Origin of the sequence: Dellaglioa algida, from assembly GCF_030127605.1 — a bacterium.
In the GTDB taxonomy this organism is placed as follows: Bacteria; Bacillota; Bacilli; order Lactobacillales; family Lactobacillaceae; genus Dellaglioa; species Dellaglioa algida.
Map to the genome: position 1 here is coordinate 115344 of NZ_JANXLE010000001.1, position 57671 is coordinate 173014.

48 protein-coding genes (2 of these 48 cut by a window edge) are annotated in these 57671 nt (G+C 36.1%); 5 read left to right on the forward strand and 43 right to left on the reverse strand.

The features are described 5' to 3' along the window. From dhaK to glpK, 21 genes are all read right to left on the reverse strand, one after another. Positions 1–585 carry the 5' portion of a dihydroxyacetone kinase subunit DhaK gene (dhaK, locus tag N0K73_RS00520; RefSeq protein ID WP_112251019.1) on the reverse strand. It extends 411 nt beyond the left edge of the window, so only the first 585 of its 996 coding nucleotides appear in the window; the start codon lies at positions 583–585; the stop codon falls past the left edge of the window. Positions 586–763: 178 nt separating this feature from the next. Then, positions 764–1627, reverse strand: a complete 864-nt coding sequence (locus N0K73_RS00525) for a class II fructose-bisphosphate aldolase (protein WP_057974040.1) — start codon at positions 1625–1627, stop codon at positions 764–766. A gap of 162 nt (positions 1628–1789) precedes the next feature. Continuing rightward, on the reverse strand, positions 1790–3523 hold the full coding sequence (gene ade / locus N0K73_RS00530) for an adenine deaminase (RefSeq protein WP_284068590.1): 1734 nt from the start codon (positions 3521–3523) through the stop codon (positions 1790–1792). Positions 3524–3531: 8 nt separating this feature from the next. Continuing rightward, complete coding sequence (locus N0K73_RS00535) at positions 3532–5319, reverse strand: adenine deaminase C-terminal domain-containing protein (protein ID WP_112250846.1); 1788 nt, start codon at positions 5317–5319, stop codon at positions 3532–3534. 24 nt (positions 5320–5343) lie between these two features. Beyond that, positions 5344–6678: an NCS2 family permease gene (locus N0K73_RS00540; protein WP_112250848.1), complete on the reverse strand. Its 1335-nt coding sequence runs from the start codon at positions 6676–6678 to the stop codon at positions 5344–5346. 175 nt (positions 6679–6853) lie between these two features. Then, positions 6854–7453 carry a TMEM175 family protein gene (locus tag N0K73_RS00545; protein WP_057974044.1) on the reverse strand — a complete coding sequence of 200 codons (600 nt, stop codon included), beginning with the start codon at positions 7451–7453 and terminating at the stop codon, positions 6854–6856. Positions 7454–7514: 61 nt separating this feature from the next. Then, entirely contained in the window at positions 7515–8615 is a 1101-nt protein-coding gene (locus N0K73_RS00550; protein WP_112250850.1) for an alpha-hydroxy-acid oxidizing protein, read from the reverse strand. A 239-nt stretch (positions 8616–8854) separates the two neighbouring features. Further along, positions 8855–10360: a xylulokinase gene (xylB, locus tag N0K73_RS00555; protein ID WP_112250852.1), complete on the reverse strand. Its 1506-nt coding sequence runs from the start codon at positions 10358–10360 to the stop codon at positions 8855–8857. Between the two features lie 89 nt (positions 10361–10449). Further along, entirely contained in the window at positions 10450–11790 is a 1341-nt protein-coding gene (gene xylA / locus N0K73_RS00560) for a xylose isomerase (RefSeq protein WP_112250854.1), read from the reverse strand. Positions 11791–11948: 158 nt separating this feature from the next. Further along, positions 11949–13088 (reverse strand): ROK family transcriptional regulator, encoded by a 1140-nt coding sequence (locus tag N0K73_RS00565; RefSeq protein WP_181647407.1) that lies wholly within the window; start codon positions 13086–13088, stop codon positions 11949–11951. A 636-nt stretch (positions 13089–13724) separates the two neighbouring features. Beyond that, entirely contained in the window at positions 13725–14201 is a 477-nt protein-coding gene (locus tag N0K73_RS00570; protein WP_112250858.1) for a PTS sugar transporter subunit IIB, read from the reverse strand. Between the two features lie 12 nt (positions 14202–14213). Further along, entirely contained in the window at positions 14214–15026 is an 813-nt protein-coding gene (locus N0K73_RS00575; RefSeq protein WP_404825132.1) for a PTS system mannose/fructose/sorbose family transporter subunit IID, read from the reverse strand. Beyond that, complete coding sequence (locus N0K73_RS00580; RefSeq protein ID WP_112250860.1) at positions 15013–15786, reverse strand: PTS mannose/fructose/sorbose/N-acetylgalactosamine transporter subunit IIC; 774 nt, start codon at positions 15784–15786, stop codon at positions 15013–15015. Before N0K73_RS00580 ends, N0K73_RS00575 begins: the two co-directional genes overlap by 14 nt. Positions 15787–15807: 21 nt before the next feature. Continuing rightward, positions 15808–16221: a PTS sugar transporter subunit IIA gene (locus N0K73_RS00585; protein WP_112250862.1), complete on the reverse strand. Its 414-nt coding sequence runs from the start codon at positions 16219–16221 to the stop codon at positions 15808–15810. After that, on the reverse strand, positions 16214–18292 hold the full coding sequence (locus N0K73_RS00590; RefSeq protein WP_112250864.1) for a glycoside hydrolase family 31 protein: 2079 nt from the start codon (positions 18290–18292) through the stop codon (positions 16214–16216). Before N0K73_RS00590 ends, N0K73_RS00585 begins: the two co-directional genes overlap by 8 nt. Positions 18293–18794: 502 nt before the next feature. Beyond that, positions 18795–19733, reverse strand: a complete 939-nt coding sequence (locus N0K73_RS00595) for a dihydroorotate oxidase (protein WP_112250866.1) — start codon at positions 19731–19733, stop codon at positions 18795–18797. A 108-nt stretch (positions 19734–19841) separates the two neighbouring features. Continuing rightward, entirely contained in the window at positions 19842–20369 is a 528-nt protein-coding gene (locus N0K73_RS00600) for a GNAT family N-acetyltransferase (RefSeq protein ID WP_112250868.1), read from the reverse strand. Positions 20370–20510: 141 nt separating this feature from the next. Next, on the reverse strand, positions 20511–21038 hold the full coding sequence (locus N0K73_RS00605; RefSeq protein ID WP_057974048.1) for a GNAT family N-acetyltransferase: 528 nt from the start codon (positions 21036–21038) through the stop codon (positions 20511–20513). 222 nt (positions 21039–21260) lie between these two features. Further along, entirely contained in the window at positions 21261–21980 is a 720-nt protein-coding gene (locus N0K73_RS00610) for an MIP/aquaporin family protein (protein ID WP_057974049.1), read from the reverse strand. A 24-nt stretch (positions 21981–22004) separates the two neighbouring features. After that, complete coding sequence (glpO, locus tag N0K73_RS00615; RefSeq protein WP_057974050.1) at positions 22005–23825, reverse strand: type 1 glycerol-3-phosphate oxidase; 1821 nt, start codon at positions 23823–23825, stop codon at positions 22005–22007. A 13-nt stretch (positions 23826–23838) separates the two neighbouring features. After that, positions 23839–25356, reverse strand: a complete 1518-nt coding sequence (glpK, locus tag N0K73_RS00620) for a glycerol kinase GlpK (RefSeq protein ID WP_057974051.1) — start codon at positions 25354–25356, stop codon at positions 23839–23841. 208 nt (positions 25357–25564) lie between these two features. Here glpK and N0K73_RS00625 point away from each other — a divergent pair, with 208 nt between their 5' ends. Together N0K73_RS00625 and N0K73_RS00630 are read left to right on the forward strand one after the other, a co-directional pair. Further along, positions 25565–26518, forward strand: a complete 954-nt coding sequence (locus N0K73_RS00625) for an NADP-dependent oxidoreductase (RefSeq protein WP_112250870.1) — start codon at positions 25565–25567, stop codon at positions 26516–26518. Positions 26519–26537: 19 nt separating this feature from the next. Continuing rightward, positions 26538–27482: a Dyp-type peroxidase gene (locus N0K73_RS00630; RefSeq protein WP_112250872.1), complete on the forward strand. Its 945-nt coding sequence runs from the start codon at positions 26538–26540 to the stop codon at positions 27480–27482. Positions 27483–27892: 410 nt separating this feature from the next. Here the strand turns inward: N0K73_RS00630 and N0K73_RS00635 are convergent, their stop codons facing one another. The 3 genes from N0K73_RS00635 to N0K73_RS00645 are packed head-to-tail and all read right to left on the reverse strand — an operon-like array spanning position 27893 to position 32541. Continuing rightward, a complete protein-coding gene (locus N0K73_RS00635; RefSeq protein WP_057974054.1) occupies positions 27893–29191 on the reverse strand; it encodes a PTS sugar transporter subunit IIC in 1299 nt (432 codons plus the stop codon). After that, complete coding sequence (locus N0K73_RS00640; RefSeq protein ID WP_284068591.1) at positions 29188–31587, reverse strand: glycoside hydrolase family 9 protein; 2400 nt, start codon at positions 31585–31587, stop codon at positions 29188–29190. Before N0K73_RS00640 ends, N0K73_RS00635 begins: the two co-directional genes overlap by 4 nt. Before the next feature lie 6 nt (positions 31588–31593). After that, entirely contained in the window at positions 31594–32541 is a 948-nt protein-coding gene (locus tag N0K73_RS00645) for an ROK family protein (protein WP_112250876.1), read from the reverse strand. Positions 32542–32706: 165 nt separating this feature from the next. Here N0K73_RS00645 and N0K73_RS00650 point away from each other — a divergent pair, with 165 nt between their 5' ends. After that, positions 32707–33783 carry a LacI family DNA-binding transcriptional regulator gene (locus tag N0K73_RS00650; protein WP_057974057.1) on the forward strand — a complete coding sequence of 359 codons (1077 nt, stop codon included), beginning with the start codon at positions 32707–32709 and terminating at the stop codon, positions 33781–33783. Continuing rightward, complete coding sequence (locus tag N0K73_RS00655; RefSeq protein WP_112250878.1) at positions 33780–34589, forward strand: Cof-type HAD-IIB family hydrolase; 810 nt, start codon at positions 33780–33782, stop codon at positions 34587–34589. The genes N0K73_RS00650 and N0K73_RS00655 overlap by 4 nt, the downstream gene beginning before the upstream one ends. Positions 34590–34679: 90 nt before the next feature. Here N0K73_RS00655 and N0K73_RS00660 read toward each other — a convergent pair whose 3' ends face one another. Next, positions 34680–35711: a LacI family DNA-binding transcriptional regulator gene (locus tag N0K73_RS00660; RefSeq protein WP_057974059.1), complete on the reverse strand. Its 1032-nt coding sequence runs from the start codon at positions 35709–35711 to the stop codon at positions 34680–34682. A gap of 161 nt (positions 35712–35872) precedes the next feature. Between N0K73_RS00660 and N0K73_RS00665 the strand changes: the two genes are divergently transcribed. Beyond that, a complete protein-coding gene (locus N0K73_RS00665) occupies positions 35873–36952 on the forward strand; it encodes an SIS domain-containing protein (protein ID WP_057974060.1) in 1080 nt (359 codons plus the stop codon). Positions 36953–37058: 106 nt separating this feature from the next. Here the strand turns inward: N0K73_RS00665 and araA are convergent, their stop codons facing one another. The 18 genes from araA to N0K73_RS00755 form a co-directional block, all read right to left on the reverse strand. After that, positions 37059–38486: an L-arabinose isomerase gene (gene araA / locus N0K73_RS00670; protein ID WP_057974061.1), complete on the reverse strand. Its 1428-nt coding sequence runs from the start codon at positions 38484–38486 to the stop codon at positions 37059–37061. 44 nt (positions 38487–38530) lie between these two features. After that, on the reverse strand, positions 38531–39232 hold the full coding sequence (locus tag N0K73_RS00675) for an L-ribulose-5-phosphate 4-epimerase (RefSeq protein ID WP_112250882.1): 702 nt from the start codon (positions 39230–39232) through the stop codon (positions 38531–38533). A 1-nt stretch (position 39233) separates the two neighbouring features. Beyond that, positions 39234–40853, reverse strand: coding sequence for a xylulokinase (locus N0K73_RS00680; protein WP_112250884.1), 1620 nt, complete (start codon positions 40851–40853; stop codon positions 39234–39236). Positions 40854–40874: 21 nt separating this feature from the next. After that, on the reverse strand, positions 40875–42251 hold the full coding sequence (locus N0K73_RS00685; protein WP_112250886.1) for a sugar porter family MFS transporter: 1377 nt from the start codon (positions 42249–42251) through the stop codon (positions 40875–40877). Positions 42252–42450: 199 nt separating this feature from the next. Continuing rightward, positions 42451–43539 carry a GntR family transcriptional regulator gene (locus N0K73_RS00690; protein WP_112250888.1) on the reverse strand — a complete coding sequence of 363 codons (1089 nt, stop codon included), beginning with the start codon at positions 43537–43539 and terminating at the stop codon, positions 42451–42453. Positions 43540–43747: 208 nt separating this feature from the next. Then, positions 43748–44668: an aldo/keto reductase gene (locus N0K73_RS00695; protein WP_112250890.1), complete on the reverse strand. Its 921-nt coding sequence runs from the start codon at positions 44666–44668 to the stop codon at positions 43748–43750. A gap of 165 nt (positions 44669–44833) precedes the next feature. Further along, entirely contained in the window at positions 44834–46249 is a 1416-nt protein-coding gene (locus tag N0K73_RS00700; protein WP_112250898.1) for an MDR family MFS transporter, read from the reverse strand. Between the two features lie 187 nt (positions 46250–46436). Further along, the gene (locus N0K73_RS00705; protein ID WP_112250900.1) at positions 46437–47072 is read right to left on the reverse strand and encodes a TetR/AcrR family transcriptional regulator; all 636 of its coding nucleotides are present in this window, start codon (positions 47070–47072) and stop codon (positions 46437–46439) included. A 114-nt stretch (positions 47073–47186) separates the two neighbouring features. After that, on the reverse strand, positions 47187–48425 hold the full coding sequence (gene codA, locus N0K73_RS00710) for a cytosine deaminase (RefSeq protein ID WP_112250902.1): 1239 nt from the start codon (positions 48423–48425) through the stop codon (positions 47187–47189). A 134-nt stretch (positions 48426–48559) separates the two neighbouring features. Continuing rightward, a complete protein-coding gene (locus tag N0K73_RS00715; RefSeq protein ID WP_169787607.1) occupies positions 48560–48706 on the reverse strand; it encodes a hypothetical protein in 147 nt (48 codons plus the stop codon). A 164-nt stretch (positions 48707–48870) separates the two neighbouring features. Then, positions 48871–49779 carry a phosphogluconate dehydrogenase (NAD(+)-dependent, decarboxylating) gene (gene gnd, locus N0K73_RS00720; protein WP_112250904.1) on the reverse strand — a complete coding sequence of 303 codons (909 nt, stop codon included), beginning with the start codon at positions 49777–49779 and terminating at the stop codon, positions 48871–48873. A 77-nt stretch (positions 49780–49856) separates the two neighbouring features. Continuing rightward, on the reverse strand, positions 49857–51065 hold the full coding sequence (locus tag N0K73_RS00725) for a PTS sugar transporter subunit IIC (RefSeq protein ID WP_284064356.1): 1209 nt from the start codon (positions 51063–51065) through the stop codon (positions 49857–49859). A 77-nt stretch (positions 51066–51142) separates the two neighbouring features. After that, entirely contained in the window at positions 51143–52138 is a 996-nt protein-coding gene (locus N0K73_RS00730) for a D-2-hydroxyacid dehydrogenase (protein ID WP_112250908.1), read from the reverse strand. 407 nt (positions 52139–52545) lie between these two features. After that, a complete protein-coding gene (locus N0K73_RS00735; RefSeq protein ID WP_225416499.1) occupies positions 52546–53778 on the reverse strand; it encodes a NosD domain-containing protein in 1233 nt (410 codons plus the stop codon). 122 nt (positions 53779–53900) lie between these two features. Beyond that, on the reverse strand, positions 53901–54773 hold the full coding sequence (scrK, locus tag N0K73_RS00740; RefSeq protein ID WP_112250910.1) for a fructokinase ScrK: 873 nt from the start codon (positions 54771–54773) through the stop codon (positions 53901–53903). After that, complete coding sequence (locus N0K73_RS00745; RefSeq protein WP_181647409.1) at positions 54773–56185, reverse strand: glycoside hydrolase family 32 protein; 1413 nt, start codon at positions 56183–56185, stop codon at positions 54773–54775. The genes scrK and N0K73_RS00745 overlap by 1 nt, the downstream gene beginning before the upstream one ends. A 66-nt stretch (positions 56186–56251) precedes the next feature. After that, positions 56252–57232, reverse strand: coding sequence for a LacI family DNA-binding transcriptional regulator (locus N0K73_RS00750; protein ID WP_112250912.1), 981 nt, complete (start codon positions 57230–57232; stop codon positions 56252–56254). Positions 57233–57340: 108 nt separating this feature from the next. Beyond that, on the reverse strand, positions 57341–57671 hold the end of the coding sequence (locus N0K73_RS00755; RefSeq protein ID WP_112250917.1) for an MFS transporter. Its footprint extends 1034 nt past the window's final position; 331 of the gene's 1365 nt are visible here — the last part of the coding sequence; its start codon lies beyond the right edge, outside the window; it ends in the stop codon at positions 57341–57343.

The following is a 57671-nucleotide window of genomic DNA, read 5'->3' on the forward strand; positions in this document are numbered from 1 at the left end:
ACCACTTAACGCAACTGCAATTGTCTTAATATTTGGCATTACTTTTTGAGCAAGCGCATCGATTTCTGCTAATGTTGCACCTTGATCTGCTGCGGCACCAACTATTTTATGCATAAAAATCGTTCCCGCAACACCACGTTTACCTTGCGTATATAGACTGTCTTCCACTGCAATATCATCGTCAACAACAACCATCTTCACTTCAATATCGTCGATTTCAGCTAATTCCTTAGCCATATCAAAGTTCATAATATCTCCAGAATAGTTTTTCACAACACAAAAGACACCTTTTCCATGATTAGCTGCTTTGATTGCTTCATAAATCTGATCCGGCGTAGGCGAAGTAAATACCTGTCCGGCAACGGCACCTGACAACATACCGGGACCAACAAAACCAGCATGAGCAGGTTCATGTCCACTTCCGCCACCACTAATTATCCCCACTTTATCAACCATAGAAGCTTCATTACTTCTAACCATTGCTTCCGTGCCCTCAATTTTTTGTAAATATTGTGGATAGGCTCTAACCAGTCCGCTGACCATTTCGTTTACAACGTTTTTAGGATCGTTAATTATTTTTTTCATAATATCCCTTTCTTTACCCGTATTATGTACCCCTTCATTATATTGCAAACGGTTACAAACAGCCACTTAAATCGTCTTTTTATTTATCTCTTACTAACCGATATTCAATTTTGCACAAAAAAAGAGCTCTCAAAATCAAAATGATTTTGAAAACTCTTTTTTAGCAGAACTAAATAAATTATTTAGCTGCTTCTGTACCGAACCATTCAATACGATCTTCAACAAGTTCAGTAATTGCTTTTGTACCTGGTGCGAATAATTTACGAGGGTCAAAACCTTTACCTTCTTGGTCTTTTCCTTCTTCAATATATTTGCGAGTTGCAGCAGCAAATACTAATTGACATTCAGTGTTAACGTTAACTTTTGAGATACCCATTTTAACAGCTTTTTGGATTTGGTCTTTAGGAATACCTGAACCACCATGTAATACAAGTGGTGTTTTGATTACAGCAGCTAATTCTGATAAACGGTCAAGGTTCAAACCAGTCCAGTTAGCTGGGTATTGGCCATGAATGTTACCAATTCCACAAGCCAAGTAATCAATACCAGTAGCAGCAAGTGTTTTAGCTTCTTCAACATCAGCTAATTCACCAGCTCCGACGATACCATCTTCTTCTCCACCAATTGAACCAACTTCGGCTTCAACTGAGATACCTTTAGCATGAGCTAAAGCAACGATTTCTTTTGTTTTTTCTAAGTTTTCTGCAAATGGTAAGTCATGGCCATCAAACATAACTGAGTTGTATCCAACTTCGATACATTCTTTAGCTGCTTCATAGTTACCATGATCTAAATGCATAACAACGGGAACAGTAATACCCATTGATTTAACAGTATCTTGAACAAGGTGTAAACATAATTCGTATCCACCCATATATTTTGCAGCACCCATTGAAGTTTGGATTAAAACAGGAACACCTTTTTCTTGGGCAGCAGCAAGAATACCGCGAGTCCATTCCAAGTTGTTTGTGTTAAAAGCACCAATAGCATAACTACCAGCACGTGCAGCGTCTAACATACTTTTACCATTTACTAATGACATTTAAAGTCCTCCTAGATAAATTACAATACATTTGTATTGCATTTTTTAATACAGATATAGTTTAGCACATTTAATCATCAGATAAAACTTTCATTTTTTAAATAAAAATAATTAATACTTATTTTTGACCGGATATGAACGTTTATGACTGATTTAACAGTCTTATACACTCACGTCTTCAAATTCAAATCGACTGACATTAACTAATCCCATATCAGTAATTTTAAGTTCCGGAATTACGGCCAATGACATAAAGCTTAAAGTCATTACGGGATCAACATTATGATTAATTCCCAGTTCTTTATAGGCTACTTCATTGAATTTTTCAAGTTGTGCCGTTACCCATTCTCCGGATTGATCACTCATTAGCCCGCCAATTGGTAACGGAATTGACATTAAGACCTGATTATTTTTCGTTAAGACCATCCCACCTTGAATATCTTTTAATGCAGTAACAGCTAAAGCCATATCTTGATCGTTAGTTCCAGCCGTAATTAAATTATGTGAATCATGTGCAATCGAAATTGCGATTGCGCCTTCTTTGATTCCATAATCTTTCAGCACACCAGTAAAAACATTCCCGGTTTCATGGTGACGTTCAATTACCGAAATCTTGGCAACGGGAATGCTTGAATCGTAAACAAAGTTACCCGCGGCATCACGATTAACATCGATTTCTCTATCTAATGTTATTGCTTCATTAGGAATAACTTCAATTGCATGTACTCGATTGCTTGTTAATGGTAGAACTAATTTATCTTGGCTGAAATTAGCTAAATGGACTGATGACTGAACACTGTCGATAGGGTAACTTTTGGTTTCCAATAAATAAGAGCCCGCTTCGGCAACTTTTTCACCAGCAATGTAGACGCTCGAAACTGTCATCTCAGTTAAATCACTAATAATAGCTAAATCGGCCCTAAGTCCGGGTGCAACTGCACCTCTGTCTTTAAGTTCACAGCACTCCGCCGTATTAAGGGTTGCCATTTGGATTGCAACCAATGGATCTACGCCTTCTTCAACACAAATCTTCAGACTATTATCCAGATGACCTTTTTCAATAATTGTCTTCGCCTGAACATCATCCCCACACAAAACCGTTCTTCTAGAATTATTAGGCGTTACACCTTTTAATAAGGTTCTTAAATTATGCGTCACTGAACCTTCACGTAAAAATACATACATCCCTCGGCTTAAACGATCTTGCAATTCTTCAAGTGTTGAACATTCATGGTCATTTTGAATGCCCGCAGCAATATATGCATTTAAATCTTTTCCATAAACTTGTGGGCTGTGACCATCAATGCGTTTATTTAAATTTGTAGCAACGAGTAATTTATCGAGAATGTCACTTTCCGTATTGATTACTCCAGGAAAGTCCATAAATTCAGCTAATCCTTTTGTTTCCCCACTTGTCAGCGGCTCAATCATATCTCCGGCCGAGATAACGGCTCCAGAATTTTCCATTTTTGTTGCCGGAACGCATGAAGGCAACATATATTGAATGTCTAACGCGGTTTCTTTAGCTGCATTAATCATATAATCTAATCCCGTTAATCCAGCAACATTAACAATTTCATGTGGATCCGCCATTACCGTCGTTGTCCCGTGAGGCGTCATCAATCGCCCAAACTCTTCAGGAGAAACATAAGCCGATTCCACATGAATATGTGGATCAATAAATCCTGGAGAAATAAATTGTCCATGAATATCAACAACCGTTTTACCATTGTAGTGGCCACCAATACCCGCAATAACGCCATCAACAATGGCTACATCTCCGTCCATTAAACGCGCGTTATAAACATCAATAATCTTACCATTCGTTAGGACTAAATCAGCAGGAAGTCTTCCTGCAGCGACATCAATTAACTTCTTTAGGCGTTCCTTTTTCATCGTATCTCCTATCCTTTAAGAGGCATAATCTGAATAATTGGGTCAACAATTTTCAGTGCAACACAATCTACCATTCCTAAATCAGTAATGGCTAAATCCGGAATAGCCGTAATTGGTAAAAAGGACATATAAAACATTGGGTCGGGTAATTCACTACCCATTAAATCAGTTCCTTTTCTTAAAGCAATTTCACCCGCTTCAATTTCTCTTGGTGACAAGTCACTCATAATCCCGCCAACTGGTAAAGCCAAAAATGAAATGACTTCGCCATCAATCACGACAATTTGTCCGCCGCCCGCTTCAATTAACTTGTTCGTAGCAATTGACATATCATTCGCGCTTACACCCATGACAACAATATTATTATCGTCAGGCGCAGAAGACGACGCCATCGCACCTTTTTTAAGTCCCCATCCAGATGTGAATCCGAGTGATTGATTACCATTTTTACCAAATCGCTCTAACACGGAAACTAAGGCGACATCTTTTTCCGGACTAGGTTGTACAACGCCATCATTGATAATCAAATCCACATCTTTTCTTTTTCGAACGAAAGCTCCCTGACTATTAATCGTTTGAACAGTCGCCATTCCTGCCTTTTCAGTCACCTTATACTCAAAATCATTCGCAGATGTAAGTTCATGCTTTAACTTCCCTTTGAATAAGTCACTTCTAACTGGCGCAACTAGTGGTTTCAATATTTCTTTATTCTCAGCAACAACCTGACCGCGACTAATTACTAATTCAACATTAAATGAACCAGGCTGATCAACAATTAATATATCGGCTAATCGTCCCGGTGATACAGAACCCACTTGATCATCAATTCGATAAGCCTCAGCGCTATTGATTGTTGCCATTTGAATCGCTGTAATTGGTTCAACGCCAGCTTGAATCGCTAATTTAACAAGATTATCGAGATGACCTTTTTCCAATATATCAGTTGCTGTCACGTCATCTGTACAAAAACTAACGTGACGTGCTATTGCTGGATTAACCTCAGTAACGGCGCGAATATTTTCTGCCAAGAAATGTGTTACGGATGACTCCCTGATTAAAACATTCATCCCATTTCTAGCTTTTTCAACAAGTTCTTCATGTCCATAACTCTCGTGATCCAATCGAATACCGCTCGCCAGATATTCATTCAATTTAACGCCGGTTGCCATTGGTGCACAACCGAAGATTGGTAAGTGATTATTTTGCGCGTGAACCAAAGTTTTCAATGTATCCTCATCTTGTGTTTCAATTGCTTCTCTGACCGTTTCCCAAACACCGTAGCACTCTGTCCATTTTTGAATCGTTTCTTGAACATCCGCATCGATGTTGAAAGCAATTGTTGATTGTGGAATCGTATATGGTGTTTTATAAGGTGCACCCCAAAATAGATTAAGCGGCAAACCTTCTATTTCTTTGAATACTTCTTGCACACCTTCCAGTCCGGCGACCGCGACCGTTTCATCTAGTCCAGAAACCAAACTAGTCGTTCCAAATGGCACAACCGCATTAGCAAAACTAGTCATGCTCATTTTGCTACACTCAACGTGAATATGCCCATCAATTAATCCCGGCGTTATATACTTTCCAGTTGCATCTATGTGCTTTGTTTTATCACCGATATAAGCTTCAACATTTCCAACAGCAACAATTTTTTCTTTATAAATGGCAATATCTGCCTGATAGAACTCGGTTGTCATAACATTAACTAACGTTCCATTTTCAATGACTAAATCTGCTGAAATCTTTGCGGCTCCGGCTTTTATATAATCCTTTAATTGTGCTAACGTTTGTGTCATTTAGTTTTCCACCTATCATTTTTATTATTGAAGAATATTTAAGACATAAAGCAAGAATAAGAAAACAAAAAGTAGTACATACATTACCGGCCCAACTTCTTTTCTACGACCCGCTGCAATCATTGTGACAGGATATAAGATGAACCCAAAAGCAATACCGTACGAAATATTATAAGTTAAAGGCATTCCCACAACCATTAAGAATGCTGGTACAGCTACTTCAAAACGACTCCAATCGATTCCTTTTAATGATTGTGCCATTAAGATACCCACGACAATTAAAACGGGCGCTGTAACTTGTGAGGTCACAACCGTTAAAAGGGGTGAGAAGAATAAGCTCAGTACGAACATTGCACCAACAACTAATGACGTCAATCCAGTTCGCCCACCAACGGCAATTCCGGCAGACGATTCAACATAAGCAGCAGTTGGTGTGGTTCCTAAAACAGATCCGGCCATCATTGAGGCTGAATCCGCCAATAAAGCCTGACCAACTCTTGGCATCTTATTGTCTTTCATAAATCCGGCTTGAGTTGCCAATCCAATTAACGTTCCCGCTGTATCAAAAAAGGCAACCATTAAGAAAATTAGAACAACTGACCAAAGTTGAAGTGAATCTATTTTATGTAAATTTTCAACTCCCACCCCAAATGTTGGTGCCATACTTGGAACAGAAGATACAATCTGTGTTGGTAATTTAATGAGGCCCATAACAAGACCTAGAGCAGTCGTCGCAATCATTCCAATGAAAATTGAACCGGGAACTTTTTTTGCCATCAAAACAACAATCACAACAAGTCCGAAAACAGTTAACCAAGTTGTTGGGACAGTCAATGAACCAATTGCAACTAAGGTTGATTTGTCTCCAACGATCAATCCACCTTCTTGCAATCCAACAAAGGCGATGAATAAGCCAATACCTGCGGCCATCGCTAATTTCAAGTCATGTGGGATTGCGTCTATCACAATTTCACGAATTTTAAACAGGGTAATAACCATAAAAATAATTGATGAAATCACAACACCAGCCATCGCCGTTTGCCATGGGATACCCATTCCAATAACAACTGAATAAGTAAAGAACGCGTTATCACCCAAACCGGGCGCAATTGCGATTGGGTAATTTGCTAAAAACGCCATCAAGAAACAACCAAATGCGGCGGATATCGCTGTTGCCGTAAAGACTGCCCCTTTATCCATACCAGCCGCTCCCAATACCTGCGGATTTACAAATAAAATATAGGCCATTGATACAAATGTTGTTAATCCAGCCATCGATTCACGCTTAACGGTTGACCCTAATTCATTAATATGAAAAAATCGTTCAAAAAATCCTATCTTTTTCTCTGCGTCATCCATGCGATATAATCTCCCCGTTTTTCTTTTTTGTATTATACGCATTATATTACGCGATTTAAATTAAAAATCAATAGTAAAGGCGCACTTTTTTTATATTAACAAAATAATTGTTCGTGTTTTAATAATTTACGTAAAATAAAAACTGCTAAAAGGTCTTAACAACCCATTAACAGTTCTATTTTTCATTAAAAACTTTGTCGCCATCTTTTCTTGTATTAATAGCCATGACACTTAACATAATTAGTTGTGCAATCATCGCCGTAGGAGGGAAGTAGTAAATACTTACAAGTACGAACCCAATCAATACTGGATAATACCAACTAGTCAAAATAACATAAGTAATCATACGATCAATTTTGTGGCTAACTTCTGGATGTTTCTCTTCATTAACAGCTTTTATTTCGCGTGCCAATAAAATCCAGGTAAAGCTCCAAAAACAACATACCGCAAAGTAAGCATATTCCGGTACTTTATCAAACATAAATCGTCCGGTCCAAGCTGTTGAAACAGGTATGAAAGACATTGAGAAAATCCAAAAATTATTCAACCAATAGATTTTTTTTGTTACACGTTTTGTTAAACTGAACATAAAATGATGACTAAACCAACCAACTCCCATGAACAAAAAACTAGTCGCATATGAGAAAAAATATGGAATAATTTTAATTAGTTCACTTAATTTAGGGGTTTCAGGCACGGCAAACTCCAGTACCATAATCGTCAATAAAATAGCAATTACAGCATCCGTAAACGCCTCAATTCTCGCTTTATTCAAAATACTATCCTCAATTCATTTTTACGTTTTCTAAAAAATAACTTTATCAATTTACAATATATTAGTTTCCGTAAGGATTATCAACTAATTTGGTCCGTTTAATTTCATCAATATTATGCGTCCCCGTTAATTGCATCGTTAATTCTAATTCATGTTGGAAATAATTAAAGACATTTTGAACACCTTGATGTCCACCAAGTGCTAATCCGTAAACAACTGGACGACCAATTGCAACCAAGTCTGCACCACTTGCTAAAGCCTTATAAACATGAGTCCCACGTCGAACACCACTATCAAAAACTACTGGGACACGTTTATTAACAGTCTCCGCAACACCCTGTAGTGCATCAAAAGCAGCAATTCCACCATCAATTTGACGACCACCATGGTTTGATACCCAAATACCACCGGCACCAGAATTAATTGCAACGCTTGCATCCTCACCATCTTGAACACCTTTAACAAAGACAGGTAATCCTGAATATTCTGCTAAGAATTCAATATCTTTTGGACTTAGACGTTGTTTCGCTGATTTATAAACGGCATCCATTGTTTGACCAACACCACTTTGGTAGGCCTGAACAATTGGCATTCCTAATGGGAAAGTAAACCCATTACGTTTATCCGTTTCACGGTTACCACCAACAGTTGCATCGGCAGTTAAAACAATTGCTTTTACACCATTAGCCTTTGCTTCATCCATGATATTACGGTTAATACCGTCATCTTTACTCATATAGAATTGGAACCATTGTGGTTGTCCATTTGCTTGATCCGACATTTCTTTGAATGATTTTGTCGCAAATGAACTTGCTGTATAAATTGACCCATAATCTGAGACACCTTTTGCGCTGTCAATTTCGCCTTTAACATGAGCTAGTCCATGAGCAGCAACTGGTGCCATAATGATAGGCGATGTGATTTCATCCCCAAAAATACTTGTTTTTGTATCCGGGTTATCGATTTCTTGTAACACCCGTGGTTTAATTAATTTATGATTAAATGATCTAATATTTTCTTCTAAGGTATATAAATCTCCAGCCCCGCTAGAAATATAACCAAATCCACCCTTTGGGATAACCTTTTCCGCATCTGTTTCCAAATCAAAAGTATTAATAATTGTGATATCTTTTTCTAAATCACTTGCAATGTATTCTGCCATATTAACCGCCCCTTTATATTGTACCCGATTTAACGCACCTAAAGCATAGCATTGTATCTAGCTTCTAGCAAGCGTTTACAATCATAAATATGGATATTTATGAAGAACATGTTTTTGCGGCAGTAATCCATTTCACGAGTGGTTATTTGAACCCAAATAATGATTGATTTTGTGCCGTTAACTTATAAAAATAAGACAATTTACTGATTAATCAGTCGATTGTCTTATCTTATTTAAATTTAACTCTCATTACGTCTATAATTCATTAACCCGTGACTAATTTCAGCCGTTTGTTGGTAAACCTTTGTATAAAGTTGATATAATTTTTGATATTTTTTAACATTTTCAGGATTAGGTAAGTATTCTTTACCATAACTCACGAATTCTTTAGCCGTATCCTGTAGGCTGTCAAACCACCCGGCACCTGTTGCGGCAATCATTGCGGCGCCCATACCTGGCCCTTGCTCGTTAACCAATGAAACCACTTTTTTATTAAAAATATCCGCCTGAATCTGTAGCCATACGGGACTTTTAGCCCCACCACCAATTGAAACAACGGTATCAAAATCATTTCCCTGTGCATTAAAAATTGTCATAATATCTTCAAACGAGAAAACAATACCTTCCAAAACGGCTCTCGTAAAATCATTTTTTGTATGAGTTCCATCAATTCCGATGAAACTTCCACGAATATCACTATCTGGATGCGGTGTTCGTTCCCCAACGATATAAGGCGTAAATAACAATCCATTAGCCCCAACCGTCGATTTATCTGCATCTGAAACAAACGTTGAAAAGTCTGCGTCTTCGGCAAAGGTTTTCTTGAACCAAGATAGACTATATCCGGCCGCTAATGTCACGCCCATTGTGTAATATTTATTTGGGATGGCATGATTGAAAAAGTGCAATTTACCATTATAATTCACATCGGCCGAATCTTCATATTTCAACACAACTCCCGAGGTCCCAATTGATGACATAACCATGTTAGGGTATAAAATTCCTGCGCCAATTGCGCCAGCCGCATTATCCGCTGCGCCACCAAAAACTTTAGTATCAGTGGTCAATCCTGAAAATGCCGAATAAGAATCACTAATATTACCTGCTAGTTCAATTGATTCAATTAAGTCGGGGAAAATAGACAATGGCAGATCAAATTTTTCAGCAACCTCCTTACTCCAAGTTTTATTGGCTTCATCTAACATGACCGTACCCGCCGCATCTGAATACTCCATTGCCAAATTACCAGTCATCCGATAACGCAGGTAATCCTTTGGTAACAGGAATGTCTTTACTTTTGCATAAATTTTAGGTTCATTTTCTTTAACCCACAATAGTTTAGGCAATGTGAATCCTTCTAATGGAACATTCCGAGTAATATCAATAAATTCTTGTCCCATCACATCAAGAATTTCCTTACGTTGCGCAGTTGTTCGCGTATCGTTCCATAGAATTGCGGGACGCAGAACTTGATTATTTTCGTCCAATAAGACAAGTCCATGCATTTGACCGGAGTAACTAATCCCTTCGATATCTTCGGGTTTAATGTGATCATTTAAAATCAAACGCGCAATTGCGACCGTAGTTGCTGTAACCCAATCTTCAGGATTTTGTTCACTATATCCCGGTTTAAGCCGTGATAAAGGATAATCGTATCCTTCCTGGGCAATAATCGTTCCTTTTCGGTCCACAACTGATACTTTAACGGCACTCGTCCCTAAATCAACTCCTAATACAACTCCCATTTCATTCGCTTCTTTCTAAATTTTATTTTAGCCATTTTAGAAAATAAAAGAGCATCGGAATTCACTCCACTGCTCTTTTATCTTTTTCGCTATTTACCTAAAACTGAATAAATGTAATTATTTAATGTTGATTTTAATTGTTCCAAATGACCTGATTTTGTTGAAGCAATAAGTTCTGCTTGTGGTTTATCAATAATATAATCTTCAAATTCTTTGAAACTTACTTTTCCTGCTTCAAAATCTGCACCAATTCCTGATTTAAATGAACTGTAGCGATCATCTAAAACTTTATCGAATACACGATCTTCAATTAATTTAGTAGCAACCCGTAAACCGGCAGCATAAGTATCCATACCAACCATGTGTGATAAGAATAAATCTTGCATTTCAAATGATTGACGACGAGGTTTAGCATCAAAGTTCAATCCACCTGTTGGTAACCCACCATTTTTCAACATTTCATACATCACTAATGTTGCTTCGTAAATATCATTTGGAAATTCATCAATATCCCAACCAACTAATTTATCACCCATGTTAGCATCTAATGAACCTAATAAGTTAGCATCGCGAGCAACGCGAACTTCATGTTCGTAAGTGTGACCGGCTAAGTAAGCATGGTTTCCTTCAAGGTTAAGTTTGAAGTCATTTTCTAAACCGTATGTTTTTAAGAACGCGATAGTTGTTGCAGCGTCAGTATCATATTGATGTGTCGATGGTTCCATTGGTTTAGGTTCAAGCAAGAATTGTCCGGTATAACCAATTTCATTTGCGTAGTCCTTAGCTAATCTAAAGAATTTAGCAATATGATCTTGTTCCAATTTCATATCAGTATTCAATAATGAGTCATAACCTTCACGGCCACCCCAGAATACATACGATTGAGAATTAACACGTTTAGCAATTTCCAATGAATGTTTAATTTGTGCTGCCGAGTAAGCAAAAATATCAGCAAATGGTGCAGTTGCGCCACCAGCAACAAAACGTGAATTTGTAAAAAGACTTGATGTATTCCATAGAACTTTTTTTCCAGTCTCTTCCATTTTTTCAACGATATGGTCAATTACTTTATCAAGGTTAGCGTTTGTTTCACGTAACGTGTCCCCTTCTGGCGCTAAATCACGATCATGGAATGCGAAGTATTCAACACCCATTTTATCAAGAAATTCGAACAAATAATCGACTTTAGCGATAGCTTGTTTCATTGGGTCTTCAATTGTATCCCAAGGACGTTGAGCAGTACCATCTCCAAATGGATCAGTTAGTCGTTGGTCCATTGTATGCCAGAAAGCCACTGAGAATTTTAGCCATTCGCTCATTTTTTTACCATTAACGATTTCGTCAGCATTATAGTAATGAAATCCATTACCTGCCTGTAAGTCTTTCGTATTTCCAACGTAAGTTAATTTTTCTTGTTCGAATAATGACATAATATATTCCCCTTTTTAGTTAGTTAGTTTTGTTTACAAACTTATTATAATACGCGTCCATTTATTTAGCAAGCGCTTTCTTGATAACTTCTATTTTTCTCGTCAAAAAAAGGTAGGTGCCCTATTGGCCCTGCCTTTTTAAAATTATCGTAATTCAATTAAAACTTAATTTTTATTTTCCCCATATCTAGCACTCGGTGTGTAATAGCAGACATGGCTCCAAGTAACGTTGATAACTCAACATTACTTGATAATTTGACTATTACTTTTTTGCTTGAAACTACTTTTAATTCAGCATTAATTTGATCAATAATTATCGGTATCTTTTCAATTAATGGTGAATTCAAATAAATAATCTCCGGATTAAATTCAACATTAACGTTGTGTACGACCTCTGTTATTAAATGCACAAAATAATCAATTTCCTTTTTCACAACGACGTTATTTTGGTAATACAATTTCTGTACGTCATCCAATTCAATTTCTTTTTTCAACCTAATTTTCAGCTTATTGATAATTGCATCTTGCGAGCACACATCTTCAATCCGATATGTACTTCCCGCTATTTCATTTTCAGAATGTATTAACATTCTTCCGATTTCTCCCGCCTCACCACTCCACCCTCGGTAAAGCTCATTATCAATAATTAATCCCGCACCGATTCCTTTATGAATACTGATTGTAATTAAATTACTGATCACCTTATCACCAAAATCACGTTCAAAAATGGCCGCTAAATTGGCTTCGTTTTCTATACTAATCGGAACGTCTACTATTTTTTTAAGTTCTTCAATGACTGACATACCCTGCAAATCTAAAAATGGTAAATAAGTAATTTCATAATTATTATCGACAACCCCATGAACTGATATTCCAATACCCAAAAGTCCATGTAACGTTTCTTTCTTATCAGAAAAATTAATTTTTTCATTAATAATACTTAAAACATTCGTGAAATCGTTAACCTTTAATTGATAACGATTATAAGAAATCATTTTTCCATTAAAATGATTTAACATGACATCCAAATAATCGTAACCCATATCAAGCGCAATCGTGTATCCATAATCCTGATTTATATTTAACATTATTGGTTTCCGGCCACCTATTTTAGTACTGTCACCTTCGCCATGTTTCTTAACGAGTTGTTGTTCTTCCAATTCATTAAAAATACTTGATACTGTTGCCTTATTTAAATTCAAGTTTTTTGATATTTGCGCCCTAGAAATATTTTCATTATTAAAAATTTGCTGTAAAACTAATTTTGAATTATCCCCTCGCAATGTCACTTTTTCCACTTTAATTACTTCCTCACGTATTATTAATATCCTGAACAATCATATTTATCTCACTAGTATAGTGATGACTCAAAAACATATCAATGTTTACTCATAACAAATTCCGCAACTAATATTTACATAAGATACAAATATAATCTAATTTATCTTAAAAAGAATACCGCTTTTGGTAATACTACCTTAACACAACGTCAATGTAATTCACCAGCTCAAGACAATGCATATTAAATAACTACTCTCATTCATGGAAGATATCTGACCCTAAAGTAATTCTCTCCCTTAATAATTGAGAGAAAATTATTTATTCACTTATTAAAGTCTTTACAAAGTACTTTTAGCTATGTTTAAGCCATCTTAACGCATTACCATAAATTAATACAAAATTTTTTCATTTTAAATTAAAATGAAAAATATAATAATAACCGGAATCAATCCACACTAGTTTGAGTATTGAATATCTAAGACATCTTGGTTTTAGTCTCCCGTAAACGCGAGTAACGTATATCAAAAGGGTATTGTCACTTTATGACAATACCCTTTTGATATACGTTCAGAAATACTATTTAAGACAACACCGATGTATGAACAACCACATTAATTTTAAAAACTACACTATCAGCGTACGTATTTTTAAATTTATAAATAATCTTTCAACAATATCTTTGAGTCATCAGGTGTCATAATAGCCGTCACTTCAATTTTCCTATTGATTAGTTCTATTAGCGCTTCTTCTTCTTCCGGCGTCACACTAATACTTGGACGAATAACTCTCGTATTATCTTTAGCAGACATATTACCTACGTTAATTGCCCCAATATCCATTCCTCTATTGGAAAGTTCTAATAAATCTAACGGAGATTTTACAATAATCAGGACACTTTGTCCTTTGTATTTTCCACTTTGTATATTTTTAAATGCAGTATCTTTCGAAATTAAAGACGTACTGACATTTGAAGGAGCAGCCATTCTTAGTACCGATTTTTGTATATCATTTTTTGATACCTCATCGTTAATTACCATAATTCTTGAGACGCCTAATTTATTTGTCCACATCGTTGCAACTTGACCATGAATTAATCGATCATCTATTCGGATATGTTTAATACCTTCCATTCCAATAACCTCCTATTTTAAAATATTCAAAACATATAAAACAATTGACAATACCATCACGATAAGAATCAAGGTAACCGGTTTAACATTTTTTTTCAAGGCAAAATATACACCAAATACTACGGCCGCCGGAATCAACCCCGGCATAATTTGATTAAGTACTTCTTGTCCGGTCATCGAGAAATTACCCTGTTTAAATTTAAACGCGACATTTGCTTTAACCACCGAAGGAATTAAAGCCCCTATTACGGTTAATCCTAAAATTGCGGTACTTTCCGTTAAGGTTTTTAAACTTTTATCTAAATTTTCTATTAATTTTGTCCCGGATACGTAACCAGATTTAAATAATGGAAAACTTAATAATTTCACTCCTATACTTACTGCAATCCAGAGAAAAACTCCAACTGGACTTCCATCAATGGCCATATTTGCGGCAATTGCTCCAAATATAGTCCATGGAATTACTACAAATAAACTATCACCCACGCCGGCCGCTGGCCCCATCAATCCAGTTTTAATAGAAGCAATTGCCTCATTAGCTTCCGCGCCCTGTCTCTTTTCCTCCATAGCCACGTTTACCCCCAATATATAAGGCGCAATCCATGGATTTGTATTGAAGAATTGTAAATGGTTTTTTACAGACGCCTTCAATGCCTCGGGATTATCTTTATAAACAACCTTTAAAAATGGAAGCATAGCATAACAATATGCTAAAGCCTGCATTTTTTCATAATTCGATGAGACACTGTTAGTAAATATCCATCTCCATAAAACGCTATATCTAATTTTTTTACTTACGACTTTATCATTTTTACTCATCTTCATCCATACCTCCCTCTACTTGGTTCGAAACCGTTTTAGATCCATTTTTAAAGTTAATTAGAGCAACTGCGGCACCTAATAATGCCACGCCAAGTAATGGAATCTTAAGGTATGATACCAATACGAATCCAACTATTAGATAACTTATATATTCTTTTGCTGGTAGGTAACGTAATAACAAACCAATACCGACGGCCGGAAGTAACCCCCCCGCAACCGTTAGTCCTCCTGTAAGCCATTCAGGAGTATATGCTAATATTGCATTAACCAACTTAGGCCCAAATACAACTGCCAATAAGACTGGAATACCTGTTGTAGCCACCGTTAAAACAACACCAATCATTTGCATTGAAGAAATTTTCCTGTAATCACCATTTTCGGCCGATTTTTCGGCTCTATGCACTAAATAAATACCTGCCGCTTGTCTGAGAACATCAAATTGAACCATTAATAATGCAACCGGAATTCCAATCGTAATTCCCAAACTTGCAGCCTGTCCAGTTGTAATTGTAATAAATGTTGCAACGATACTTGCAGTCTGATAATCCGGAATAGATGCCCCTCCAAAATTACTTATCCCAAGGGACATCAATTGTAAAGTCCCTCCGATGAATAAACCAGTAGTCATGTCCCCCATTATCAATCCTACCACCAACCCCGCCGTAACCGGTTGATAAGTACTAAACATAGTACTATTTTTTTCATAATTTATAAAAAATCCATATAGAATTACTAATACCATTTGCCAAATTTGTACTTCCATTATTTTTCCCCCTTTTTATCATTACTCATCATCATCATTTACTTCATTAGTTAATTTTTCAGTTAATAAAATTGCTTTATTTGCCTGTTTTATCAACGGAATAATTTCCGAAATGGTCATTTGGTTCCTTTGCAACATTGCCTCCATTAAAGCCGGTAAATTAACGCCTGCTACAATTTCTTTATCACCTTTAAAACTATTAATTTTTTTTGATAATACATTGAATGGCGTGCCATAGAATAAATCCGTAAAAACTAAAACGTTATCATTTTTGATTTTTTCGATCAATATATCTATTCTTTTTTCAAAGATATTAATTCCTTTATTATCAAGTTCTACGGTATAAACGCCACTAATTTCAGGCGAAAATAATTTTAATGTTTCAAAAAAAGCTTCTGCCAGGGTACCGTGGCTTACTATAACAATTTTATACATTTCCTTCCTCCCTGAATATATTAATTAAATTATTTTGATAATCTTTATTTTTATTGTGCTTAACAAATACGGGTATTTCATCCAAGTCTGCAGAAACGTTATAACTTTTTCCGCCATTGTACGTTTCACCGTTTAATGTGCTAATCCATTGACTACCTTCAGGAAGATACACTAATCGCTCTCTTTGTTCATACTCCATTATTGGAGCCACTAATAAGTCATCTCCAAACATATATGTGTTATCTACATCCCACGAAAGACTATCCTTATAAAAGTCATAAAATAAAGGTTTCATCAGTGGTGTCCCTTTTTCATGCGCTTGTTTCATCAAATTACTAATATATAATTTTAATTTTTCTCGAATGAAAACATATTTCATAAATATTTTTTCATTTTCTTGTCCGTACGACCAAATTTCATTTGGTCCGCCACTAACCATTTTACCCCCGCCATCAACTCCTAATGCCTTAGTATGTGGCTGTCTATCTCCGTGCATTCTTAAAATGGGAGAAAATGTTGCGTATTGGAACCATCTAACCATTAATTCTCTAAATTCTGTGTCATTAGGGTTACCACCATGGAATCCCCCTATATCAGTTGTCCACCATGGAATCCCTGCAATCCCCATATTTAATCCCGTATTTACTTGGTTTCTAAATGCCTCAAAACTGGAATCGATATCACCAGACCACACTAACGCTCCGTATTTTTGTGCTCCCGCCCAAGCGCCCCTGACTAAACTTACTACAGACCCTTGTCCTTCCGCCTCTAATCCATCGTATACCATTTTTAAGTACCCAACCGGATACAAATTTCCTATTTGCAAATTGGTTCCCTTTTTATAACGATAATTATCAAAATCGTAAACTGCATAGCCTGGTTCCGCAACATCTATCCAAAAATTTTTAATACCATAATCAACATAATTATTTTTAATTAAACCCCATACATATTTTTGTGCTTCTTCATTTGTCGCATCCATAAAAATGGTATTTCCTTGAGTTTGCATTGTGGTTCTAACCCCACGATTAACCTTTACCAGATAACCTTTTTCCAAATACTCCTGGTATCTCTCTGTCTCAGTTGATACAGTTGGCCATATTGAAACATTTAGTTCAATACCCATTTTTTTTAGTTCATCGACCATCGCTTTTGGATCAGGCCAATATCGATCATCGAATTTATATTCACCTTGCTCTGGCCAATGAAAATAATCAACCGCTATGGATGATAGTTGAATGCCCCTACTATCATATTCTCTGGCAACACCCATCAATTCGTCTTGCGTTTGATATCTTAGTTTACTTTGCCACAAACCCAATAAGTTATCTGGCATTGTGGGAACCTTTCCCGTGACATTGGCGTAGCTCTCCTCAATTTGGGCCGGCGTTCCCCCGGCTGTAATCCAATAATCTAAGTGCGTAGTGGATTGCAAATACCATTCTGTAATATTTTTAGCAAACGAAACTTTACCAATACCCGGATTATTCCAAAGAAATCCATATCCTAAACTCGAGATGTAAAATGGAACACTCAATTGAGAATTCCGATGTGCTAATTCAAGTACAGTATTTTTTAAATTTAAAAAATCGTGTTGATATTGTCCCATACCAAATATTTTTTCATTTGGATTGGAAACAAATCTCGTTGTTAAAGAATAATCGCCCCCAATTTGTGATACAAACTCCCTTGACTTTAATTTAAGCGTCGAATTAAATGCTTTCATTACTTCGAAATTAGCATCTTCACTTCCAGTATCATGCTTAACCGCTCTTTGTCGTATATATTCTTCGAGAAGTATTTTACCTTCTTGATTTTTAAAAATAATTTTGTTTCTGTTATTAACGTAAGCTGATATGTTTCCATTCTTAATTTCCGCCCCGTCTTCACGAATATTAATGACCACAAAAGAAGATAAATCTTTTATGTCTTCCGTGAGCGCCCCCTCTTCATCAGGATATTCACCTTCAGGAGAAGATAATATCCTCAAACTATTTTCACCCCAGGGTACAATCCAAACAGTTTCTTCATCGTACCGCCTTACAAGTTTACCTTTCTCTTCAAAAAACATACCTGCACTCCTTTCTTAATCAAATTAATGTCATTTCAAGATGTAAATTAATCTTTTAATTCACATCACATATTCAAACTTTTGTACTGGTACTAAATCCTCCTAATTTGTTACCATTTAAAAAAACTCTGCCAGTTAGTTAATTTATCAAACTAACCATTACCCTATTATATATTCGGTATCTTTTTTTGTCAACGCTTTCATTTTAATTTTTACCGAATGTCGATTTGCCTCATTCGCTCTCTTATTTAATTACACTAATCAGACTGTATTTATAAATTAATTAACCCTTTTTTTCTAGCATAATCACAATTAAATATTTTTTATCATCGGTCCGCTAAAATATATCTCATAATATACGTTAATTCACTCTCAAAATTTCATTGAGTTAAAAAAAGACATGCAAAATTTAGATTTCTGATCTAATTTCTACATACCTTTTAATTGCTAACCTTCTTGATTCGACTATTACAGACTAGTTATGATGTAGTCTAAATCGTATTTACAAATAATTTAATTTTCCTCTAAAATCCTCAATACTAGTGTAACCTTTTTCTGCCATAATTGCTTCAAGCTCAGCAGTCAGTCGTTCAAAAATAACTGGGCCCTCAACCATTAAGGCTGTACCAACTTGAACCATGCTTGCGCCACAAAGAATGTGTTCAAAGATATCTTTACCAGTTTGAATACCACCAGTTCCGATAATTTGAATATCTTTATTTAACCGTTGATAGAACGCATGCACATTAGCTAAAGCCGTTGGTTTCACATATTCACCACCAATGCCACCGAAACCTTGTTTAGGCTTGATAACGACTGTTTCTGTATCATCATTAATATACAATCCATTACCAATACTGTTGATACTATTCACATATGATAAGGGATACTTATTTAAAATTTCTGCCATTTGATCAAAATGAATAATGTCAAAATATGGCGGTAACTTAACACCCAGTGGTTTATGATAAGCGTCAAAAACCGCTTTTAAAATAGCGTCAACCGTTTCAAAATCGTATCCGGTTTGTGGTTTCCCCGGAACATTAGGACAAGATAAATTTAATTCAACAACCCCTGCGAAATCTGAATCAGTTACTTTTTGAAGTAACTCGAGATCTTCTGCCAGATTAAACCCCGTAATTGATAAAAAGTACGTTTTACCAGGATGGTTTATCTGATCTTGAGAGACAAAATCTAAATAATAATCAACGCCATTATTTGGTAAACCCATCGAGTTAATGCTACCAAACTCAGTCTCAAAATAACGAGGTTCTGGATTACCCTTGCGTGGTTGAAGCGTGCCACTCTTTGTTACAAAAGTTGCTGCCTTAGAATTTTCGACGGCAAGTAATTCATCACTATCCATACAATAAACACCCGATGCGTTCATCATACAATTGTCAAAATTAGAACCTGCTAAAGTCGTTGCTGTTGAAATCAAAAAATCCCTCCTTCATATTGATTGGTCTTAGTATACCCTATCAAAATTAAATTTGTCGATTTTTTTGCAAAGAAAAAGACGACAAATTTATTTATCGTCTTGAACACCTTATTTTAAAATAATTTGATAAACATGTCGTTCTGCTTCATCACTATCTGGGGTCCGAATAATTCCTTTATACTCGAAACCATTCGTTTCAATAATATGTTGCATCCCTCTATTTTCTGAATTTGTATCAACTCGAATATCCTTATAACCTGATAATCTAGCGGTTGTTAAGAGACAAGAAATCGTCTTTGTTGCTAAATTTTGGCCTCTAAATTTTGTAGGAATAGCAACACGATGAATAGTAGCATAATGTGCTTCAGTGCCATTAACCCACTCACCATCTTCAATATGAAGATACATGGGCTCAATACCCGGACAAAGTGCAGCAGTTCCTGCAATTTTGTCTCCGACCATTAAAATATACGTCAATTCATCTTTAACATCTTGTTCTAATTGTTTAGCTTCTGGGTAGGAACCTTGCCATTGATTAATTTTTTGTTCTTTAAGATACGCCTTTGCTTCTTCAATAATTCTTGTAATCTCTGATAAATCTTCTGGCATTGCCAGCCTTAAATAAGATGCGGTCACTGTTACACTCCCTTTTTTAGATATTGGTTGAAACAAGATTGTTGATTATTGTAGCGCACAATTTTTCAAGATACAACTAAATTTTAATTAAAATAAAAACAGTACTGGAATTTCTTCCAATACTGTTAGATTTAAAATATCTTATTTTAAAATAATTTGGTAAGCATATCGTTCTGAGTTGTCGCCATCTTCCATGTGAATGATACCTTTATAATCAAAACCATTTGACGTGATAACGTGTTGCATCCCTTTATTCTCAGGATGCGTATCCACACGGACATCTTTGTATCCTAATGATCTAGCAATTGTTAAAAGACCAGAAATCATTTTTTCTGATAAACGTTGTCCTCTAAATTTTGAAGATACAGCAACACGATGAATGGCCGAGTAACGAGCTTCTGGGCCATTAATCCATTCTCCGCCTTCAATATGAAGATACATAGGATCGATTCCCAACCAAAGTGCAGCAGTTCCTGCAATTTCATCGCCAACCATTAAAACATATGTTAATTCATCTTTAATATCTTGTTCCAAATGGTTCGCCGCCGGGTAGGCACCTTGCCATTGGTCAATCCCTTGTTCCTTAAGGTAAGCCTTTGCTTCCTCAATAATTCCTGTAATTGCTGGTAAGTCTTCTGGCGTTGCCAGTCTTAAGTAAGATACAGTCACTGTTACACATCCTTTATTATGCTTAATCTATTCGTATATTTACGATTGAAAAATTATTATAACGCATAATTTATCAATATTCAATCGGTTTTCAGTTTATTTTTAAAAGGAAAATAGCCTTCTCTTCTCAACAAAAAAATACCTTTTAAAAGTTTGTCAAAATCTCAACTTTTAAAAGGTATTAATTATTTAAATTAAATCAGTAATAAGTGCTTAATTAATCTATGCCACAGCCATGAATAACCATGCAGCTACCATTGCACCGGCAAATGGTCCAACGATTGGTACCCAACTATAAGCCCAATCAGATCCACCTTTATTCGCAATTGGTAAAATAGCATGTGCAATACGCGGGCCTAAATCACGAGCCGGATTAATTGCGTATCCTGTTGATCCTCCAAGTGAAAGACCAATACCAACAATTAAGATACCGACAACAACTGGTGTTAAACCATCCGTGAAGTTGCCCTTTGTAAATGCTAATAAACTGTAAACTAAGACGAATGTCCCAATTAATTCACTAATAAAGTTATTGAAATAACTTCTAATTGCTGGACCCGTTGAAAATGATCCAAGAATTGCAGCGGAATCTTGTGTTTCTTTCCAATGTGGCATGTATTGAACCCACACAAGAAAGGCACCGACAATACCGCCGGCAACTTGTGCAACCATATAAGGTAACACAGAAGCCCAAGCAATTTTACCAACCATTGCCATTGCCAAAGTCACAGCTGGATTCAAATGTCCTGGCCCCATGAAGGCCGTCGCATAAACACCTAAGGTTACGGCAATACCCCAACCTAATGTAATGGCAATCCAACCGGCACCTTCAGCTTTTGACTTACGTAACGAAACGCCAGCAACAACCCCATTACCTAGTAACACTAAAATCATTGTGCCTAAAAACTCACCCAAAAGTTGCGTTGTAAGATCTGTTGTCATCATACTCACCCCTACCTTAAATGATTATTTTAAGTAACTCATGTCTGATTCTGCAATTGTTGCGTCTAAATCTGCAGATTGTTTTGCTTTTTCTTCTTTAGTCCAGCTATAGAAGCTTGCCATTTCGTTAATTACGCCAACTTTAACAGCATCTAATGTATCACGATGGAAAAGAATGTGGTTCGTACGACGCATCAAGTAATCAGTTGGTGTTAGCGTCATTTCTTCTTCCATTGAGTAATGAAGACTTGCCATTTCACCTAAAGATAATCCTTCTGATGCTTTAACATGTGACATTTGGCTGAATACGCGAGCTGCATTTGATCCGAATAAATTAGCAAACAATGTTGCTTCTTCTTCAGTTAAACCGTTATCCATTCCTTGTTTTGCAAAGAAACTAATCGTTGCTTCAACGTTGTTAGGATCAATATCCCCACCTGAAACAGGTAAGTTCTTTGAATCAATTGGATTGAATTCTTGGCTATAGTTATCTTTCAATAACTTCGTAATTGTGGCCATTGCACCAGCAGCCATCTTACGGTAATCCGTAATTTTACCACCAGCTAATGTTAATAAACCATCTTTTGAAACAGTTAATGAACTTCCACGAGAAACTTGTGAAGCACTAACTTTATCTTCAGAAAGTGTACTTTCCAAATCATTCAAGATATCTTCAACATCAGTTTTAGTGACTTCTTCTTTTTCGTAGCGTTTGATAACATCAATAACGTCGTTGAAACTCTTTTCACTAATTTTACCTGAGTTTCCACCATTATAATCTGAGCTTCCGTTTGATGAAATTAATGGACGTAATCCAGCCCAACTCGATTCGATATCGCTAATTTTAACGTTAGCACTTGGGTAGCGTTCGTTAATAATATCAAGTAAGTAATCAGCATCTTCTTGTTCTACGCGAGGATGTTCAAAATCACCATGGAAATCAGTATCTGTTGTTCCAAAGTATGTTTTATCTTCTCTTGGCACAACGAAGATCATACGACCATCTTGTTTACCAGAATCAAAATACGTTGGTTGTGGTACGTTCAATTTTTTAGAATCAACAACTAAATGAACCCCTTTTGTAGGACGCATTTGTGGGACAAAGTCTTCATCTGTATCCATCTTACGGATAAAGTCAGACCATGGACCTGTTGTATTGATAACATATTTAGCATGAATATCAAATTCTTCGTTAGTCAATAAATCTAATACGTGAACACCGGTAATTTTACCGTTCTCATGTAATAAATCTAAAGCTTTAATACGACTAACCATCAATCCGCCATCTTCATGTGCTTTTTTGATGTTTTCAATAACTAAACGTGAGTCATTGTTTTTAAAATCAAGGTAGACACCACCACCCATTAATTTATCTGATTTCAATTGAGGTTCGCGTTGTAAAACTTCTGCTTTAGAAATCGTGTAGTTAACCCATTGAGGATCAACAACGCCTGCTAATTGATCATATAAATTCATGGCAACTTTAACTGAGAACATATCAAAAGTTGCACCAGGTTCATCGTAGATAGGTAACAACATTGATTGTGGACGTGGAATATGTGGTGCGATATGTTGAACAACTGCACGTTCTTGAACAGTATCTGCAACAACTCCAACATCAAATGTCTTCAAATAACGAATACCACCATGAACTAATTTTGTTGATCGAGATGATGTTCCTTCAGCAAAATCTTGCATTTCGATTAATCCGTTTTTCAATCCCATTGCGCTTGCTTGAATCGCAACTCCGGCACCAGTGATACCACCACCAATTGTTAATAAATCTAATTCTTCATTCTTTAATCGTTCAATATCTTGTTTTCTTGACGTTGCTGAAAATGACATAGTCGTATCCCCCTTATTTATTGTTTTTCTTCATTGGTTTGTGTTTGAAAACTCTTGTTGCTTCAACCGCTTGTTGCCAACCAGCATATAAATCTTCGCTTTCTTCTTTTGGCATCGTTGGTTTAAAGACGTCACCTTCAGTATACTCAGCTTTGAGTTCATCTAGATCTTTCCAATAACCAACAGCTAGTCCAGCTAAAAATGCTGCACCCAAAGCAGTTGTTTCAAGATCATGTGCACGTTCAATTGGTGTATTAATAATATCCGCTTGGAAATTCATCAGATAATCATTTTTAGCCGCGCCACCATCAACCTTTAACAACGGAATTTTAATTCCTGTATCTAATTCCATTGTTCTCACAACATCCCTAGTTTGGTAAGCTAATGATTGCAACGTTGCTTTAATGAAATCTTCACGCGTTGTTCCACGAGTAATCCCAAAGACAGAACCTCGTGCATCGGGATCCCAATAAGGTGCCCCTAATCCAGTAAATGCCGGAACAACGTAAACTTCATTATCATTCGTTGAGTCCTTAGCTGCCTGTTCTGTATCCGGCGCATGTTCCACCAAACGCATCCCATCTCTTAACCATTGAATTGCTGATCCAGCAACGAAGATACTTCCTTCTAAGGCGTAATAGACTTTGCCATTAATCCCATAACCGATTGTTGTCAATAAGTTATTCTTAGATAATTTTGGTTCTGTTCCCGTATTCATGACGATAAATGAACCCGTTCCATAGGTGTTTTTAACCATTCCTGGTTCAAAAGCCATTTGACCAAACAATGCGGCTTGTTGATCGCCCGCCATTCCTGAAATAGGGACTTCACTACCATAAAAATGATAATCTTTTGTATGTCCGTAAACTTCAGAATTTGATTTAACTTCTGGCAACATAATTGCCGGAATATTCATAATTTTTAAGATTTCTTCATCCCATTTTAAATCATGAATGTTAAATAACATTGTACGACTAGCATTAGAATAATCAGTTACATGTGTTTCATCCCCTGATAACTTCCAAGTTAACCATGTATCGATAGTCCCAAAAAGTAACTCACCCTTTTCGGCTCTTTCTTGAGCGCCGTCAACGTGATCCAAAATCCAACGAATCTTAGTTGCTGAGAAATATGCATCGATTAACAATCCTGTCTTTTCGTGAATTAAATCGCCGTAACCCTCTTGCTTTAATTGTTCTGCAATATCTGCCGTTTGTCGTGATTGCCAAACGATTGCGTTATAAATGGGTAATCCCGTTTTTTTATCCCAAATAACCGTTGTTTCACGTTGGTTTGTAATCCCAACCCCTGCTATTTGTTTAGGTTTAATCCCGGAATCAATAAATGTATTTGCGATTGTAGATAAGACTGCATTCCATATCTCGTTCGCGTTATGTTCAACCCAACCAGGTTGAGGAAAATATTGTGGAAATTCGCGCTGCGCATCTGATACTTTTTGACCTTTATGATCAAATATAATGGCTCTGGTACTAGTGGTTCCTTCGTCGATAGCTAAAATATATTTTTCCAAATAACTCACTTTCTTTCTTTTGATTATTTTTTGGAAACGCTAACATTTATCAATATGGATATTCTACATCCTAAGCGTCGCCTTGTCAAATAGATTGTGCAAAATATATTTAATTATTATTTTGGCGCTTTTTGTAAGCCTTTTATTTCTAATTATGGTACATTATAGCTAGTAACAGCATTATTTAATTTAAAGGGGGCTTACACTTATGAAAGCATTTGGTTTTAACCAATATGGTGACGCAAACGTGTTTGAAGAATTACAAATCGAACCGGTAGCGGAACTTAAATCAAAACAAGTTAGGGTTTCAATTGAAGCCATTGGGATCAACCCGTTTGAAGCAATTCTACGTGCTGGTTACATGAAAGATTCTATGCCTCTACCGTTTCCAATTGTGCCCGGTGGCGATGTAACTGGGATTATTACTGAGATTGGTGATAAAGTGGACAATTTTAGTGTTGGGGATGCCGTTGTCGTGCACAAAGGTTTTGGGGGATATGCGGAAGAACTTATCGCATTTACGTCTCACATTGCTATCCGACCTGACAACATTACGCTCGCTGAGGCTGCTGGTTTACCAACGCCTGGTATTGCTGCGTATAATATTTTAACGTTCTTTGCAAAAGCAAGAGCCGGCGAAACGATTTTTATCGAGGGTGCATCTGGAAGTGTCGGTATGGTTTTAGTTCAACTTGCTAAGCTAATGGAACTAACGGTTCTTGCTAGCGGTTCGAGTGCTAACGAAGACTACGTCCGTCAATTAGGGGCCGACCAGTATAGCGCTTACGATAAAGAAAATCCTGGCGAAACATTTAAAGACATGGCCGATATCGTTGTTGATGCAACACTCGGTGGCCGTGCTAGCGAAGTTGGCGTTAAAGCCTTAAAACCAAACGGCCGAATGGTTTCGCTCATTAACGTTCCAACTGAAGATATGCAAAAAGAAAAACCTCTTGCAGATTACTACCAAGTTGAGAGTGTTAAAGAACTAAAAGATAATGATGCATTAAAATTCTTAACAGATTTAATGATGCAAGATGAATTAGAAATTAAAATTGCCAAGAAGTACAAATTTACTTTAACTGATATTATTGAATCTCATAAACAATTAGATTTACCTCGTACCGCTGGTAAGATGGTTGTTATCGTTAAAGAAAATTAATTTATAGGAGGCATGACTTATGACAGTCACTGAAAAATTAACACAGGATGTATATAAAGATGTAGGCGAAAACGTCAATTTTACAATTTTAAACTTAAATCACAAGGATCAAAAAGCTGAATTAGCAGCCGTTCAAGAATTAGCTGACCGAATTCCAGCAATCATTCGTAGTATGAACGTTCGTTATCCAAAAGCCGCTTTAAAGGTCGCTTTCGGGTTTGGTTCAGACGCTTGGGATTATCTTTTCCCAGATGCCATCAAACCTATGGAACTCATCCGCTTTAAAGAAATTGTGGGTCCAAAATATACAGCAATTTCAACACCAGGTGATTTATTCTTCCACGTTCGGGCTGGCGAAAGTGCAGTTGTCTACGAAGTTATGGCTCAATTTATGCTTTTCATTAAAGACGCTACAACCGTCGAAGACGAAACACATGGCTTCCGTTACTTCGAAGGTCGCGCCGTCATTGGTTTCATCGATGGAACTGAAAATCCAGACGTAAATGAAGCGCTAGATTACGCTGTAATTGGCGATGAAGATCCTGAATTTACAAACGGTTCTTATGCCTTTGCTCAAAAATATCGCCATGATATGACTGCTTGGAATGCCTTAAAAACGGAAGACCAAGAAAAAGCAATTGGCCGTAAGAAAGATTCTGATTTGGAACTAGCTGATGAAGAGAAGTTACCAAATTCTCATAACGTTGCATCACAAGATATGAAGGACGGCATCGAACATAAAATTGTCCGCATGAATGTACCTTTCTCAGAACCCGGTAAAGACATTACAGGAACATACTTCATTGGCTACGCACGTCATTTTGCGGTAACCAACAGAATGTTAATTAATATGTTCGAAAGTAAAAGTGACCGTTTGTTAGATTTCAGTACAGCTGAAACAGGGAATTTATTTTTCATCCCTTCAACAACGACACTTGAAAGTATTGTTGATAACGCCTTATAAAATAAACTAAAAATCCCGTAACTACTCAATTACAAGTGTAGTTACGGGATTTTATTTATGTTGATTATTTCTTAAAATAAATTTATCAACTCATTTTTTAATACTTAATTCAAAAATCCATCTCCCCGTTGAACGGCTTACGATGAGAGTTGATTTACCATTGCGACATGTTTAAAGATGACCAATATAATGATAACTGCTCCAAAATGCGCATCACTAGACCAATAATATTAACAGCGACAATATTATTACCTAAAACTAGTCTTTCAATTCCTTCGATTCAGATGCGTCTTCACGTTCTCCCAGAGTTATTATCACCTTTGAATGACTTTGTTTGCCAACCATCTTAGCTGCTCTACCGTGTTAACTAAAAAAGATGTTACCAAATGGCAACATCTTTCAAAAATTTACTACATTTTATTTTCTTCACTTGCGGCACGATTTGAAGCGAGTACAAATGGTAAATAGATTACAACACCAACTGCAATAATAACAACTTGCATCAGCGGCGCTCTCCAGTCTCCAGCTGTTGCTAGGTAGCCCGATAAAATAGGGGGGGTCACCCATGGAATTAAGATATAAGTCGGTGAGACTAACTCTAACGCAGTTGCCGTATAGGCAATAACCGTACCTACCATTGGCGTAATTACAAATGGGATTGCATAAATTGGATTAAAAACGATTGGTAGTCCGAACATTAACGGCTCACTAATATTAAATAATGTTGGTAGTCCACCAATGCTGGCAATTAAGCGTTCATCTTTTCTTCTTGATCCTATAAACAATGCAATAATTAAACAAATCATTGTTCCACCACCACCCATGTAAATATAGGCATCTAAGAACGGTTGCGTAACAATATTAGGTGCAACATGCCCTGCATTAACCGCATCAATATTTTGTTGTAACGATGTTAATAAAATAGGGCCTGAAATAGCTCCAAAAACATATGCGCCATGAATACCAAACACAAAAACTAACGTTGATAAAAAGACGTAGAAAAGAATACCTGGTAACGTTTGAAAACCACCAACAAGAGGAGCTTGTAGAACTCTGACAACAACTTCAGGAACTGTTAACCCCGTCATATGGCGTAAAATAACTTCAAAAGATGCAAAAATAGAAATAACTAAAAATGATGGAACTAAACTATTAAATGATTTTGCAATTGCCGGTGGAACTGTATCCGGCATTTTTATTTTAATTTTGTCAATATTACTTAACGTGACCAGTAATTTTGTTCCGACAAGTGCAGCAATAATTCCAAGTAACATTGCTGAGGCACTTGTATATGTTTGTGTCAAAACGGCTGTTGTAGTTACTGTTTTACCCGATGTTGTTAAAACGCTAACTGCATTTGGAACAACAGTAATGTAACAAGCAACCGCAACAATACTCTCAAGTGCACCGTCAGCACCTAGTGATTTAGCTAAACGGTAACCAATTAAAAAGGTTACAAGTAGCCCTAAAATGCCTAATGTTCCATTATAGGCCTGTGTCCCAATTTCAAACATCAATTCATGTCCCGGAATATTACGTAAAAGTCCTGTCTCTGGCTGTAAAAATACATTGTTAACTAACAAGAAAAAAGCTGCAACAATCGTAATTGGAATTGTACTGGCAAATGCGTCACGAATGGCACCAATATATCTATTCATTGCTAACTTATTTGCAAATGTAGTTAATTTTTCTACAAATTTATCTTTCATTTACTTGCCCTCTTTTCGGTTTTTAAAAGATCTGATAATAGTCCCATCCATTTACCGGCATTTCCAACCCAAACCTCTTTATACGTTGCATTGTTAAATTGTGGCCAGTAAGGTTCATCTTCATTCCCAAATGTTTGCATTCCGACAGGCATTTCACCAACCATTTCACCGGATGATACCGTATATTGTTGTGCAAAATTATGTCCTTCCCCATAGACCATCGATTGATTAAAGGGATTTTTACCTACCATCCATTGCAATTGTCCAGCCGCCATATCAGTTAAACCCTGGTCTTGCAGTAAATTACCTAAAATTGCAGATGCTCGTCCAGCAGATAAAATAATGGCATTATTTCCGCGAAATGAAAACCATACCGGAAAACGTTTAATATATAAATTCTGTCCAATTTTAACGGCATTCTTTAACTGAATTTGATACTCTTCCTTAGCGGACTCCCCAACCAATAAGTGTTGACGATTAAAACTTTCCTGATCTTGATATTCTTCCATTTGATATACACCACTTGGAAACATATCGTAAGGTTGTGTAAATTCTTTCAAATATTTATAGTATGAACCAAGTAAAACCGCACTTTTTTTCCAATCATCAACTAATTTACTTTTTGATTGAGAAATTATAATTCCTTCTAATGCCATAGCGTACATACTTTCACGAGATTGATGATTAAAATGTTGGAAAATTTTCTTACCTGCATCCCTATAGAACATTCCTTGTAACTTTTTACCGTCAAAAAGATCTATTCCAACGACTTCTTGACAATCCAACATGACATCCATGAAACGCGTTGCTTCATCAGCATATTTTTTTATCTTAGTTCTTTGATATAACATTGAACTTGCCCATGAAATTGTTGCTGCAAATAGACTATTAGACATATTGTAAGTGTGTTCCCAAAAAACTGGTTCATGTACGTAGGGACTAATTTCAAATTTTGTTTGTGCAAACTCATAATCTTCTTGAGCGACATCTGTTATTTTTTCGATTAATGAATGTTGATCAGGCAACAAATTACCAATTTTTGCAAGAATACCAGCCAGTAAAAAATTATCGTACGCGTGATTTCCAATACGTGCTTGTGCATCATCCATGTTTCCAACATGGTTATCTGTCCAACGTGTAATTCCCGCACTGGTGACGTGAAATCCATTTGCTAATCGTGTTTTTAAAATAAAATCAATTCCCCACTCGCCTTCTTCCAGTAAACGTCGGCTCAACATTGGGTCAGATTCACGATACTGTTCAGACATTTCAATAATATTTAGGGTCAGCTCTGCCGATTGAATGAGCTGTTGTGACAAATCTCCTGCATCATGCCAGCCACCATTGAACGTTATTGTTTCATTCTCAAATGTTGCGACTACATCCTCATGACATGTGCCATGAATACCTGAAACAGGACATCCGCACCGTTCACAATAAATAAAATTCAATGACCTCCAAATAGAGTCACCATAAAGTTTATCAAAGGCCATAATTGTAAATGGATCTGTTTTCAATCCCGCCGTTTCTAAAACGAATAATCCCTCATTCGTAAAATCAGTAAAATCAAAAATACGATAATTTCCAACGATTTCCTTTTTTAAAATAGATTTCCCATCATAAACGACTTTCCCAGTCGTAACATCAATAAGCTGAAAGTCAGCGTACTGATCTTTGGGTGACCATAAAATAGACTTTTTTTCCGACGTAGTTTGATAGCCAATATGTGAATATATTAATTCGTTAGATGACGCTTTCCAACCTTTTGCATGACTAATTAAATTGTTTTTTTGTAATTTAATATTTCTAATTTGATAAGACAGTTTGCCAGGTAAATTCATATACGACCCATTTGCACCACTCGCTATAGCCATACTCATGATGGCTTCTCGAGGTAAATTACTTAAATCAAGAACATATGTATGCCAATCTTCACCCTTTAAATTAATCACGTGATACCCTTCACGATCATAAATATCAGGAATTTTAATAGTTCCATCATTTACAAAAGATACTGTAACATTAGGATTAATCATATTTTTACATGATGCCAAAATTTCAAATGAAATTTGATTATATTCAGACCAATCTGAACGATTAAATTCAGTTATTATCTTTGCTTCACCAAAATTAACGTAATCTCCATCTTTTGGCGCACCTTTCGCCCACGAATCATATCGACTATCAGCAATAAATCCAGCAGTCGATGTATCCTTAATTAACGCACCACGTCCTTCATGTTTCCATAATACAGAATGGTTTTGATCAAAAATAATCTTTTCAATTCCTACATTGCTTTTTTTTAACTCTAATGTTTCATATGATTGTTCATCATGAACTGGTAATGGTTGATGTAATATGTTACTGTTCAATATTTCTTTTGATAATAAAGTCATTTCAATCTACTCCTTCACATTTTTAAAACCTAGCATTGCACTACCTTTTAGTGCAATTGTACTTGAATCCAGATTAGTCACGTGCACGCCTTTTTTTACAAAACGCATTGTCTTTTTATCCAATAGAGGTTCTAGTCTTTCTAACATCCAACCACTACTCATAACACCACCACCTAAAATAATAGCTTCTGGATCAGACACACGAACCATATTCATAATTAATGTAGCTAATCCTTTTAAGGATTGGTTAATTACCTTTTTGGAAAGTTCATCTTGCTTTTCATACCCGTCCATTAATTCTCTTGCACCAACCCGCTGACCTTCTACAAATAAGATAATTGTATCTGGAAATTCATCTTTAAATCGAACCGCTTGATTATGCATCCCAAGCCCTGAAGAGATAGGCTCCACACACCCTTTCCGACCACAAATACACTTCCAATTGCTATTCATATCTACAACCATGTGCCCAATTTCCCCTGAATCAAAGTGATTACCAACCATGACTTTCCCTTTATCAACAATACGTCCTGCAATACCCGTTCCAATATTCATGTAAACAAACGATTTGGTATCGGTACCAAATCCGAGTAACAATTCTGCTAATGTAGCACAATATACATCATTAGCTATAAAAACTGGAATTTCTGTAAATTCAGAAAATTCTCGTCTTACATTAATTTCATCAGCAAGTTCTGGATGAATTTCATACCAAATTCCTTTTTCAGTATCCATCCTTCCAACCATACCGATACCAATACCGATAATATTTCCTTTTCTTACCGCAGTTTTTAAATATATTTGTACTGCCTTTTTAATAGCATTTATTGCCACCCTCTGAGATGTTACATCTGATGATGCTTTAACTTGTGAAAGTATTTCACCAGATTGCGTTACTTCACCAATTAATAATTTAGTTCCTCCTAAATCTACTGCTAATATTGTATCAATCATTATCAACACTCCATTCTTAAATTTCCTCTATGCCAATTATTTAACACTATTATGAAAACGTTGTCAATACTTTTATTAAACGTTTGGTATCGATACCAATTTTATTGCTTTTTTTATTATTATTGTTTACACTATGATTATAAAAGATTACGAGAGGATTATTTCATGACTCATAAAAATTTAACCATCAAAGAAATTGCTCAACGAAGCGGTGTTTCTATATCAACTGTTTCTCGCGTTTTAAATAATAGTCCTTCCGTATCTAACGAAAAACGTGAAAAAATTCAAGCCGTTATTCACGAAAATGATTATCAGCCTAGTATGGTTGCACGGAGCATGGTCTCTAAAAGAACCCATACCTTAGCTATTATTGCTCCAGATATTAATAATCCTTACTTTACAGATTTAATTTCTGAAATTGAGTTAATTGCTAATCAATCAAATTATTCGATTTTACTGTTCAATACAATGTCTGCTGGCAATCGTAAAGTGGAAACCAAAGATTCAATTGAAATAAGTGTTTTTAAATCCATCTTAGAGAAACAAGTTGATGGTATATTTATTTTAGGTGGTGATATTGATAAAGAAGATCTTTCCGAAAGTTATTTAACCGCATTAAACCATTTAAATTCTATTATTCCAGTCGTTGTTATTGGCCAATACCAAAATGGCGTAAATTGTCATTTTATAGACAGAAATCTAAAATATGGCGTTACCTTAATAACTCAGCATTTATTATCTTTAGGTTATCGAGATATCGGTTTTATTGGTGGCGAACCTAAGATTAAGATCACCACAGAGCGAGTTAAGGCTTTCAAAGAGATCCTCTCTTTATATTCGTCTGTCAATGAAGAAACAATTATTTTAAATGACTACTATGCAAAGGATGGTTACCAAGCAATTAAACTTTTAATTGAAAAAAATATTTTACCTAAAGCTCTAGTGGCAATGAATGACCAAGTTGCCTTAGGTGCGTTCCGTGCTCTAAATGATTACCACTTATCTTGTCCTGAAGATATCGCTATTGTCAGCTGCGATGCATTCCCAGATGCGGATTTCCAGACACCACGTATCACTAATGTTAACCAACACAATCACGATTTAGCTCAAGTTGCTTTAACAACTTTATTATTTTATTTAGATACTACAGAGATACTTCCTGAAAACATGTCTCAGCACTTACCGGAACTAGTTATCCGCGAATCATGCGGTTCTAAAAATATTGGAGGATTAAAATTATGAATCAACATCTTATATTTATGGATATTGATGGCACACTCGTTAACAACGATTATGTTGTGTCACAAAAAACAATTGAAACAATCAAAAAATATCAAAAAGAGGGCCACATTTTCTATATTTCAACTGGTAGAATGCTGGTTTCAGCAAGACAAGTCGCAAAATCAATTAGTCCAGAAACACTCGAAGTTGCATCTAATGGTAGTATCTTTGAAATAGGAGATACTATCCATACTGCTTCTCTGTCTACTAATGCATTAACTGAAATTTATCACCAAAGTATTGATAAGAAAGCTCCCGTTTTCTTTTTTACTTCAAAGGATGTCTTTTATACATTGACATTGCCCTCATATTTCAACAATAATGATCAGCAACGTTTAGCCGTACAAGATAAAACTCAACATATTCAAATTAAGAACCTTGATGATTTATTAACCCATCAAGGTCAAATTATAAATGCAATTTTAATTATGGATGAAAACCCTAAGATTCTTAAAAGTATTAAAACTGAACTTGAAGCATCTCAAGATATTTCTCTCTCCTCTTCCAGTTCTAATAATATTGAAATTACTGCTAAAAACGTTAATAAAGCATACGCTATTCACCATTTAAAAAATTTTTATCATATTCCAACAGACCAAATTATTAGTTTTGGAGATGGCCAAAATGATATTGAAATGTTCCAACATTCAGGTGTTAGCGTGGCCATGAAAAATGCTTCTGATGAAGTTAAAAAATATGCAGATTATGTAACTGAATCAAATATCAATGATGGAATTGCCGTCTTCCTTAATAAATATTTTAAATAACGACTCTTATTGATTAAAAAAAACTTCATTTCAAATGAGTAATCCAATATTATTTGGTCTACTCTTCGAAATGAAGTTTTTTATTTTGTGCTATAAAGATTCACCTAATATTAATTTTGGGGTAACATTGTGTACCATATCATTTTTTGAATCAGATTGATTTAAAAGATTCATCAACACAGAAGTCGTATTCTTAGAGAGCTGTTCAATATTGTGATCAACCGAAGTTATTCGTGGCGTATTATATTCGTTATCTGTGAAGTATTCACAACTAGCTACCCCTTTTCTCGCATCAGTTCCCAACATATCTAAAATCCCTCTGAGCACCCCCTGAGCAACTTGGTCATTAATAGCAAGAACTGCATCAAAATCGATACTATTATCTACTAAATATGACACACCTTCGTACCCATTTTTTGCATAAAAATTATTATTAAGTACAACATTTTTATCGGATGTCACTTTAACAAATGTATTTACTCTGTCTTTTGTAATCCAATCTGTTTTTGTACCACCAATAAAAACAATTTTTTTGTAATTTTCTTTAACAAGATGCTTGGTTATCAGATTAGTCGAAATAGTTTGATCTCTTTGAATAAAAATTACATTTTTAAGCATGTCCATTTTTTTTCGTCCGACTACTACTACAGGTGTTCTTTCGGCAACCGATTTTAACGTATCCAAATAATCTTCATTAACTTCTAATTTATCTATTAAACCACCTAGGATTAGAACCGCATCATAGTTATTTTTTTGAATTTGATTAAAAATATCAATTTCTATTTTTAATGCTTTTTTTGAATCTTTTTTATTTGCACTCTGTGTATCAAATAACGATAACGTATACCCATGTTCTAAAAATTGTTGTTCTAAAAAAGCAATAAATTGATTAAAATAAGGATTTGTAATATCTGAGACCACAACAGCAATCATATTTGTTTTTTTTGAAATCATACCACGAGCTAACATACTTGGAGTATAGTTCATTTCTTTAATTACAGCTTTGATTCTCTCCCTTGTAGAATTTGCCACATTGGGATCATTATTTAAAACTCTAGAAACGGTACTTATGGATGTTGCCGCATATTTCGCTATATCTTTAATAGTTATATTTTTAGTCATCTTTATCACCAATATTCCTTTAATTATAGAACCATTATCTGGTAATTAAAAAAGTAAGTCAACTTAATTTAAACAACGCATATAAAACGCTTGCAAAAAAGTGAACACTATTATATTATGGTTTATGGGAACGTTACCATAAACAGAAAGGTGAATCTAATATGACTGAAAATAATTTAACGATGATGACTTATATTAACGAAGAACAACCTATTTTAAGTAGTATCCTACGTGATTACCATATAAATACGAAACCTATCAAAGGTAAAGAATGGTTGATATTAGCAACGGGTTCAAGTCTTAACGCCGCTTACAGCGCAAAATACTATATTGAAAGTATTTGTGACGTCTATATTTCCATTGAGGAACCTTTTAAATTTGAGTATTATGAAAAATTACGCCCCACTATTGATGTTGTAATTGGTGTTTCTCAAAGTGGTGAAAGCACTTCTACAATAGAAGCACTTAAACATATCAGAATTAACGACAACACTGTTCATTTGATGGCATTAACAAATAATATAAATAGTGAAATTACAGAAGTAGTTGATGAAGTTATTGATCTTCAAAGTGGTGAAGAAAAAATTGGATACGTTACTAAAGGTTTTTCTGTTACTATTTTAAGATTAATGTTATTAGGTCTTAAAACAGCTGCAGTAACAAATACAATATCTGTTGAAAAAGAAAATAAAGAATTATTGGAATTTTCAAATGCAATTGATAAAATCAGTGATATTATCAACAAAACGGAGATATTCTTTAATGCATGGAAGTCTGAACTTATAAAAGCCAGTCGTTATACGGCTTTATGTTGTGGATCAGCAATAGGTACAGCACTTGAAATGCAAACAAAATTTTCCGAAACAGTCCGCGTCCCTAGTCAAGGAATGGATATTGAAGTATTCATGCATGGTCCCTATTTTGAAATAAACAAGAACCATCAGTTATTTTATATTGAAACAAATTCACCTGTTAATGATCGACTACTAAGATTGAAAGAGTATGAAAAAAATTATGTTGAAAACTACTTTACAATTACTTTAAACAAGTCAACTAATAATAGAACAATTGGCCTAGATTTAAGCGTCGATGAATTTAAAGCACCATTATTTACAATTATTCCTTTTCAAATTTTGGCACATCATATCGCAGAAGAATTAGGAAATAATTTACCAAAAAGAATTTTTACAGATTTCGGTATTGCAATGCAAAGTAAAACAAAACCAGGGTCTTATATTTAAGCATAACAGGATATCACTACAAATTTATAAAGTATAACGAAAGAAACCATCCCTGAAGGATGGTTTCTTTCGTTATACTTTATAATGATTTTTTTACTAACATTAATTATTTCTTAATTTCAACATACTCAACATCAAACATTTTAGCAAGATCAACAACTTGTTGTTCCTTAACATTCATTGAAATAACAGTATGATGACCACCACCATTTTCAATCCATGAGTGGATACCTTCATGGAAACCGGGTTCTGGAACCCATAATTGACGAGCTACTGGTAAGTGAGGTGCCTCAACTTCTGGTTTTGACCCATCAACTGAATTGATGAGTAATTTATATTCAGTACCAAAATCAGACATTGAAATAACAACACCATGACCATCTGAACCATCAAAAATTAAACGAGCTGGGTCTTCACGGTCACCAATTCCTAATGGATGTACTTCCACACGAGGTTTTGTTGAAGCCAATGTAGGATCAACTTCAAGCATATGTGAACCAAGGATTTCTTCATGGCCTGCACGTAAATCATATGTGTAATCTTCCATGAATCCCGTTAATTTATTGTGTGCCATAATTTTGATTAAGCGATCAATTGCGGCAGTCTTCCAGTCACCTTCACCAGCAAATCCATAACCTTCGGCGTTCAAGCGTTGAACGGCCATCCCTGGTAATTGTTTCATGCCCCAAAGATCTTCGAAGTTAGATGTGAATGCCGTGTATCCGCCACGTTCCATAAATTTGCGTAAAGCAATTTCAATTCTAATCTGTTCTTTAACATGATCTTCAAAGAATGCAGGATCATTATCACCAACGACCATATCGTACATGCCTTCACATTCTTTGTAGGTTGCGTTAATTTCAGCATCCGTTACTTCTTTCATTTCAGCAACTAAATCACCAATACCAAAGTAATCAACGGTCCAGCCAAATTTGATTTGTGCTTCAACTTTATCACCGTCTGTAACGGCAACATTACGCATATTATCGCCAAAACGAGCAACTTTAATGTTGAAACTTTCGCCGTAAGCTACGGCAACATCCATCCAGTCAGCAATTTGTGATTGAACTTTTTCATCTTTCCAGTAACCAACAACAATTTTATTGTGTTTTTGAAGACGTGCATTAATGAAGCCATATTCACGATCCCCATGGGCACTTTGGTTAGTATTCATGTAATCCATATCAATTGTTGACCAAGGAATATTTTCACCAAATTGTGTTGCTAAATGCAATAATGGTTTTTGTAATAATTTTGTTCCGCGAATCCAGTTTTTAGCGGGAGAGAATGTATGCATCCAAGTAATCACACCCGCAACTTTATCTTCAAAGTTTGCTTCTTTCATAATTTGAGTAATGACTTCAGCAGTTGTTGCGACTTCTTTAAAAATAATTTTGTATGGAAGTGAACCACTGGCATTTAAATTCTCAATGATTTTTTCTGCATCGCTCTTAACAACGTCTAAAACGTCTTGACCGTATAAACCTTGACTACCAACAACGAACCAAAATTCTTTTTCACTAACTTTTAACATAATATAATTCCTCCTAATAGTTTCTTATTTTTTAAAATCGTATACTAATGTTTAATTTGACCATAATAAGCATTTTTACCATGTTTTCTTAAAAAGTGTTTATCCAATAAATATTGTGGCATATCAATTGCGTGCGGATTTAATTGCAATGAATGATAAGTCATTTTTGCAACCTCTTCTAAAACAACCGCATTGTGCACAGCATCCGAAGCCGATGTTCCCCACGTAAATGGGCCATGATCATTAACTAGCACAGCTGGAATTTGATCTGGATCGAGGTTTCGTTTTTTAAACGTCTCAACGATTACATCACCTGTTTGTTTTTCGTACTCTGTCACAACTTCGGCTTCATTCATGATACGACTTGCTGGAACTGAGCCATAAAATGTATCTGCGTGCGTTGTCCCGGCGGCCGGGATATCTAACCCTGCTTGTGCAAATGAAACGGCCCAAGGTGAATGCGTATGAACAACCCCTTTAATATTAGGGAAGTTGTTATATAGAATCCGATGCGTTTCCGTATCACTCGAAGGATTCATATCACCTTCAATTTTTTTACCTTGTAAATCAACGACGACCATATCTGAAGGTTTTAGGTCATCGTAATCAACACCAGATGGTTTGATGACAAACAACCCTTTTTCACGGTCAATTCCACTCACGTTACCCCAGGTAAAGGTAATTAAGTTGTACTTAGGTAACAGCATGTTAGCGTCGTACACTTCTTGTTTAAGCTTTTCTAACATATTACTCGTTCCTCTTTTCTTCCTTAATTGTTTTTATGGCTTCTGACTCAACAGGTAAGCCAGCTTCATACCTAGATATAAATTTATTGTAACCTTCAACCCCTTCAGGTTCGGGACTTAATGTCATGCTTTCTGGATCTACAAAGACCTCGTGATCCAAGAAATCTTCTAAACTTTGACCATTGTTATTTCTCTTAGCGAAAATAGCTAAGACTGCCATTCCCCAAGGTCCACCCTCACCAGCCGTGCTCATGACAGTAATTGGAATATTCAGCGTATTAGCTAATACTTGCTGTCCAACAACGGCTGTTTTTAAAATACCACCTTGAGCGATCATAACGTTAGTTTGGATATGTTCTTCCTGACTTAAAATATCCATTCCAATTTTAAGAGGCGCAAATGCCGCATATAATTGTGTTTGAATGAAGTTAGGTAACGTAAAATTACTATTAGATGTTCGAACAAATAATGGACGTCCTTCCGACATATGCGTAATATTTTCACCAGATAGGTAACTATAATTAATCAAACCACCAGCATCTGCATCCGCATGAGTTGATTCTAAGAACAAACGTTCATACAACTGATCCGGTGTTAATTGAACGCCTAATTTTGCCGCAAACTCGCCGAAAATAGATACCCATGCATTAATATCTGAAGAGCTATTATTAACATGAACCATCGCAACCGGTGCACCACTTGGTGTTGTCACGATATCGATATCTTTATAAACTTTTTTCATTGGAGCATCAAGAACAGTCATTGAGAAAGCTGACGTTCCAACCGAGATGTTACCTGTTCTCTTACGGACACTATTTGTCCCAACCATCCCTGTACCAGCATCCCCTTCAGGAGGCGCCATCAAACTACCGCCTTCTAGTTTGCCACTGGCATCAAGTAACTTAGCCCCTTCATCCGTTAAAGAACCCGCATTTTCGCCAGCTCTTAAAACGGTTGGTAAAATATCTTTAACATTCCAGTCGTATTCAGCAACTTTTTTAATGTCACTAAATTTATCTAATAAATCAGCGGAGTAAGTACCCGTTTTTTCATCAATTGGGAAGATACCAGAAGCATCCCCGATTCCAATAACTTTTTTACCGGATAATTTATAATGAACGTAACTGGCCAGGGTTTCTAAATGAGCAATATCGTTAACATGCGTTTCATCATTTAAAACAGCCTGATAAAGATGGGCAATACTCCAACGTTGTGGGATATTGAAGTTCAATAATTCCGTTAATTCGTCAGCTGATTGTTCCGTATTATTATTTCGCCATGTTCTAAAAGGTACCAATAAGTCATCTTTTTCTGAAAAGACGAGGTAACCGTGCATCATAGCACTGACACCAATCGAATCAATTTTCGTTAAAGGTTCATGGTATTTACTTTGAACATTTGCGGCCATTTGTCTATAACTTGTTTGGATTCCAAGCCAAACTTGTTCAAGCGAGTAGGTCCAAAGACCATCTTCCAGTTGGTTTTCCCAATTAAAACTTCCTGTCGCTATTGTTTTAAAGTCATCTGTCACCAGCACGGCTTTAATCCGCGTTGATCCTAATTCGATTCCCAATGAAACTTGACCATTTTTTACTGCTTGAGATGTTTTTACTAAATCCATATTAATCGTCCTCCTAGCTTGTTAGTTACTTGTTTTTTTTGTTCCTTCTTCTTCAATTTCTTCCAATGAACGACCACGTGTTTCTGGAACAAAGAAACGAATGAATAGGACACCCAATAAACAGATAACTCCGAAGATTGCGAACACGGCATCTTGTGGCATCGAGGCCGTCATGATAGGGAACAATAGTCCTACCAAGAATGAACCAATCCAGTTAGCCGAAGACGCAATTCCTGAAGCGCTTCCACGAACGGCTAATGGAAATAATTCACCAACCAATACCCATGTAAGTGGTGCCCATGTGAATGAGTAGAATGCAACGTAGATACATAAGAAGACAACAATCATCATAGGACTTGTATTTGGTACTACCATATTAATAATCGTTGGTAGGATAAATGATAATCCCATGACCAACCCACCAAGAATTAAAAGAGTACGGCGTTTAAATTTATCTGCAATAACTAAGAACAAGAGTGATCCCAAAACAAGGATAATTCCTTGTATGATTGGCCACATTAATGCTGAACTTGCCGCATTACCCGTTGCCTTTTCAACAATTAATGGGATATAGTAGAAAATTGCGTTAGCACCTTGGAATTGTTGGAATGCCGCAACACCGACACCGGCCATAACTAGGTAACGATATTTTCCTGTGAACAATTGAACCATTGACGTTTTTTCAATATGGCTCTCTTCGCCGGCAGTTGTCTGAATATCTGCTAATTCTTGTTCAACTTCATTTTCTGGGCGAATCCAAGTTAATACTTGGCGTGCCTCATCAACTTTATTTATTTTAACCAAGAAACGAGGTGATTCTGGTAAACGTGAAACTCCCATATATAAGACAACCGCTGGAACTGCTGCCAGTCCGAGCATAACGCGCCATGCCCATGCTTCAGGTAAATCTTTTAATAGGAAATCCATAATATATGAAAGCAACATTCCTGAAACAATCATTGTTTGATTAATCCCCGAAAGTCGTCCCCGTAATCTAGCAGGAGACATTTCTGACATGTAAGCTGGTACCAATGCTGATGAAGCACCAACTGCTAGTCCTAAGAAAATGCGGACAATTATTAAATACATCTGTCCGTTATTAGGTGAGAATGATGCAAGCAATGACCCAATAACGAATACAACGGCTGACATCAGAATCATTTTTCGTCGGCCTAACTTATCTGACAGTTTTCCTGCTAGCGCACCACCAAAAATGGCACCAAACATAACTCCTGAAGTGATCCACCCAACAGTACCAGCACTATTTTGAAGTGCCCAATCTTTTTGTAAGAAAGGTAATGCTCCTGTCATAACCCCGATATCGTATCCGAACAAAATTCCACCAAATGATCCAAAAAAGTAAATAAACTTACTAGATATTTTCTTTTCTTTTTGCATATGCCGCCTCCAAATTTTATTGTCTTCCAGTTATTACCCGAAAAATTGCTTTGAACCAAGCACCTTTAAAAGCGCTTCCATTTTTATAACAAGGTCATCTTCTCACATTCATACGAATAAATCAACATGTTTTTTATTTATTCGTATGAATTTTTAGAAATAAAAAAATAAGTTGCCTAAATGCTAGACAACTTATTAACTATTTATTCCGGTTTTTAACGCTTTCTCGGCTAACTAATTTAGCCTCATATACAACTGATTCAATCTTTGTATTCTTACCTCTTATCATCTCTAACAACATTTTAGCAGCTTTACGTCCCATCTTTTCTTTAGGGTGCCTAATTGTCGTTAACTTTGGTGACATATATTTTGATAACTGATAATCATCAAAACCAACAATAGAAACGTCTTCTGGAATCTCCATATCCATTGATTTTACGATATCCATTAATTTAATGGCTAATTGGTCATTGTAGCAAACAATTGCAGTCGGTCTGTCAGAACGGTGTAATATTTTTTCAATTTTTTGATAAATATTTTGCAAGGGATCCGTTGACCGATACATCAATATTTCACTTTGATATGAACTATTAGCATGTTCCATATACGCCTGAACAAAACCGTTCATTCGTAGTAACCCTTGTTTATCATCCACCTTAAAAACGCCTAATATTTTTTCATGTCCGTTTTTAATTAAATGCTCCGTTTCTAACTCACTGCCATTGAAGTCATTTAACTCCAAGTATGGAATGTCAATATCTTCATAATGCGCGTTAATGAAGAGCGTTGGTATTTTAAGTTCTAATATTTTTTCATATAAATCTTTATTTTTGTTAACCAGTGCGCTCTGCGTTGGCTCAATAATCAATCCAGATAAGTCCATCTCCAACATCTTTAAAAGACTGGTTCTTTCCCTGTCTGGAGTATCCAGAGTATTACTTAAAATAATAGTATACCCTTCTTCCGAGATAACCCGGTCAATCCCCGTGATGATGTTTGGGAAAATATAGTCAGCAATGTGCGTTGTAACAACGCCAATCATTTTATTATTATTTTGCGTTATTTTTTTACCAGTATGCCAGTCATTAACAAAGATACCGCCACCTTGGATACGATAGACATAACCCGCGCTTTCTAAATCGCCAATCGCCCTTCTAATTGTATAACGACTTACCGAATACGCGACCATTAGTTCAGATTCCGTCATTAACTTATCATTAATATCAAATTCACCCGCTATAATTTTATCTTTAATTTCACGATAAACATGTTCGTACTTATTCTCCATATTTTCCACCACCCATTTACCATTATCTTACCATATCAAGCAGCTCACAAAAGTAATTTTGTTTTTAGTACCTCCAATCATTTAAATAAATAATTGCTCTTGTATTCATCCGTACAAATTATTTATTATAATATAAATATTGCAAAAAATAGAGTTCACATCCAACTTAGATGCGAACTCTACTTTTTTAATTTATCATAAACTATTTTTATGGTAACTTATTACCCGCTGCACGATAAATTTCGTACCATTCTTGATGCGTTAATTCTATTTCAGTAGCATCTGTGATTTCGGTAATACGTTTTGGATTCATTGTCCCCGCGATTACTTGCATTTTTGCAGGGTGACGTAAAATGAATGCAGTCGCAATACCCGTGTTTGTTGAATTCTTTTCTCTAGCTAAGCGATTTAACACTTCATTCAATTCAGCAAACTTAGGGTTATCTAGGAATGTGCCTTCAAAGAAACCATATTGGAATGGTGACCATGCTTGGATCGTCATCTTTTTAAGACGCGAATATTCTAATATTCCACCATCACGGTTAATTCCGGCATCATTAACCATATTCACGTTTGTTCCCAAATCAATCATTCCAGTATGCATCACACCAAATTGAAGTTGATTTACCAATAATTTCGTGTCTAAAGCCTGTTGTAATAAATCAACTTGTCCCGGATAAAAATTACTTACCCCAAAATTACGAACCTTACCAGATGCTTGGAGCTTTTCGAATACGCGAGCAATGGCTTCAGGCTCCATCAATGTATCGGGTCTATGTAACAATAAACTATCAATATATTCTGTATTTAATCGTTTTAAAATACCATCAACACTTTTTTCGATATGTTCTGCCGTAAAATTATATTCTGATCCTGGCACAATACCACATTTTGATTGAAGAATTATATCTTCACGTGAAAGTTCCGTTTCAGAGAAACCCGCTGCAAAAACTTCTTCAGCTTTTCCCGCTCCATAAATATCTGCATGATCAAAGAAGTTAACACCATGATCAGCCGCCGTTTGAATCATTTCTGCAGCTTGTCTCGTCGACAATTCTGGCATACGCATACAGCCTAACCCGACAGATGATACTTGAAGATTACTTCCACCCAAATTAATCATTTTCATTGTATTACCCCTTTTCAGTTTATGCTTTAATTTTATCAGTTACGCTTATAAAGCGCTATCAATAACCATTATAAAATATATTACGTCTATAATATATTTTACATAAAGCAAAACACAATACTAATCACTATATTTAATGATTAATATTGTGTTTTTAATATTATTTTATTTTTTAACTTTATTCAAAGTTATCGTTACAATAAAACTGAGCGCTAGTATCCCTAATAACATCGTAAATGTTTGTCCATATGCTAATACCACATGATTTTCAAACGTAGCAGCAGTCGCTGTTTTAGCTTCACTAACTAAATTTTTACTTAAGACATTTGTTAACCAAACAACTGCTAAGGAATTAATAATTTGCATTGCTGAATTAATTAAAGGCGTTAGTCTCGAAACAACAGCCTTTGGTGCAGAACCAAGATTATAAGTACTAATCTGCATCATTGTCATTCCTTGTCCTAGTCCTAAAATGGCAATTGTGATTAACAATGTTGTTGTATCCGTTTGTAATGTTAGTTGTGTTAAACGAATAATTCCAATAAACATTAAGCCAATTCCGGGTAAAGCGGCAGCCCTAACTCCCCAACGATCAAATAATTGACCACCAATAAACATCCCTACAAATGAGGCGAGTGCCTGTGGCGCAATCATTTCACCAGCATGCAAAGGAGAAAATCCTTTAGCCGTCTGTAAAAAAAGAGGGATTAACAAGGTTGCCCCAAATAATACAATTTGATTTAACCAACTAACTAAAATTCCTCTTCTAAAGCGATCCACCTTAAATGCACTTAATGCCATTAAAGGATGGTCTTGCTTGAGTTCAACATAAATAAATAAAATCAATAAAGTAATACCAATTAACAATATTGATGTCGTTGTCCAATCCGTTAATGCATGGTCTCCTAAACGATGAACCCCATAAATTAATGTTACGAACGCTGTAGGCGAAAGTAGTGCACCAAAAATATCTAGACGTTCATTTTTAATTAATTCTCTTTTTGGTAAATACTTTAGCACGCAAATTGCCGCAATAATACCGATTGGTAAATTAATATAAAAAATGGCATGCCAACTCGCATAACTCAATAACCATCCGGCTAAAACAGGCCCTGCAATTGGTGCGATTACCATTGGTAAGCCCAATAATGCCATTAACGAACCACGTTTATCAGCTGGTACTAATTTCCAAGATTCTGCCATACCGATTGGTCCAACTAAACCGCCTGCCATTCCTTGTAAACAACGGAATACAATCAACATTTCAATTGATTGCGACATTGAACAAAGAACGGAAAATATAGCAAACCATACAATTGCCAAAAAGATAACGCGCTTTGCACTAAATCGGTCAGATAACCATCCGGCTATTGGCGTAATAGCCGCTAGTGCAAGTGTATAGCCCGTTACAGACCACTGTACCGTACTGAGTTTGGTTGAAAAAACATGTTGTAATGATGGTATTGCTACATTCATAATTGTTGTATCCATCATTGTTAACAACATCGCCAGGGCAACCGTTAATATTGATGGTAAAACCGCCTTTAAAGAAAATTCTTTTGTTTCTACTTTTGTTTTCAAAATTTAAAACTCCTTTCTAGAACATCGTTCTATAAAAATCACTCTAACACCGTTCTAGAAAAAAGTAAACCTTTCTTCGTAAAAATAATACAATTAATTATCATAAAATCGCTTTAAAATGCTTCTTTATTAACTTGGAATTAAAATAAAAAAGCATCCGTTAGCTGAGCTAACAAATGCTTTCGATTTAATTATTTTGTTGTTGATCTAAACCCGCTATGATTGTTCGTAAACTCCAAGTTAAGGCCGCTTCTGTCCCCATTTGTTGGAATAATCCCTTTTGATAGAGTCTTTTTAAGATGGTAATCTGTGAACCTATCTGTTTATTTATCGCCAATTGTCCAATTGGCGTTTGTGTTACATTTATTTTTTGAACTAAAAAATCACGTTCAAATGCTAAAATGTAGTTCAATAAAATTGAAATAGCATTAAATTTTTCGCCATCACTCAATTTAAGGTCATCAATTACGACAAGAAGTTGTTCAGTTACCAACCAATAGTTATCGGTATCTGGCGGTAAACTAAGCATTAATTCTGCCGAATAAGGACGTTTTCTTAATTCTTGCGCCAATATAAGTCCATCTTGAAGTAATCGTTCTTGCCAAGTACCACTTTTTTTAAAAGCTTTTTCAGCAGAACCTGCTACCTCATTTATCAATTCATTAAAAATGGCATTTTTATTTTCAAAATGCCAATATAATGTTGATACCGATAAATCTACCTTTTTAGCCAACTTGCGCATCGAAAAAGTTGCAATGCCATCTTCTGCCAACAACTCCCATGCTGCTTGCACAATTTGTTCTTGATTTACTGAATCTGCCATAATTGTTCACCTCTATATATAAAATTCTATCATAATTTAATTCCAAATAGAGAATGAATATATAATTCAACCTCATTTACTAAACCTATAATAATTACCTATGTTATGTATTTTTCAGCTAATATATAACTGCGTTTCTGCAGGCTTAGTCTCACTAATTACATCTCCATTATGCACGGATAACATAACAGCGGCGCGTGTGTTCAACGCATCATAAAAATTATCACTATCCATAATCACAAAGCTAGCTGGTTTCCCAACTTCAATTCCGTAATGATCCATAACGTGCATCGCTTTGGCACCATTCGTTGTCACAAATCGGTAGGCGTTCATAATCTGGCTGTAACCCATGATTTGCGTGGCATGTAAGCCCATATGCAAAGCATCCAACATATTGCCGTTACCCATTGGATACCAAGGATCTTTAATATCATCTTCACCAAAGGCAACGTTTAGACCATTTTCGTCTAATTCTTTTACACGTGTTAACCCACGGCGTTTCGGGTATGTATCAAATCGACCGCCTAAAAACATATTCACGAGTGGATTAGCAATAAAGTTCATGTCTGACATTTTTAATAAGCGCATTAATTTATATAAATAAGCATCATTATACGATCCCATCGCTGTTGTGTGTGACGCGGTAACCTTGTCTTTCATCCCTGTTTCCAGCGCTAAGGTCGCAACTGTTTCCAGACTACGAGAACTAGGATCATCAATTTCGTCAGTATGCGCATCGAATAATAAATCATATTTTTGTGCTAGTTCGAAGGCAAAATGAAGAGATTCAACTGCGTATTCACGATTGAATTCAAAATGTGGAATCGCACCAATCGCGTCAACACCCAATTCGGCAGCCTTCGTCATCAATTCTCTCCCATTTGGAAATGATAATATGCCTTCTTGTGGAAAGGCGACCAATTGTAGCTCCATCCAAGGCTTCACTTCTTCACGCACTTCAATTAAGGCCTTCAAAGCAACTAACTCTGGATCAGTTACATCCACATGTGACCGAACGAATTGAACGCCATGCGCTGCCTGCATTTTCAAGGCTTTGACAGCACGTTCTTTGACATCTTCACGCGTTAACGTTTTTTTACGCTCAGACCAGATTCGGATACCGTCAAATAAAGTACCTGATTCATTCCATTCTGGCTCTCCAGCCGTAAGTGTTGAATCCAAATGGACATGTGGATCAACAAATGGAGGTAACATTAATTTATTCGTTGCATCAATGACCTGCTCGTTAGATTTAGCCTGTAAATTTAGGCCAATTTCAGTAAATATCCCATTTTCTACGCGGACATCTTGTAGTTCTTTTTCATTTTCGATATGTGCTTGTTTAATTATCACGATTTAATCACTCCCTAATTTAATTCTTTCTCGTCTAAATTGTACCTGACTCACGACAAATTTAATAATGATTCAGTGAAATAAAAAAAGATTAATTCCAAGAATACTCAGAATTAATCTTTGAACTTTTATAATTAGTTTTTTTCTGATTCTAATTTAGCTGATTCTTCTTCAATAAATTTGAAACCTGATTGTTTTTTTTCAGCTTGTGGATGTTTAGCACGTTCGTCCATTGCTTTTTGAGCCATTGCTTTGCGTTGTTCTTTACTCAACTTTGCCATTGCTATCGCCTCTTTTGATTTGGACAGTTAACTGTCTTTCAACTTCACTCTTAATTATAGTCCTCTTTCAGTAAAGTGGCACAAATTAAATAAATTTTGTCTCAAAAAAATTAAACAAGACATGGTCCTGCGAATTATCCATTCGTCATATTAAAAATAACAGCTTACGATTTATCTACAACGTGCCCTCCGAAGCCATGGCGCATTGCAGCAACAACCTTACCTGTAAAGTTTGCATCAACGTTTCTCATCGATTCATAACGCATCATCACTGACAATGCGATAACTGGCGTTGGCACTTTACTATCGAGTGCTTCTTGTAATGTCCACTGCCCTTCACCTGAAGAATGCATGCGTCCAAGTAAGTCATCCAAATGCGCATCATCAGAAAACGCATCTTCCACAAGTTCCATTAACCAACTGCGAATAACGGAACCATGATTCCATAATTTAGCTACGGCTTCATTATCATAATCATATTGTCCACTCTCAAGAACGTCAAATCCTTCACCAATTGCTTGCATCATTCCATATTCAATCCCATTATGCACCATCTTCAAGTAATGACCAGAGCCTGCTGCCCCAGTATAAAGATAACCATCTTTTTCAGAAATCAATTTAAAGATTGGATCAAGATATTGATTAAATGCATCCGCATCATCGCCACCAATCATAAAGTTCCCACCATTACGAGCACCTGATTGACCTCCCGATGTACCACAGTCAAAAAATCTCATTCCGGCTTCTGTCACGATTTTATTGTGTCTAAGCGAATCTTTAAAGTTTGAATTACCGCCATCAACAATTAAATCATCCTTATTAAGCAATTCCGTCAATTTGACGATAGTTGCATCAGTTGGTGCACCAGCTGGTAACAACAACCACGTAATCTTAGTAGACCCTAATTTAGAAACAAAGTCTTCAAGACTTGAAGCTGAAATTGCGCCTGCTTCTTCTGCAGCTTTTACGTTTTCAGTTGCTAAATCGAATCCAACAACCTCAATTCCATTATCAAGCATATTCTTTGTTAAGCTTAACCCCATCTTACCCAGTCCAATCATTCCAACACGCATATTAATAATCCTTCTTTCAATTATTTTTCTATATTTTTTATTTTCAATTAGATATTTTTATTAACTTACAAATATTGTTATAAATCTTGTTGGAAATCCATTGGTGTATACAGTTTTAATAACTTACTGAATATGAACTGTACAACGAATCCCGCAACAATTGGCACAACCAGCCATGCAAAAACACCAACTAGCGGACTAATAAAATGATTCATAACTGATGAGGGAACTGTAGGGTCTTTAACTATTGATTGGATAGGCGAAACTAATCCGATGAATCCAAAACCGGCAGTAGTCGGTGTCCCTTGAATGTTAAATAACGCAACAGGAATACTGGATATCGCGGCCGATAATAAAAATGGCAACATCGTCACGGGTTTGGCAAATACTGAAGGCATCATTCCCTTCATTGCCCCCAATGCGATCGCAACGGTAACTCCCGGTTTATTAACTTTCCATGAATTAATTAATAAAACGATTGTTGTTGCGACAACACCCATGGCAGCGGCCCCGGAACCAATACCCGACAAACTAATTGCCAAAGCAATTCCGACAGTTGAGACAGGCGTAATAATAATGATTGAAAACGCCATAGCAATTAACATTGCCATTGGAATGGGCGCAAAATTTGTGAACATCTCAACCAATTCGCCAATCCACGCTGTAACATCACCAACATAAGGCGCAATCGTCTTACCAAGTAGGCCAACGCCACCACCTACAAGAATTGGACTTAAAATAATCGCAACTGATCCAAATCCTTTTAAATAATGGGCAACTAACCAGACGACTATAACTGCGATAGATGCGACAATCATAGCATTAATAACATCACCGGACCCAGAAGCAATATAAGCATTCATGGGCACCACAGAGTTCACTCCTGTCACCGGATTTTCCCATCCGGCAGGTGCAACCGCCCACTTAATTGAACCTGATGCCACCATTGTTGCAATGGCAACAACACCAACATCTAAAATTTTCATTTTAAATTGTAAGGCAATGGCCATCCCAATTAAAAATGGAATTAACGATGTAAATAACGTTAAAATAGCACTTAAATCTGCGCCGAACGCAGTGGTACCCAATCCTGAGTACTTAATAATATATTTCATAACAGCTGATGGTAAAACACCAATCAAAATCCCTTGTGCAGAACCTGACAAGACTTTAAAAAAGAAATCTTTTAAATGTAAATCAGTTTGACCATTAAAAGCAACTGGTGCACTTTCTTTTGCCATACGTACATATTCTGTGTCTTTTTTTTCTTCAATTTTATTGGACATACTACTTTACCTCTTCCCAATTTTAAAACTTGATAACCCCGTAACCTTTTTGCACTTGTTCAAAATAATTAAAAAATTTAATATTCTACGAACGTTTCTGGCTTTTCACCTTTTCCAAAAACAACTGCTGCGTCAAATGATTGCTGAACCATCTCTGAAACAGCCTTAGTTGTATAAAACGCTGTATGAGGTGTCACCAATACATTTTTACGCGCAATTAAATCAGCAATTTTTTCATCTGGAAAATCACGATTAGTCCAATCTTCGTTAAAAAGACCAACCTCATTTTCATAAACATCCATACCAAAACCTGAAATTTTCCCTGAATTTAGTCCAGCTATAATTGCATCTACATCTATTAAATTACCACGAGCCGTGTTCACAATTACAACACCATCTTTCATTTTTCCAATGGCTTCAGCATCAATCAAATGATAATTCTCAGGCAATCCGGGAACATATAAAGAAACGGCGTCAGCTTGTGCGTACAATTCATCCAACGTATCAACATATAGACCCTCAGACATTAATTCAGCATTGGGATATTTATCGTAAGCAATTACTTTTGCACCAAAACCTTTTAATATGTTGATGGTAACACGACCAATATGTCCCGTTCCAATAATGCCGACCGTTTGCATACGCATTTCTCGACCAATAGTTGGTGCCCAACGTAAATTATGTTCAGCTACTTTAGCATCCAGCTCCTTCGTTTGTCGAAATAGGCGTGCTAATTGGATCATTGAATGTTCAGCAATCGCATTAGGCGAGTATACGGGTACATTAGAAATATTGAATTTAAACTCGCGTGCTGCATCAAAATCAATATTATCCGTACCTACGTTACGCAACGATAAATTTGTTACGCCAACATCAGCTAGTGCCGCTAATGAGTCACGGTTATAATCTAATTGCTGATAGACAACTACTGAATCGGCACCTTTAGCTAACTTAGCCGTTTCTGATGTCAGTAAATCCTGCGTATAATCCACTTGAATCTCCGGATTTATCACTTTCCATTCCTCAAGCGATGGTTTTTCATCATCACGGATACCATATGCAAATATTTTCATATATTATTCCCCCAAAAATTTATTAAATACGTTTCCAAACCAAAAGTAAGTTAAAATTTTAACGATATTTTTGCCCATCCGTTCGATGCACGGACAACGTTTATTCAGCATATTACTTACGTGATATGTCAAATAAACAATAACATCGATTGAAAGCGCTGTCAACGATGCCGCCTTATTATATTAGTTTTAAATTATCGTTAAATTAGTTAATATGTTTAAAAATAACTATTTATATAAATAATCGTTCACATATGTATCTATTACTAATCATTTACTATTAAAATATTTACTTATACTATAAATATGTATCCCATCGATTTATGGTATTATGCTTTAATTGAATAAAAAATAAGGTCTCAGATAACTAGAATTAACGTTATCCAAGGCCTTATTTATTTCAAAAATTAATATTTTGTCGGAACAGTCGGTGTTGCTCTAAAAGCATTTACGGTTTTATCTATTACGATTTGTTCATTATTACCCGAATCAAGAACGGTATTTTGAGTTGACGACTTCTCAACTAATACAGTGGTAACTGCAACTTTTTTTAATTCCTCGGTTGCTAACAATGCGTCCACTTGAGCAGAGAATGCCGAATCGCCACTTCCTGATTGAATTTCTGTAGCAACAACATTATTATTTGCAATGTAATTACCATGTCCGGCAACAAGCCGAATAATAACTGGCGTTGCCCCAGCCGGTTTAAGCGTTTCCTGGTCAATCGTCTCTGAGAAATGATTACCAATCACAGAATTATCGTTACCACTAATTGATAAGAGACCATACAAATCATCCAGTCCATTATCGCGATGTTGCATTGGTGCCCATGGTTCTTGGTCATGCAACATATGATTTGCCGAAACTAAGATTTCCGAACAGTTTTCATCCAAAACAACCATTCCCGGATAAAAAGCATGAAGACGATTATTTGTAACAGACGACTTTGTTACACCGGCCAATGAAATACTGCTTGCGCCTCGAGGAAAAATATTATTCGTGGTAACCAAGAGCCCACCAAAGTTTTCGGCAAAAATGGTATACCCATTAAATCCTGCACCCATCAAATTTTCCGTTACTTTTGACGCTTGCCCCCAGCCTCGTAGTTCAATACAATTTCCACATTCAGCAATAAAATTATCATGAATCGTTAATGCATCGGCGTTGTAAATAGTCACGCCATGTTCTAAGTAAACAAAGCCCATTTCCGTAATTCGGAACGAATCTTGCGCACTTGCAACATAAATACCTGTCTTACCATTCACATACGTATTTTCTGGATTTTTTTCACCTGATCCGTCATCCACGAAGTGCAATCCATCAATATTAAAATTAGAAAATTCTACTGAACTAATACGTGGATTTCCCTCTCGAGCAACATAAAAAGCCGCACCGTCAGATTCTTCGTCCGATGTACTAGGATCAAGATCAACAAGAATACGACTCCCACCCGGCCATAATTCATGCAAATCTGCCCACTCATTTTCTGGTACATTAAATCGAATACTTGACGATGTAAACCCATGACCAGATCCCTGAATTTTAAGGAAACTAATATCAATTAATACTTGGGTCCGCAAATGATAGTCAGCAGGTGGTAAATAAATAACTGCTACCGGATTGTCGCTGCTTAATGTCATTAATAATACTATTAATCACTTCACCGACATCTTCATATGGATTTCCAACAGGCCACTCTGTTACATCATAATAATTTTTATTCGTCATTATATCGTCCTCCAATTTTTGTTTGATTAACTAATTATTCAGACAATAACTTTTCAGCTAAAGCAAAATTACCAACGTTAGCCGATCCATTATTAGCCACTTGCGGTGCCGTAATATACTGTTCTAATGGTGGAACATCAACATAATCATTTAAAATTACCTTGAATTCTTGGCGTACTTTCCCTAATAAAACTTCATTAGCAACACCGCCACCAAAAACAATTTTATTTGGACGTAGACTTAAAGTTGTCTGAACGGCGGCTTGAGCAATGTAGTAAGCCATAATGTCCCATGTTTCATCCGTTAAAGGAACATCTTTACCTTTTTTACCAGTTCGTGCTTCAAATGTTGGTCCAGAAACGAGTCCCTCTAAACAATCACCATGAAACGGACAAATCCCTTTGAAATCAAGATCATTAGGGTGCCTTTTAACCAACACATGTCCCATTTCAGGATGACCAATACCACCAACTAGATGACCATTAATAACAGCACCAGCACCGACACCAGTTCCAATCGTATAGTAAACAAGTGAACTAATTTTTTCATTGAACAGCGTTGACATTGTATACTCGCCATACGCTGAACCATTAACATCAGTCGTCCAAAATGTTGGTACATCCAATTCATTTTTTAAAAATCCCAAAAAATCCGTATCATTCCAACCTGGCTTAGGCGTTTTAGTGATAAAACCATATTTAGGTGACGTTTTTCTAATTTCAATTGGTCCAAAAGAAGCAACACTAAGTGCCCCAATTTCAAACTGCTTAAAATAATTAACAACTGCCGTCAAAGTTTCAGCTGGCGTTGTTGTTGGAATTTGAATTTGGTTTTCTACTCGATAGTCCTCATTACCAACCGCGCATACAAATTTTGTACCACCCGCTTCAATACTTCCTAATAACATTACATTTCTCCTCCAAGTTCATAAATTTTAATATCATAATTTGTGGAACCACTACTTGTCTCAATCGTGAGTTCTTTTTCATCATAAACCCGTTCAGAAAAACAAGCCTCACCATTATTCACAAATAATTCTGCCGAACTATTGTCCATTAATAAATGAATATCCATTTGACCGGAAACCGTTATGTTTGTTTCTCGAAGTAAGTCATCGTTATATTTTTGTAAGGTCACTTTACCCGTTACAGCTCGATAATTAAGTTCTAGTAACGATTTTCGTTCGCTGTCTTGAACTTTAACCGAAACATCGTTTTGTCCATCAAAATTTGCCAGATATTCAAAACTCTTTGTAGGCGCCTTAAAAGAAATTGTATTTTGTTCAGGCTTAATAACCTCTAACAGCACTTTTTTACGTAATTTTTCGATTTCTCTAACAGGCGTCATTAACAATTTACCATCTTTCATACTTAACTCTCTCGGAAATGTAAGTGCCCCTGCCCAACCGTCTTGTTGCTCCGGTATTGGACTTTCCCACATATCCATCCATCCAAATACAACTCTTCTGCCATCGGGTGTAAGCATTGATTGCGTGGCGTAAAAATCATGTCCAAAATCTAACTCAGTAAATTCACCATGATTCAAAGTATGCGTATCTTCATCGAATTTCCCAATTAAGTAGCCTGTTTGGAAAAAATTTCTATATTTTAATTCATCGGCCTTAATACCTTGCGGTGACATAATGAGAACATCTTGACCGTCAATTTCAAAAAGATCAGGACATTCCCACACAAATCCCTCTGAATCAACAGACTTGGCCGTCGCAATTGGACCTAGATAATCCCAGTGTTCCAGATTTTCTGAGCTGTACATAACAACCCGGCCCAATCCAACTTCATTCTTACTACCAATCACAATATAGTATTTACCATTTTTGTACCAAATCTTAGGATCTCTAAAGTCATCAGCATTATCCGCGGGTGGAATTGAAATAACCGGATTTCCAGCATATTTTTGAAAGTTAATACCATCGTCACTGAATGCCAAATTTTGATTTTGCCAGTAACTGTCGGGATCATTTTCATCCTTCAAATTATGGCCCGTGTAAATTAAGTAGAGACGATCATCTTTCACAATTGCGCTCCCAGAAAAACAACCATCTTTATCTTCTTTATCACCGGGAAACAGGGCTATCGGTAACCGTTCCCAATTAACTAAATCCTTACTTCTCGAATGTCCCCAGTGCATTGGACCCCATTCTACCGATTCCGGATGATGTTGGTAGAAGATATGATAGTAGCCTTTATAAAAACAAAATCCATTTGGATCATTCATCCAGCCTGCTGGTGCCGTAATATGGTAATTCAATCGATATCTTTCATTTGTTATTTCTGGATAATTAACCGTTTCATTTTTCAAATTTAATTTCTCCTCACTTTTTATGTTAACCGGTTGTCATTTACTTTAAATAAAAAACGTGCTTATTTACGCCGTTTCCCCTTTATACAATTGAACTGGTAATACAACCTGCATAGGTGTCTCTTTTCCTTCAATTTTTTTCATCAAAATATCGACAGCCGTGTTGGCCATGAGTTCAATTGGTTGGACAATTGTTGTTAATTCTGGCTTAAACAACCTAACAACGTCCGTCCCATCGTAGCCAACAACAAGCAAATCCTCCGGTACCCGTTTACCATATTCTCTGGCTATCTTTATAATTAAACTGGCATCTGTATCATTTGAGGCAAAAATACCGTCCACTCGTTTAAGATCCTCAAAAATCCCCTTAATTACTTTTGTTTTCTCTGCTTCCGTCCAATTAAAATCAATCGTGTACGTTACCGCTGGCAACCCATGTTCACTCATTATTTGTTCGTAGGCTCTACGTCTATCCCGAGCAGGTGTCTCCAAGTCATAAGGACCGTTGGTATGAACAATCGATGTTGCTCCATGTTCCAATAATAGTTCTGTTGCCATCTTACCACCCTTATAATTATCGGAAGAAACAACTGGAATATCACCATTCATAATTCTATCAATTGCGACAATCGGTAAGTTCGTATTATGATACTCTTCAATGTCTTCATTATGGGCACCCACGATCAATCCATCCACTTGATTAGCCATCAATTTGCGTAAATAACTAACTTCTTTTTCTGGATCATTTTTTGAATTTCCTATAAGTACCTTGTAACCCTTATTAAAAAGTTGCGTCTCCAATTGATAAGCCAGCTGTCCGAAAAAAGGATTCGCAATTGTTGGAAAAATTAAACCAATTAATTTTGTTTCTTTGCTAAACAACTGTCTAGCAACGTCATTTGGCTGATAATTTAACGTTTTCACGGCATCACGAACTTTTTTAACCGTCTTTTCACTAAGGTACCCCCTGTTATTTAGTACCCTAGATACAGTCGTTTTAGAAACGCCCGCTAATTCAGCGACATCATCAAGTTTTGGATTTTGCATTTATTTACTCCTAAGTAGTCTAATTTAAGTTAAGTTGTTACCGCTTAACTTTATGTACTCCTAGTTTAACATAAAACGCCCAAAACCCTGATGTTCTGTATTAATTTTCTATGCCATATCTTGTTTAGCTAATTCTGCCCTAACTTTATCCTCATTCTTTTCAAATTTACCATAGAAAAACATGGGAACTGATGCAAGAATAAATAGAATGGCTGGAATCCAGACAAAACTTAAATTAATTCCTAATAGAGACTGACTTGTTTGTGTGTGATTAGGAATATACCCAAAGAATTGCATCACTTGTGAAGGAATAAATCCGCCAATCCCACTACCCGCTTTGACACAGAATGCACTTCCGATAGCCGTTAAAAAGCCACTTGCTCTGATACCTGTTTTCCATTGACCAAAATCAACCGCATCGGCTAACATTAAGAATGGC

Coding starts and splice junctions, on each gene's coding strand:
- N0K73_RS00540 (WP_112250848.1), bottom strand. CDS start 6,678: ATGGATGACGCAGAGAAAAAGATAGGATTTTTTGAACGATTTTTTCAT.
- N0K73_RS00570 (WP_112250858.1), bottom strand. CDS start 14,201: ATGGAAGGTATTAAACATATCCGAATAGATGATCGATTAATTCATGGT.
- N0K73_RS00695 (WP_112250890.1), bottom strand. CDS start 44,668: ATGAAAATGATTAATTTGGGTGGAAGTAATCTTCAAGTATCATCTGTC.
- N0K73_RS00660 (WP_057974059.1), bottom strand. CDS start 35,711: ATGACTAAAAATATAACTATTAAAGATATAGCGAAATATGCGGCAACA.
- N0K73_RS00580 (WP_112250860.1), bottom strand. CDS start 15,786: ATGGAAGTACAAATTTGGCAAATGGTATTAGTAATTCTATATGGATTT.
- gnd (WP_112250904.1), bottom strand. CDS start 49,779: ATGCGTGTTGGAATGATTGGACTGGGTAAGATGGGGTTAAGCTTAACA.
- N0K73_RS00550 (WP_112250850.1), bottom strand. CDS start 8,615: ATGGCAGAATACATTGCAAGTGATTTAGAAAAAGATATCACAATTATT.
- N0K73_RS00675 (WP_112250882.1), bottom strand. CDS start 39,232: ATGTTAGAAAAGCTTAAACAAGAAGTGTACGACGCTAACATGCTGTTA.
- N0K73_RS00590 (WP_112250864.1), bottom strand. CDS start 18,292: ATGTTTTTTGAAGAGAAAGGTAAACTTGTAAGGCGGTACGATGAAGAA.
- N0K73_RS00725 (WP_284064356.1), bottom strand. CDS start 51,065: ATGTCCAATAAAATTGAAGAAAAAAAAGACACAGAATATGTACGTATG.
- N0K73_RS00715 (WP_169787607.1), bottom strand. CDS start 48,706: ATGGCAAAGTTGAGTAAAGAACAACGCAAAGCAATGGCTCAAAAAGCA.
- N0K73_RS00635 (WP_057974054.1), bottom strand. CDS start 29,191: ATGAAAGATAAATTTGTAGAAAAATTAACTACATTTGCAAATAAGTTA.
- N0K73_RS00705 (WP_112250900.1), bottom strand. CDS start 47,072: ATGGCAGATTCAGTAAATCAAGAACAAATTGTGCAAGCAGCATGGGAG.
- araA (WP_057974061.1), bottom strand. CDS start 38,486: ATGTTAAAAGTTAGTGAAAAAGAATTTTGGTTCGTTGTTGGTAGTCAA.
- xylA (WP_112250854.1), bottom strand. CDS start 11,790: ATGTCATTATTCGAACAAGAAAAATTAACTTACGTTGGAAATACGAAA.
- N0K73_RS00690 (WP_112250888.1), bottom strand. CDS start 43,539: ATGGAGAATAAGTACGAACATGTTTATCGTGAAATTAAAGATAAAATT.
- N0K73_RS00525 (WP_057974040.1), bottom strand. CDS start 1,627: ATGTCATTAGTAAATGGTAAAAGTATGTTAGACGCTGCACGTGCTGGT.
- glpO (WP_057974050.1), bottom strand. CDS start 23,825: ATGTCATTTTCAGCAACGTCAAGAAAACAAGATATTGAACGATTAAAG.
- N0K73_RS00575 (WP_404825132.1), bottom strand. CDS start 15,026: ATGAAGATGAGTAAAAATGATAAAGTCGTAAGTAAAAAAATTAGATAT.
- N0K73_RS00665 (WP_057974060.1), top strand. CDS start 35,873: ATGACTGAAAATAATTTAACGATGATGACTTATATTAACGAAGAACAA.
- ade (WP_284068590.1), bottom strand. CDS start 3,523: ATGAAAAAGGAACGCCTAAAGAAGTTAATTGATGTCGCTGCAGGAAGA.
- N0K73_RS00645 (WP_112250876.1), bottom strand. CDS start 32,541: ATGATTGATACAATATTAGCAGTAGATTTAGGAGGAACTAAATTATTA.
- N0K73_RS00685 (WP_112250886.1), bottom strand. CDS start 42,251: ATGCAAAAAGAAAAGAAAATATCTAGTAAGTTTATTTACTTTTTTGGA.
- scrK (WP_112250910.1), bottom strand. CDS start 54,773: ATGTTATTAGGAAGTATTGAAGCGGGTGGTACAAAATTTGTATGCGCG.
- N0K73_RS00610 (WP_057974049.1), bottom strand. CDS start 21,980: ATGACAACAGATCTTACAACGCAACTTTTGGGTGAGTTTTTAGGCACA.
- N0K73_RS00750 (WP_112250912.1), bottom strand. CDS start 57,232: ATGCAAAATCCAAAACTTGATGATGTCGCTGAATTAGCGGGCGTTTCT.
- N0K73_RS00650 (WP_057974057.1), top strand. CDS start 32,707: ATGACTCATAAAAATTTAACCATCAAAGAAATTGCTCAACGAAGCGGT.
- N0K73_RS00735 (WP_225416499.1), bottom strand. CDS start 53,778: ATGACATTAAGCAGCGACAATCCGGTAGCAGTTATTTATTTACCACCT.
- N0K73_RS00680 (WP_112250884.1), bottom strand. CDS start 40,853: ATGGATTTAGTAAAAACATCTCAAGCAGTAAAAAATGGTCAAGTTTCA.
- N0K73_RS00535 (WP_112250846.1), bottom strand. CDS start 5,319: ATGACACAAACGTTAGCACAATTAAAGGATTATATAAAAGCCGGAGCC.
- N0K73_RS00730 (WP_112250908.1), bottom strand. CDS start 52,138: ATGAAAATATTTGCATATGGTATCCGTGATGATGAAAAACCATCGCTT.
- N0K73_RS00640 (WP_284068591.1), bottom strand. CDS start 31,587: ATGACTTTATTATCAAAAGAAATATTGAACAGTAACATATTACATCAA.
- N0K73_RS00625 (WP_112250870.1), top strand. CDS start 25,565: ATGAAAGCATTTGGTTTTAACCAATATGGTGACGCAAACGTGTTTGAA.
- xylB (WP_112250852.1), bottom strand. CDS start 10,360: ATGGGAGTTGTATTAGGAGTTGATTTAGGGACGAGTGCCGTTAAAGTA.
- N0K73_RS00655 (WP_112250878.1), top strand. CDS start 33,780: ATGAATCAACATCTTATATTTATGGATATTGATGGCACACTCGTTAAC.
- N0K73_RS00630 (WP_112250872.1), top strand. CDS start 26,538: ATGACAGTCACTGAAAAATTAACACAGGATGTATATAAAGATGTAGGC.
- N0K73_RS00585 (WP_112250862.1), bottom strand. CDS start 16,221: ATGTATAAAATTGTTATAGTAAGCCACGGTACCCTGGCAGAAGCTTTT.